This is a genomic window from Massilia sp. 01N410 (assembly GCF_056399665.1).
Genome location: NZ_JBFTRV010000025.1, coordinates 1 through 56,858, shown reverse-complemented (window position 1 = coordinate 56,858; position 56,858 = coordinate 1). Strand labels below are relative to the sequence as shown.

At 65.7% G+C, this 56,858-nt stretch carries 52 protein-coding genes and 1 pseudogene (1 of these 53 running past the window's edge); 18 read left to right on the top strand and 35 right to left on the bottom strand.

The window, feature by feature from the left end; all coding sequences use genetic code 11:
- Positions 1-8 carry the 5' portion of a sensor histidine kinase gene (locus AC1DOP_RS24515; RefSeq protein ID WP_477253875.1) on the bottom strand. 1,135 nt of this gene lie to the left of the window's left edge, so 8 of the gene's 1,143 nt are visible here — the first part of the coding sequence; the start codon lies at positions 6-8; the stop codon falls past the left edge of the window.
- Between the two features lie 21 nt (positions 9-29).
- On the bottom strand, positions 30-1,835 hold the full coding sequence (locus tag AC1DOP_RS24510; protein WP_477253873.1) for a CIA30 family protein: 1,806 nt from the start codon (positions 1,833-1,835) through the stop codon (positions 30-32).
- Between the two features lie 203 nt (positions 1,836-2,038).
- Between AC1DOP_RS24510 and AC1DOP_RS24505 the strand changes: the two genes are divergently transcribed.
- From AC1DOP_RS24505 to AC1DOP_RS24495, 3 genes are all read left to right on the top strand, one after another.
- Positions 2,039-2,485, top strand: coding sequence for a DUF2147 domain-containing protein (locus tag AC1DOP_RS24505; protein ID WP_442124006.1), 447 nt, complete (start codon positions 2,039-2,041; stop codon positions 2,483-2,485).
- A 33-nt stretch (positions 2,486-2,518) separates the two neighbouring features.
- Positions 2,519-4,702 (top strand): putative bifunctional diguanylate cyclase/phosphodiesterase, encoded by a 2,184-nt coding sequence (locus AC1DOP_RS24500; protein ID WP_477253870.1) that lies wholly within the window; start codon positions 2,519-2,521, stop codon positions 4,700-4,702.
- Between the two features lie 91 nt (positions 4,703-4,793).
- A complete protein-coding gene (locus AC1DOP_RS24495; protein ID WP_477253868.1) occupies positions 4,794-5,246 on the top strand; it encodes a hypothetical protein in 453 nt (150 codons plus the stop codon).
- Here AC1DOP_RS24495 and AC1DOP_RS24490 read toward each other — a convergent pair.
- From AC1DOP_RS24490 to tyrS, 11 genes are all read right to left on the bottom strand, one after another.
- Positions 5,243-5,695 (bottom strand): YaiI/YqxD family protein, encoded by a 453-nt coding sequence (locus tag AC1DOP_RS24490; RefSeq protein WP_442124009.1) that lies wholly within the window; start codon positions 5,693-5,695, stop codon positions 5,243-5,245. The two genes, AC1DOP_RS24495 and AC1DOP_RS24490, sit on opposite strands and share 4 nt — an antisense overlap.
- 10 nt (positions 5,696-5,705) lie before the next feature.
- The gene (gene ruvB, locus AC1DOP_RS24485; RefSeq protein ID WP_442124010.1) at positions 5,706-6,773 is read right to left on the bottom strand and encodes a Holliday junction branch migration DNA helicase RuvB; all 1,068 of its coding nucleotides are present in this window, start codon (positions 6,771-6,773) and stop codon (positions 5,706-5,708) included.
- Between the two features lie 109 nt (positions 6,774-6,882).
- Positions 6,883-7,461: a Holliday junction branch migration protein RuvA gene (gene ruvA / locus AC1DOP_RS24480; RefSeq protein WP_442124011.1), complete on the bottom strand. Its 579-nt coding sequence runs from the start codon at positions 7,459-7,461 to the stop codon at positions 6,883-6,885.
- A gap of 19 nt (positions 7,462-7,480) precedes the next feature.
- Positions 7,481-8,023: a crossover junction endodeoxyribonuclease RuvC gene (gene ruvC / locus AC1DOP_RS24475; protein ID WP_442124012.1), complete on the bottom strand. Its 543-nt coding sequence runs from the start codon at positions 8,021-8,023 to the stop codon at positions 7,481-7,483.
- Between the two features lie 140 nt (positions 8,024-8,163).
- On the bottom strand, positions 8,164-9,750 hold the full coding sequence (gene purH / locus AC1DOP_RS24470) for a bifunctional phosphoribosylaminoimidazolecarboxamide formyltransferase/IMP cyclohydrolase (RefSeq protein ID WP_477253864.1): 1,587 nt from the start codon (positions 9,748-9,750) through the stop codon (positions 8,164-8,166).
- Positions 9,751-9,847: 97 nt separating this feature from the next.
- On the bottom strand, positions 9,848-10,081 hold the full coding sequence (locus AC1DOP_RS24465) for a helix-turn-helix domain-containing protein (protein ID WP_036235444.1): 234 nt from the start codon (positions 10,079-10,081) through the stop codon (positions 9,848-9,850).
- 87 nt (positions 10,082-10,168) lie between these two features.
- A complete protein-coding gene (gene dusB / locus AC1DOP_RS24460) occupies positions 10,169-11,194 on the bottom strand; it encodes a tRNA dihydrouridine synthase DusB (protein ID WP_477253862.1) in 1,026 nt (341 codons plus the stop codon).
- A 106-nt stretch (positions 11,195-11,300) separates the two neighbouring features.
- A complete protein-coding gene (locus AC1DOP_RS24455; protein WP_442124015.1) occupies positions 11,301-11,942 on the bottom strand; it encodes a histidine phosphatase family protein in 642 nt (213 codons plus the stop codon).
- The gene (locus AC1DOP_RS24450; protein WP_442124016.1) at positions 11,943-12,611 is read right to left on the bottom strand and encodes a YbhB/YbcL family Raf kinase inhibitor-like protein; all 669 of its coding nucleotides are present in this window, start codon (positions 12,609-12,611) and stop codon (positions 11,943-11,945) included.
- A gap of 172 nt (positions 12,612-12,783) precedes the next feature.
- On the bottom strand, positions 12,784-13,242 hold the full coding sequence (gene dtd / locus AC1DOP_RS24445; protein WP_477253859.1) for a D-aminoacyl-tRNA deacylase: 459 nt from the start codon (positions 13,240-13,242) through the stop codon (positions 12,784-12,786).
- Positions 13,239-14,513 carry a tyrosine--tRNA ligase gene (gene tyrS / locus AC1DOP_RS24440; protein ID WP_442124018.1) on the bottom strand — a complete coding sequence of 425 codons (1,275 nt, stop codon included), beginning with the start codon at positions 14,511-14,513 and terminating at the stop codon, positions 13,239-13,241. Before tyrS ends, dtd begins: the two co-directional genes overlap by 4 nt.
- A 169-nt stretch (positions 14,514-14,682) precedes the next feature.
- On the opposite strand from tyrS, the gene AC1DOP_RS24435 reads away from it, so the two are divergent.
- The 3 genes from AC1DOP_RS24435 (at position 14,683) to AC1DOP_RS24425 (ending at position 17,667) form a co-directional block, all read left to right on the top strand.
- Positions 14,683-16,044, top strand: coding sequence for a M23 family metallopeptidase (locus AC1DOP_RS24435; protein ID WP_442124019.1), 1,362 nt, complete (start codon positions 14,683-14,685; stop codon positions 16,042-16,044).
- Positions 16,045-16,136: 92 nt separating this feature from the next.
- Positions 16,137-17,240, top strand: a complete 1,104-nt coding sequence (locus AC1DOP_RS24430; RefSeq protein WP_442124020.1) for an anhydro-N-acetylmuramic acid kinase — start codon at positions 16,137-16,139, stop codon at positions 17,238-17,240.
- Between the two features lie 10 nt (positions 17,241-17,250).
- Entirely contained in the window at positions 17,251-17,667 is a 417-nt protein-coding gene (locus tag AC1DOP_RS24425) for a GNAT family N-acetyltransferase (protein WP_442124021.1), read from the top strand.
- A 58-nt stretch (positions 17,668-17,725) separates the two neighbouring features.
- On the opposite strand, the gene erpA is transcribed toward AC1DOP_RS24425, so the two are convergent.
- The 5 genes from erpA to rplM all read right to left on the bottom strand — a co-directional run bounded on the left by erpA (position 17,726) and on the right by rplM (position 20,784).
- Complete coding sequence (gene erpA, locus AC1DOP_RS24420; RefSeq protein WP_442124022.1) at positions 17,726-18,103, bottom strand: iron-sulfur cluster insertion protein ErpA; 378 nt, start codon at positions 18,101-18,103, stop codon at positions 17,726-17,728.
- A 54-nt stretch (positions 18,104-18,157) separates the two neighbouring features.
- Entirely contained in the window at positions 18,158-18,574 is a 417-nt protein-coding gene (locus AC1DOP_RS24415; protein ID WP_442124023.1) for a bactofilin family protein, read from the bottom strand.
- Between the two features lie 126 nt (positions 18,575-18,700).
- Entirely contained in the window at positions 18,701-19,738 is a 1,038-nt protein-coding gene (gene argC / locus AC1DOP_RS24410) for an N-acetyl-gamma-glutamyl-phosphate reductase (protein ID WP_442124024.1), read from the bottom strand.
- A 215-nt stretch (positions 19,739-19,953) separates the two neighbouring features.
- On the bottom strand, positions 19,954-20,346 hold the full coding sequence (gene rpsI / locus AC1DOP_RS24405) for a 30S ribosomal protein S9 (protein WP_323143189.1): 393 nt from the start codon (positions 20,344-20,346) through the stop codon (positions 19,954-19,956).
- Positions 20,347-20,355: 9 nt separating this feature from the next.
- Positions 20,356-20,784, bottom strand: a complete 429-nt coding sequence (rplM, locus tag AC1DOP_RS24400) for a 50S ribosomal protein L13 (RefSeq protein WP_435570927.1) — start codon at positions 20,782-20,784, stop codon at positions 20,356-20,358.
- 272 nt (positions 20,785-21,056) lie between these two features.
- Here rplM and AC1DOP_RS24395 point away from each other — a divergent pair, with 272 nt between their 5' ends.
- The 4 genes from AC1DOP_RS24395 to AC1DOP_RS24380 are packed head-to-tail and all read left to right on the top strand — an operon-like array spanning position 21,057 to position 24,910.
- Positions 21,057-22,517: an alpha/beta fold hydrolase gene (locus AC1DOP_RS24395; protein WP_477253854.1), complete on the top strand. Its 1,461-nt coding sequence runs from the start codon at positions 21,057-21,059 to the stop codon at positions 22,515-22,517.
- Between the two features lie 13 nt (positions 22,518-22,530).
- Positions 22,531-23,265 (top strand): ABC transporter ATP-binding protein, encoded by a 735-nt coding sequence (locus tag AC1DOP_RS24390; RefSeq protein WP_477253852.1) that lies wholly within the window; start codon positions 22,531-22,533, stop codon positions 23,263-23,265.
- Positions 23,262-24,446, top strand: coding sequence for an ABC transporter permease (locus AC1DOP_RS24385; protein WP_442124027.1), 1,185 nt, complete (start codon positions 23,262-23,264; stop codon positions 24,444-24,446). The genes AC1DOP_RS24390 and AC1DOP_RS24385 overlap by 4 nt, the downstream gene beginning before the upstream one ends.
- 41 nt (positions 24,447-24,487) lie before the next feature.
- Positions 24,488-24,910: an OsmC family protein gene (locus AC1DOP_RS24380; protein ID WP_442124028.1), complete on the top strand. Its 423-nt coding sequence runs from the start codon at positions 24,488-24,490 to the stop codon at positions 24,908-24,910.
- A gap of 35 nt (positions 24,911-24,945) precedes the next feature.
- Here AC1DOP_RS24380 and coq7 read toward each other — a convergent pair whose 3' ends face one another.
- Positions 24,946-25,593: a 2-polyprenyl-3-methyl-6-methoxy-1,4-benzoquinone monooxygenase gene (gene coq7 / locus AC1DOP_RS24375; RefSeq protein WP_442124029.1), complete on the bottom strand. Its 648-nt coding sequence runs from the start codon at positions 25,591-25,593 to the stop codon at positions 24,946-24,948.
- Between the two features lie 254 nt (positions 25,594-25,847).
- Between coq7 and AC1DOP_RS24370 the strand changes: the two genes are divergently transcribed.
- The 3 genes from AC1DOP_RS24370 to AC1DOP_RS24360 are packed head-to-tail and all read left to right on the top strand — an operon-like array spanning position 25,848 to position 30,580.
- A complete protein-coding gene (locus AC1DOP_RS24370; RefSeq protein WP_442124030.1) occupies positions 25,848-26,741 on the top strand; it encodes an ABC transporter ATP-binding protein in 894 nt (297 codons plus the stop codon).
- A gap of 4 nt (positions 26,742-26,745) precedes the next feature.
- Positions 26,746-30,327 carry an ABC transporter permease/M1 family aminopeptidase gene (locus AC1DOP_RS24365; RefSeq protein ID WP_477253849.1) on the top strand — a complete coding sequence of 1,194 codons (3,582 nt, stop codon included), beginning with the start codon at positions 26,746-26,748 and terminating at the stop codon, positions 30,325-30,327.
- Between the two features lie 46 nt (positions 30,328-30,373).
- On the top strand, positions 30,374-30,580 hold the full coding sequence (locus tag AC1DOP_RS24360) for an addiction module protein (RefSeq protein ID WP_442124032.1): 207 nt from the start codon (positions 30,374-30,376) through the stop codon (positions 30,578-30,580).
- 61 nt (positions 30,581-30,641) lie between these two features.
- Here the strand turns inward: AC1DOP_RS24360 and AC1DOP_RS24355 are convergent, their stop codons facing one another.
- The 5 genes from AC1DOP_RS24355 to AC1DOP_RS24335 form a co-directional block, all read right to left on the bottom strand.
- The gene (locus AC1DOP_RS24355; RefSeq protein ID WP_477253847.1) at positions 30,642-31,577 is read right to left on the bottom strand and encodes a bile acid:sodium symporter family protein; all 936 of its coding nucleotides are present in this window, start codon (positions 31,575-31,577) and stop codon (positions 30,642-30,644) included.
- 232 nt (positions 31,578-31,809) lie between these two features.
- On the bottom strand, positions 31,810-34,491 hold the full coding sequence (locus AC1DOP_RS24350; protein WP_477253845.1) for a DNA topoisomerase III: 2,682 nt from the start codon (positions 34,489-34,491) through the stop codon (positions 31,810-31,812).
- Between the two features lie 264 nt (positions 34,492-34,755).
- Positions 34,756-35,223 (bottom strand): Smg family protein, encoded by a 468-nt coding sequence (locus AC1DOP_RS24345; RefSeq protein ID WP_477253843.1) that lies wholly within the window; start codon positions 35,221-35,223, stop codon positions 34,756-34,758.
- A 107-nt stretch (positions 35,224-35,330) separates the two neighbouring features.
- Positions 35,331-36,455: a DNA-processing protein DprA gene (gene dprA / locus AC1DOP_RS24340; RefSeq protein WP_477253841.1), complete on the bottom strand. Its 1,125-nt coding sequence runs from the start codon at positions 36,453-36,455 to the stop codon at positions 35,331-35,333.
- An 88-nt stretch (positions 36,456-36,543) separates the two neighbouring features.
- The gene (locus AC1DOP_RS24335) at positions 36,544-37,680 is read right to left on the bottom strand and encodes a LysM peptidoglycan-binding domain-containing protein (protein WP_477253839.1); all 1,137 of its coding nucleotides are present in this window, start codon (positions 37,678-37,680) and stop codon (positions 36,544-36,546) included.
- A 273-nt stretch (positions 37,681-37,953) separates the two neighbouring features.
- On the opposite strand from AC1DOP_RS24335, the gene def reads away from it, so the two are divergent.
- Positions 37,954-38,490: a peptide deformylase gene (def, locus tag AC1DOP_RS24330; RefSeq protein WP_477253837.1), complete on the top strand. Its 537-nt coding sequence runs from the start codon at positions 37,954-37,956 to the stop codon at positions 38,488-38,490.
- Between the two features lie 11 nt (positions 38,491-38,501).
- Entirely contained in the window at positions 38,502-39,449 is a 948-nt protein-coding gene (gene fmt / locus AC1DOP_RS24325) for a methionyl-tRNA formyltransferase (protein WP_442124039.1), read from the top strand.
- Positions 39,450-39,545: 96 nt separating this feature from the next.
- Here fmt and AC1DOP_RS24320 read toward each other — a convergent pair whose 3' ends face one another.
- Positions 39,546-39,776 (bottom strand): BrnA antitoxin family protein, encoded by a 231-nt coding sequence (locus AC1DOP_RS24320; protein ID WP_442124040.1) that lies wholly within the window; start codon positions 39,774-39,776, stop codon positions 39,546-39,548.
- Between the two features lie 296 nt (positions 39,777-40,072).
- Here AC1DOP_RS24320 and metH point away from each other — a divergent pair, with 296 nt between their 5' ends.
- Complete coding sequence (gene metH, locus AC1DOP_RS24315; protein WP_442124041.1) at positions 40,073-43,840, top strand: methionine synthase; 3,768 nt, start codon at positions 40,073-40,075, stop codon at positions 43,838-43,840.
- Positions 43,841-43,883: 43 nt separating this feature from the next.
- Here metH and AC1DOP_RS24310 read toward each other — a convergent pair whose 3' ends face one another.
- The 10 genes from AC1DOP_RS24310 to rsmB form a co-directional block, all read right to left on the bottom strand.
- On the bottom strand, positions 43,884-45,185 hold the full coding sequence (locus tag AC1DOP_RS24310) for an ABC transporter permease (RefSeq protein ID WP_442124042.1): 1,302 nt from the start codon (positions 45,183-45,185) through the stop codon (positions 43,884-43,886).
- Between the two features lies 1 nt (position 45,186).
- Positions 45,187-46,128 carry an ABC transporter ATP-binding protein gene (locus AC1DOP_RS24305; RefSeq protein WP_442124043.1) on the bottom strand — a complete coding sequence of 314 codons (942 nt, stop codon included), beginning with the start codon at positions 46,126-46,128 and terminating at the stop codon, positions 45,187-45,189.
- 13 nt (positions 46,129-46,141) lie between these two features.
- A complete protein-coding gene (locus AC1DOP_RS24300) occupies positions 46,142-47,461 on the bottom strand; it encodes an EAL and HDOD domain-containing protein (protein WP_442124044.1) in 1,320 nt (439 codons plus the stop codon).
- A 117-nt stretch (positions 47,462-47,578) separates the two neighbouring features.
- Complete coding sequence (locus tag AC1DOP_RS24295; protein ID WP_477253833.1) at positions 47,579-48,343, bottom strand: class II glutamine amidotransferase; 765 nt, start codon at positions 48,341-48,343, stop codon at positions 47,579-47,581.
- A gap of 68 nt (positions 48,344-48,411) precedes the next feature.
- The gene (locus tag AC1DOP_RS24290) at positions 48,412-48,669 is read right to left on the bottom strand and encodes a BTH_I0359 family protein (RefSeq protein ID WP_047827039.1); all 258 of its coding nucleotides are present in this window, start codon (positions 48,667-48,669) and stop codon (positions 48,412-48,414) included.
- A 147-nt stretch (positions 48,670-48,816) separates the two neighbouring features.
- Positions 48,817-49,194 carry a P-loop NTPase family protein gene (locus tag AC1DOP_RS24285; protein ID WP_442124046.1) on the bottom strand — a complete coding sequence of 126 codons (378 nt, stop codon included), beginning with the start codon at positions 49,192-49,194 and terminating at the stop codon, positions 48,817-48,819.
- A 14-nt stretch (positions 49,195-49,208) separates the two neighbouring features.
- Positions 49,209-49,943: a response regulator gene (locus AC1DOP_RS24280; RefSeq protein WP_442124047.1), complete on the bottom strand. Its 735-nt coding sequence runs from the start codon at positions 49,941-49,943 to the stop codon at positions 49,209-49,211.
- Between the two features lie 50 nt (positions 49,944-49,993).
- On the bottom strand, positions 49,994-52,300 hold the full coding sequence (locus AC1DOP_RS24275) for a sensor histidine kinase (RefSeq protein WP_477253830.1): 2,307 nt from the start codon (positions 52,298-52,300) through the stop codon (positions 49,994-49,996).
- 3 nt (positions 52,301-52,303) lie between these two features.
- The gene (locus AC1DOP_RS24270; RefSeq protein WP_442124049.1) at positions 52,304-52,867 is read right to left on the bottom strand and encodes a DUF4390 domain-containing protein; all 564 of its coding nucleotides are present in this window, start codon (positions 52,865-52,867) and stop codon (positions 52,304-52,306) included.
- Positions 52,868-52,904: 37 nt separating this feature from the next.
- Positions 52,905-54,530: a 16S rRNA (cytosine(967)-C(5))-methyltransferase RsmB gene (rsmB, locus tag AC1DOP_RS24265; RefSeq protein WP_477253828.1), complete on the bottom strand. Its 1,626-nt coding sequence runs from the start codon at positions 54,528-54,530 to the stop codon at positions 52,905-52,907.
- 171 nt (positions 54,531-54,701) lie between these two features.
- Here rsmB and argS point away from each other — a divergent pair, with 171 nt between their 5' ends.
- Both argS and AC1DOP_RS24255 read left to right on the top strand, forming a co-directional pair.
- Entirely contained in the window at positions 54,702-56,414 is a 1,713-nt protein-coding gene (gene argS / locus AC1DOP_RS24260; protein ID WP_442124051.1) for an arginine--tRNA ligase, read from the top strand.
- Between the two features lie 4 nt (positions 56,415-56,418).
- A pseudogene (locus AC1DOP_RS24255) lies at positions 56,419-56,858 on the top strand (SPOR domain-containing protein); the annotation flags it as partial.

Below are 56,858 nucleotides of genomic sequence, written 5' to 3'. Positions count from 1 at the left end.
GTCTGCATCGCTTGGTGTTGTAGTGGTTATCAGCGGTCGACCAGGCGAACGTCGGCGATCTCGAAGCGGTAATCGCCAGGTTGTGGTCCAGCATTAAATCCTATCATGGTCACCGCGGCCGGATCGAGTCCGTCGAAGGCGCTGAAGGGAATCGCCACTTCCTTCCACTCGGCGCCGGCCTCGAAGGGCACGCTGCGCGGGATCGTCATGCCGGTCGAGGCCATCGCCAGCATGTACTTGCGGCCGTCGCCGCGCACCCGGAAGCGGATCACCCTGGCGTTGCTCAGGTCGGCGCCCTGCATCGGCTGCGCGCCCGGCATGAAGGCCGCGCCGGCCCAGGGAAACATGAAACCGGGCTTGACCTGGGCGTCGACGGCGATCGCGGCGCCGCCCTCCTGTGCGGCCCTGGCATCGAGGTTCACGCTGGAGACGCCGCCGGCGAACTTGTCGGAGGACGGCAGCCAGCCGGTGCCGAAGGGGCTGGCCAGCCTGCCGTCCTTCAGCAGGCTGATCCTGCCGTCGGCGGGCAGCGCCAGCGCGCGCTTGCCGGCGGCTTCCTGGGCCACGTGCTCGCGCTGCCGGTCGCGCTGCGCGGCCATGCTTTCGCCGTCCTTCCACACCTCGACGATGCGGCGGGTGGCGCCGATGTCCTGCAGCGGGTTGCCCTCGACCAGCACCAGGTCCGCCTTGTAGCCGGTCGCGATCTCGCCGCGCTTGCCCAGGCGGAAGGCCTTCGCCGGTGCGCTGGTGGCCGACACCAGGGCTTCGCGCGGGCTCAGCCCGGCCTCGACCAGCGCGGCCAGTTCGTGGTGCAGGCTGGCGCCGTACTGGGTGCCGGGGTTGCCGGCGTCGGTGCCGGCCAGCACCGGCACGCCGGCCTTGCGCAGCGCGGCGGTCACCATCTTCGGCGCGTTCAGGGCGGCCGGCCTGGCTACCTGCCCGTAGCCGGTTTCCAGGAAAGCGCGTTCCTCGCGGTCGAGCAGGCCGGCGACGGCGGGATCGTCGAGGATGTCGCGCGGCTTCACGCCCGCCATGCTCTCCAGCACCGAGAAAGTCGGCACGATGAAGGCGCCCTTCGACATCGCCAGCTGCGCCAGGCCGTCGGCCTCTTCCGGCGTAATCTTCGCCCCCAGGAACAGGTGGGCCAGGCCGTCCGCGCCCGCTTCCAGCGCGGCGCGCGCATTGGCCAGGGTGCTGATGTGGACCACGGCCAGCTTGCCGCGCTTGTGGGCGGCGTCGATCACCGCTTTCACGGTGGCGGGGTCGAGGCTGTTGAAGTGATGGTCGCCGAAGCCGTCTTCCATCACGATCTTGATGAAGTACGAGCCCTCGGCGATGCGCTCGTCGACGAAGGCCTGGACGTCGGCGCCCTTCTCCAGGGTCGGGATCCTGATCGGGAATTCGGTGCCGTGGCCGCCCGGCGCGGTCACCAGGGTGCCGGCCGAGAACAGGTCGGCGCGGTCGTGGTTGCGGCCTTCCGCCATCGCCTTGCTGAAGTCCTGCATGATCGTTACCGGGGCCATCATGTCGACCTCGGTGGTGACGCCGAACACCAGCGGCAGCTCGAAGTGCCGGTAGGTGTGGACGTGGGCGTCGATCAGGCCCGGCAGCAGGGTGCGGCCTGTGCCGTCCACCACGCGCGCGCCAGCCGGCACCTTGCCGCGATAGTCGCCGTCGGCGATCACGCCGTCGCGCACCAGCACGGAACGGTGTTCGTGGGCGGTCTTGCCGTCGAACACCCGCACGTCCTGCACCAGGGTGGTGCCGGCAAGGGCGGAGGAAGCGCAGGCCAGGCCGGCGGCCAGCAGCAGCGAAGTCAGGATGGTCGGTTTCATGTGTTTCCCTTGATTGTTGTATCGGTTTTCGTCGATGGCGATTGCCACTGACGCCAGTATCGGGAAACGGCGGCGGCCGCGACAGAAGCGAGCGCCATCACTTTCAGGTGACAAATGTCACCCGCAAGAATTTCCGTCCGGCTGTTTACCGAACGACCGTACAGTTTGCTACACTCGATTACCCATAAATCAACGGAGACACCATGCGCACCCTCATCAAGGCCACATTGATCGCGTCCATCCTCGCCGCCCCGCTCGCGTGGGCACAGGACGGATCGCCGGTCGGCCTGTGGAAGACCATCGACGACAGCTCGGGCAAGCCGACCGCGCTGATCCGCATCACCGAGAACCAGGGTGTGCTGACGGGCAAGATCGAAAAGCTGTTCCGTGCGCCGGACGAAGACCAGAATCCGAAATGCGTGGCCTGCACCGACGCGCGCAAGGACCAGCCCATCGTCGGCATGACCATCGTCTCCGGCCTGAAGAAGGACGGCGACGAATACAAGGGCGGCGAGATCCTGGACCCGAAGAACGGCAAGGTCTACAGGAGCAAGCTGACGGTGCACGAAGGCGGCAAGAAGGTCGAGGTACGCGGCTATGTCGGCATGCCGATGTTCGGCCGCTCGCAGGTCTGGCTTCGCCAGGAGTGAACCACCGGGTCATGGTGCGTTACACTGCGCATCATGACTCCGCCCGTTGACCAGCCTTCGGACCCGGCATCCAGCCAGGTCGCACGCTACCTGGCCGCTCCCGATGCGCCGCCGGTGCCCCTGCCTTACCTGACTTACCTGTTCGAACACGTCGCCGACGTCATCTTCTTCCTGGAGGTGCTGGACGGCGACCGTTACCGCTTTTCCGCTGTCAACGAACGCTTCACCGAAACCACCGGCCTGCCGGTCTCCGCGGTGGTCGGCAAGGAAGTCGACGCGATCATCCCTCCCGCATCGCTGGACCTGGTGAAGTCGAGATACCGGGAAGCCATTGTCACCGGCAAGGTCGTACGCTGGCAGGAAGTGTCGTCCTACCCGACCGGCACCAAGACCGGCGAGGTCACCGTGACGCCGGTGCTCGATGCGGACGGCGCCTGCCGCCTGCTGATGGGCGTCGTGCACGACATCACCGAACATGTCCATAACCGGCACCAGCTCGAACTCGCTTCGCTGATGTTCGAGAACAGCCACGATGCGATCGCCGTGCTCGACCCCGAGGGCCGCATCGAGGCGGTCAATCCGGCCTTCACCGTCGTGCGCGGCTTTTCGCTGGACGAAATTGCCGGCAAGGCGCCGCGCGTGTACGCCGCCGGCCTGCAAGAGCCCGGCTTCGATGAAGCCTTGTGGGCGCAGCTGCGCGCCACCGGAAATTGGCAGGGCGAATTGTGGAGCCGGCACAAGGATGGCCACGTACTGGCCGAATACCGCACCATCACCGCCGCCCGCGGTCCGGACGGACAGGTCCGCAACTACATCGAGATCGGCACCGACATCACCGAGAGCAAGCGCGCGGAAGAACTTGCCTGGCGCCAGGGGAACTACGATGTCCTGACGGGCCTGCCGAATCGCCAGATGTTCATGGAGCGTGTGGCCCAGGCGATCCACGATGCCGACCAGGAGGCCGGCAGCTTCACCCTGCTGGTGATCGACCTCGACCGCTTCAAGGACGTCAACGAAACCCTGGGCCACTCCGCGGGCGACGAGATCCTGAAGGATGCCGCGAAGCGGCTGCTCGACTGCACGCGCGACGGCGACACCGTGGCGCGCCTCGGCGGCGACGAGTTCATGGTGCTGCTGGCCTCGGCGCGCACCGTCGACCGGACGGCGCAAGCCATCATCCAGGCGATGGCCCGCCCGTTCGCCATCGCCGACGAAACCCTGCACCTGTCGGCCAGCATCGGCATCACGCATTACCCGCGCGACGCCGCCGACATGGAAAGCCTGATCAAGCACGCCGACCAGGCCATGTACGTGGCCAAGCAGCAGGGACGCAACCGCTATGCGTATTTCTCGCATGTGATGCAGGAGCGCGCCCAGGCGCGCCGGCAGCTGATCAAGGACTTGCGCAACGCGCTGGGCGAACGCCAGCTCGAAGTCCACTACCAGCCCATCGTCGACCTGGCGACCGGCTCTCTGCAGAAGGCGGAGTCGCTGGTGCGCTGGACCCATCCGCAACGCGGCATGATCGGCCCGGCCGAATTCATTCCCCTGTGCGAAGAAACCGGGATGATCGTCGAGCTCGGCGAACAGATCTTCGAGACGGTGGTGCGCGACGTCGCCGACTGGAAACGGGAGCATGGCACCATCCTCCAGGTCGGCGTCAACATGTCCCCGGTCCAGCTGCTGTCCGGCCGCGAATCCTGCGAGCGCTGCTTCCAGCTGGCCAGGAATGCCGCGCTGCCGGAACATACCCTGACCGTCGAAGTGACCGAGGGCATGCTGCTCGACAACAACCCCATCGTCGTCCAGCAATTGCGCCAGATCGCCGAGCATGGCATCGACCTGGCGCTGGACGATTTCGGTACCGGATATTCCTCCCTGTCCTACCTGAAAAAATTCGAGTTCCAGTACCTGAAGATCGACCGCTCCTTCGTCATGCACCTGGAAGCCGGCACCACCGACTTCGCCCTGTGCGAAACGATCGTCACGATGGCCCACAAGCTCGGCATGCAGGTCATCGCCGAAGGCATCGAGACACCCGAACAGCTCGAACTGCTCCAGCAGGCCGGCTGCGATTTCGGCCAGGGTTATCTGTTTTCGAAGGCCGTTCCACGGCGAATCATCGGTCAATGGCTGGCCAGCCAGGCCATGCCATGGATGCGGAGCGGATTTGCGGCACAAGCCTTCAAACGTGCGCATCAGCAATTATCTCAATGATAAGATTGCCTGACTCATCGTTGTGCCTGATCCAAGGAAATCCAGTGAATCGACTACATCCAGTGCGGCCATGCGTCAAGGAAACCGCCTCATGATCTTTCTGCGTCTGCTTGCCCTGCTCGCGGGAGGCCTGGTCCTCATCCTGCCTCCGGCGCTGCTGTCCAATGCCGGCCAGACCGGCATGCCGGCCTGGATCGTCGCCGGCGGCCTGGCCGGGCTCGCGCTGGTAGCGCTCAGCTTCCTCTACATCGCCGTGCTGGGCAAGCGCATGCGCCGTTCCCCGCATGTCCGCATGCTCGGCGGCCTGCTTCTGCTGATCCCGGCGACCGCCGGCATCGTCGCGCTGGCGACGCGCACCAATGCCGAGCTGCTGTGGGCCAGCGGCATGCTGGTGTCGTTCGCGGTACTGCTGTTCATCAGCTTCGTCTACCCGGCAGCGCCGGATCGCCGCCAGCGCCCGATGCGCCAGCGCGAACGCAGCGAGCCCGCGCTTGTGCTGGTCCAGCGCCATCCGTCGGCGGAGCGGCGCGGTTCGCGGTTCTAAATTTTTGGACGGCGCGCCAGATGCCTGTCGAGGGCATTCGCAAACTGCTGGCGGTCGGTCTGGCTGAAGGCGGCGGGGCCGCCGGTATCGATGCCGCCGCTCCTCAACTCTTCCATGAAGGCGCGCATCGTCAGCTGCTGGGCGATATTGTCCTTGGTGTAGAAATCGCCGCGCGGATTCAGCGCATCCCCACCCTTCTCCAGTACCCGCGCCGCCAGCGGAATGTCGCCGGTGATCACCAGGTCGCCCGGCGCCAGGCGCTCGACGATCTCGGTATCGGCGACGTCGGGCCCGCTCGGCACCTGGAGGGCGCGGATGAAGCGCGAACCCGGCACCCGGATCAGCTGGTTGGCGACCAGAGTCACCTGCAGCTGCAGGCGCTCGGCCACGCGGAACAGGATGTCCTTGATCACGCCCGGGCAGGCATCGGCATCGACCCAGATTTCCATGGCCGGCGCCTTATGCCGGCGGCAGGTTGTCCCACAGGTCGCCGGTCGGGCTGATGCGGGGTGCGGCGACGCCGAAGTGCTTATAGGCCAGCGGCGTGGCGATGCGCCCGCGCGGGGTGCGCTGCAGATAGCCCTGCTGGATCAGGTAGGGTTCAAGCACGTCCTCGATGGTGTCGGCGGCCTCGCCGATCGCCGCCGCCAGGTTGCCGATGCCGACCGGACCGCCGGCGAACTTGAACAGCACCGCCTCGAGCAGCTTTCGGTCCATCACGTCGAAGCCGACGGTGTCGACGTCCAGCATCTTCAATGCGCGGTCGGCCATGTCCTTGGTGATCTCTCCGGTGCCCTTCACTTCCGCATAGTCGCGCACGCGGCGCAGCAGGCGGTTGGCGATACGCGGGGTGCCGCGGGCGCGCTTGGCGACTTCGCGCGCGCCGTCCTCGTTGATCGGCGCCTCCAGCAGCGCCGCGCTGCGGGTCACGATCCTGGTGAGTTCGTCGACGTTGTAGAACTCGAGGCGGGCGACGATGCCGAAGCGGTCGCGCAGCGGATTGGTCAGCATGCCGGCGCGGGTGGTCGCTCCCACCAGGGTGAACGGCTGCAGGTCGAGCTTCACGGAACGCGCGGCCGGGCCCTCGCCGATCATGATGTCGATCTGGTAGTCCTCGAGCGCGGGATACAAAATCTCCTCGACCACCGGCGACAGGCGGTGGATCTCGTCGATGAACAGCACGTCGTTCGCTTCGAGGTTGGTCAGCAGCGCAGCCAGGTCGCCCGGACGTTCCAGCACCGGGCCGGAAGTCTGGCGCAGGTTCACGCCCATCTCGCGCGCGATGATGTGGGCCAGCGTGGTTTTACCCAGGCCAGGCGGACCGAACAGCAGGGTGTGGTCGAGCGCCTCGCGGCGCTTGCGGGCGGCCGAGATGAAGATCTCGAGCTGGTCGCGGATTTTCGACTGGCCGACGTATTCGTCGAGGTGCTTGGGCCGCAAGGCGCGCTCGATCGCCTCCTCGTTCGGCGAGGCCGGCGCGGCGTCGATGATGCGCTGCTCGGTGAAGTTGTCGGTTTGGATGCTCATATGTGTTAGCGAATGAACGTCGTCCCCGCGAAGGCGGGGATCCAAGTTTGCGTGCGTTTCGATAGCTCAAGCAGAACTTGGGTTCCCGCCTGCGCGGGAACGACGGGTTTCAGGCCTTCGACAGCGACTTGAGGGCCAGCTTGATGCCCTCGGAAACACTGGTCCCCGCCGGCATGTTCTTGATCGCAGCCAGCGCTTCCTTGTCAGAATACCCCAAGGCCAGCAGCGCATTGAGCACGTCAGCCTGGGCGTCGTCCTGCACGGCGCCGCCGACCGCGCCGATGTCGGCACCCAGCTTGCCCTTCAGTTCCAGCAGCAGGCGCTCGGCGGTCTTCTTGCCGATGCCCGGGATCTTGACCAGGCGTCCGGCTTCCTGCAGGGTCACGGCCTGGGACAGGTCGGCCACCGACATGCCGGACAGGATGGCCAGCGCGGTGCGGGCGCCGACGCCGGTGATCTTGATCAGCTGGCGGAACACGGCGCGCTCGTTGGCGGAGCCGAAGCCGAACAGCAGGTGGGCGTCTTCCCTCACCACGTAGTGGGTGAACAGCACCACCTTCTCGCCCGTGTGCGGCAGGTTGTAGAAGGTGCCCATCGGCACGTCGACCTCGTAGCCGACGCCCTGGCAATCCACGAGCACTTGCGGGGGATTCTTTTCCAGCAGCACGCCGGAGAGACGACCGATCATGGTTGACCTTTCAATGTAATCAGGAGGAGACCAGGCGGCCGCGCCGCATGTGCAGGGCCTGCTTTTCCGGGGACAGCGAACCGATCAGCGCCAGCGCATCCATGCCGTGGGCGTGGCAGATCGCGATGCCGAGGGCGTCGGCGGCGTCGGTGCCGGGCAGGCCGGGAAGTTTCAGCAGGCGCGCCACCATTTCCTGGACCTGGGCCTTGACGGCCTTGCCACTACCGACCACGGCCTGCTTGACCTCGGCCGGCGTATATTCCGCCACCTCGAGATCGGCCCCGACCAGCGCCGTGATGGCGGCGCCGCGCGCGGCGCCGAGCAGCAGGGTCGACTGCGGATTGACGTTGACGAAGACTTTTTCGATGGCCGCGCAGGCCGGCTTGTAGGTGGCGATGACTTCGCTGATGCCGGCCAGGATAATCTTGAGGCGCGGCGGCAAGGCGCCCTCCGTGCCGGTCTTGATGGTGCCGGATGCGATGTAGCGCAGCCGCTGCCCGTGTTTTTCAATGACCCCGAACCCCGTCGTGCGCAGGCCCGGGTCGATGCCGAGAATAATCATTATCGAATGTTATACCGGCTGGCTTGTTTCGTGGGAAAAATACTGTGCAAAAACACAGGTGCATGGCAAACATGCCACGCAAGGTGCGTGGGCTCGTGATTGAGGCCCCCGGCATCAATCACCCCACGCATATCGCCAGATCAGTGACGGAAGTGGCGGGTGCCAGTATAGAGCATGACCACGCCACGCTCGTCAGCCGCATCGATCACTTCCTGGTCGCGCATCGAGCCGCCCGGGTGAATGACGCAGGTCGCGCCGGCATCGACCACCACGTCCAGGCCGTCGCGGAACGGGAAGAAGGCATCCGACGCCACCGCCGAACCGACCAGCGAGAGGCCGGCGTTCTGGGCCTTGATCGAGGCGATGCGGGCGGAATCGATGCGGCTCATCTGGCCGGCGCCGACGCCCAGGGTCATGCCGTTGGCGCAGAACACGATCGCGTTCGACTTGACGAACTTGGCCACGCGCCAGGCGAACATCAGGTCCGCCAGCTGCTGCGGGGTCGGCTGTTTCTTGGTGACCACGCGCAGGTCGGCCGGCAGTACGTTCTTCGCATCCGGCGATTGCACCAGCAGGCCGCCGCCGACGCGCTTGACGTCGAACAGGTTCTGGCCCTCACCCAGCGCAATCTCGAGCAGGCGCACGTTCTGCTTGGCCGCCATGATCTGGCGCGCTTCCGCCGTGAAGGCCGGGGCGATCACCACTTCGACGAACAGTTTCGCGATCGCTTCGGCCGCCTGGCCGTCGACCGGCACGTTGAAGGCGATGATGCCGCCGAAGGCCGAGGTCGGATCGGTCTTCAGTGCGCGCTGGTAGGCGTCCAGGGCGTCGGCGCCGATCGCCACGCCGCAGGGATTGGCGTGCTTGATGATCACGCAGCCGGCCGGCTGCTCGAGGCCTTTCATCGACTTGACGCATTCCCAGGCGGCATCGGCATCGGCGATATTGTTGTACGACAGTTCCTTGCCCTGCAGTTGGCGGTAGTTGGCCAGGCTGCCGGCGGCCGGGACCAGGTCGCGGTAGAAAGCGGCGCTCTGGTGCGGGTTCTCGCCGTAGCGCATGTCCTGCACCTTCTCGAAGTGCAGGTTCAGGGTCTGCGGGTAGGCGGCGCGGGTGGCGTGCTGCTTGTCATCACCCAGGCTGGTCAGGTAGTTGGTGATCGCGCTGTCGTACTGCGCGGTGTGGGCGAAGACTTTCTTTGCCAGACGGAACTTGGTGTCGTAGGACACGCTGCCGGCGGTCTCGCCGGTACCTTTCATTTCCGCCAGCACCGGACCGTAGTCGGCCGGATCGACGAGCACGACGACGTCGCGGTGGTTCTTGGCCGCCGAGCGCAGCATGGTCGGGCCGCCGATGTCGATGTTCTCGATCGCATCTTCCAGCGAGCACTGCTCCTTGGCGACCGTGGCCTGGAAGGGGTAGAGGTTGACCACCACCATGTCGATCTGCGGGATGCCATGCTCTTCCAGTTTGGCGATATGCTCGGGAAAGTCGCGCCGCGCCAGGATGCCGCCATGCACTTTCGGGTGCAGGGTCTTGACGCGGCCATCGAGCATTTCCGGGAAACCCGTGTAGTCGGCGACTTCGGTGACGGGGACGCCATTGTCCTGCAGCAGCTTGGCGGTACCGCCGGTCGACAGGATGTTCACGCCGAGTGCGGACAGCGCGCGCGCGAAATCGAGCACGCCGGTTTTATCGGAAACGGAAATGAGGGCTTGTTTGATCATGGGAGAGGCCTGTTGATAAAAATCGGTGCGAGCATGGAGTGTCTACTACGCCGGACAGGGTCGGCGCACGCTCGCACGCCGGCCCTCCCGCCGGCGTTTACAGCAGCCCGTGCTCCTGCAATTTCTTGCGCAGGGTATTGCGATTAATGCCCAGCATCTGCGCGGCATGCGACTGGTTGCCCTCGGCACGGGTCATCACCACTTGCAGGATCGGCTTTTCGACGGTCAGCAGCATCATGTCGTAGATATTCGTCGGTTTCTGCTCGCCCAGGTCGTTGAAATAATCTTCGAGGCTTTTCTGAACGACTTCCTGGATACTTTCTTTGCTCATGTGCTACTTCACCTTGGTTGATGTGCCGCTTTTGGCAGCCCTGTCTCCGATTGTTTCTTATTTTTTTGCTATTACTTGATTATTCGTTCATGCCGCAATCGCGACATCATCGGAATGCGCGGGCCGGTATTGTAACCGCTCGCCATACCGCTGTTGCGATTTGAAAAATTCATCCACGGCCGCCAGCTGCTCGGCGGTCGATTCCAGCAGGTTCATGCGCTGGCGGAATTCTTCGCCGCCGGGCAGGTCCTGCACATACCAGCCGATGTGCTTGCGCGCGGTGCGCACGCCCAGGTATTCGCCGTAGAAGGCGTAATGGGCCGGCAGGTGTTCGTTCATCAGCTCGCGCACTTCCTCGACCAGCGGCGCCGGCAGGTATTCGCCGGTGCGCAGGTAGTGATCGATCTCGCGGCAGATCCATGGACGGCCCTGGGCCGCGCGCCCGATCATGACGGCGTCGGCGCCCGTGTGGTCGAGCACGAATTTCGCCTTTTCCGGGGTCGTGATGTCGCCATTCGCCACCACCGGAATCGAGATCGCCGCCTTTACCGCGGCGATGGTGTCGTATTCGGCATCGCCCTTGTAGCCGTCGGCGCGGGTGCGGCCGTGCAGGGTCAGCATGGCGATGCCGGCCTGCTCGGCCATGCGCGCGATCGTCAGGGCATTCTTGTTCTGGCGGTCCCAGCCGGTGCGGAATTTCAGCGTGACGGGCACGTCGACGGCACCAACCACGGCTTCGAGGATCCGCTGGACCAGGTCTTCGTGCTGCAGCAGGGCCGAGCCGCACCAGTTGTTGCAGACCTTCTTGACCGGGCAGCCCATATTGATGTCGATGATCTGGGCGCCGCGGTCGACGTTGAACTTCGCGCATTCCGCCAGTTCTTCCGGCACCGCGCCGGCGATCTGCACCGCCTTCGGCTCCATCTCGCCCGCATGGTCGGTGCGCCGCGAAGACTTTTCGCTGGCCCACAGGCGAGGATTCGAGGCTGCCATCTCCGACACCGCATAGCCGGCGCCGAGCTTCTTGCACAGCTGACGGAACGGGCGGTCGGTCACCCCGGCCATCGGAGCGACGAAGACATTGTTACGCAGCGCGTAGGGACCAATTTGCACGGGAGAAAAACCAGAAAATAATCGGGAACTCGCTATTTTACCCGAAGCGCTGCTCAATTTATCAGCACACTTTTATCGTGTGTTGCAAATCTGACATAAACCTCTGTCAGCTTAGTTCGTCGAGCAGGGCCGGACGCAGGTGCGCCACCTCGCCCCAGCTCTCGAGCAGGAGTTTTCCGTCGTCGATGCGGAAGCGGTTGATGCTGGCGTTGTAGACCTTGAAGTCGCGCGGCGTCTCCAGCGGCAGCGCCCTGGCCATCCGGTAGGCGCATTCGAGCACGCCGCCATGGGCCACCATGGCGATGGTCCGGCCCGGATGCGCGGCGGCGGTGGCCAGGATGGCGCTGGTCGCGCGGGTGTAGAACTGGCGGAAGGTTTCACCACGATTTTTGCCAGTTGGCAAAATTGCGTCGACATCGCGCGCCTGCCAGGCGGCAAATTCGGCCGGGAAGCGCTGTTCGATCTCGCTGTACAGCAAGCCTTCGAAGCCGCCGTAGCAGCGCTCGCGCAGGGCCGGGTCGACGTGCAGGGGCATGCCGCGCAGGGTGGCCACGGCCTGGGCCGTCTGGCGGGCGCGGTGCAGGTCGCTGGAGACGACCACGTCGATGGACTCGGACTCCAGCGCTTCGGCCAGCAGCCGGGCCTGGCGTTCGCCTTCCTCGTTCAGCGGGATATCGAGATAGCCCTGCAGGCGGCGTTCGGCGTTCCAGGCGGTTTCGCCATGGCGGATCAGGAGAATCTTGTTCAATTATTTATCGATGATAGTGGCGGCGATTTGCGGGTTCAGCGAATACACGCCGAAGATCCGCGCTTCGTCCAGGATGTGGCCCGTGATCGCCAGGCGCGCTTCCCTGCCGGTGAAGCGCCCGGTCAGCGGCAGGCGCGGGATGTCGAGGGCATACAGCGTGAACACATAGGTGTGGATGCGCTCGTCGTTCCAGGGTGGACAGGGGCCGTCGTAGCCGTAGTATTCGCCAGCCATGTCGGGATCGTTGGCGAACCAGCTCGTATAGTCGTTGATGCCGTGGCGCAACTGGTGCTCGGTGCCGTTCTTGATCGTGAACGGGACCAGCGGACCGCTCTTGCCGCCCGGCGTGACCATGTCCGAGAACAAGCCTTCGGCAAAGGAAGTCAGGCTGACCGGGATGTCGACCAGCGACCAGTGGTAGAAGTCGGTACGCGGCAAGGCGTCCGGCACCGTCCTCCCCTCCTGGTTGACGTCGGCGCCGCTGGCCGGCACGTCGAGGTCGTGACACAGCAGCACCAGGGACTCGGCGCCGGCCGGGACGTCGTCCCAGGCGAGGTGGGGACTGCGGTTGCTCGACAGCTTGATGTGGCCGCCGGGATCGATCTCGGCGAACGCGCAGCGGGGCGGAATGAGGCCGCCCTCGATAAAGGAATCGCTCCAGATTTTCATCTCTCAGCCCTCCATTTCCCTCTGAGCCTCTGCCAAACCCGGCATGGCGGCGTTGCATTCGTCTCGCCGTACTGGCGTACTGTCTTCGCGGTCCGCCGCTGCGGCGATGCGCCTTGCCCTGCCGGCTTTGCCAGACGCTCTTTTACATTGACCTGCGCCACCCGCCGCAGTTTCAGCTCGAGACCTTGGGTGGATCAATACGAAGCCAGAAAGTCACTGGACCGTCATTGGTCAGCGACACTTGCATGTCAGCGCCGAAGCGGCCGGCCTCGACCTTACCGTGACGCTCGCGCGCCTGGCGCACGAAACGCTCGAACAGGCGGCGCCCGTCGTCCGGCGCGGCCGCCGGCGAGAACGAGGGCCGGGTGCCGGAGCGGGTGTCGGCCGCCAGCGTGAACTGCGGCACCAGCAGCAGGCCGCCCTCGACGTCGGCAACGCTGCGGTTCATCTTGCCGGCCTCGTCGGAAAAGACGCGGTAGCCGAGCAGCTTCGCGAGCAAGGCATCGGCCTCGCGCTCGGTATCGCCCTTCTCGGCGCAGACCAGCACCATCAGCCCGCGGCCGATGGCGCCGACGGTCTCGCCGTCGACCACGACGCTGGCCTGGGTCACGCGCTGCAACAATCCGATCATGCGGCGGCCAGGGTCACGCGCGCGAACTTGCGCTTGCCGACCTGCAACACGAAGGTGCCGGCCTCGACCTGCAGCGACTTGTCGGACACGACCGTGCCGTCGATGCGCACGCCGCCCTGGTCGATCATGCGCATGGCTTCCGAGCTGGAAGCGCACAGGCCGGTCTGGCGCAGCAGCTGGGGCAGGCCCAGCGGGGCGCCGCCGAGGCTCACTTCCGGCACGTCGTCCGGAATGCCGCCCTTCGAGCGGTTGACGAAGTCGGCCAGCGCATCCTCGGCCGCCTGCTGCGAGTGGAAGCGCGCCACGATTTCCTGGGCCAGCGCAACCTTGGCGTCGCGCGGGTTGGCGCCGCCCTCGACGGCCTTCTTCAGCGCCGCCAGCTCGTCCAGCGAGCGGAAGGACAGCAGCTCGTAGTACTTCCACATCATCACGTCCGAGATGCTCATCAGCTTGCCGAACATGGTGTTGGCCGGCTCGGTGATGCCGATGTAGTTGTTCTTGGACTTGGACATCTTCTCGACGCCGTCCAGGCCTTCGAGCAGCGGCATGGTCAGGATGCACTGCGGTTCCTGGCCGTAGTCCTTCTGTAACTCGCGGCCCACGAGCAGGTTGAATTTCTGATCCGTTCCACCCAGCTCAAGGTCTGCTTTCAAAGCGACCGAATCATAGCCCTGCATGAGCGGATACAGGAACTCGTGGACCGAAATCGGAGTCCCATTCTTGAAGCGCTTGGTGAAGTCATCGCGCTCCATCATTCGTGCCACCGTGTAACGCGAGGCCAGCTGGATCATGCCTCGCGCGCCCAGCGGATCGCACCACTCGGAGTTGTAGCGGATTTCCGTGCGTGCGGCATCGAGCACCAGCGAGGCCTGCTTGAAATAGGTCTGCGCATTGGTTTCGATCTGTTCGCGGGTCAGCGGCGGACGGGTCACGTTGCGGCCCGAGGGATCGCCGATCATCGACGTGAAGTCGCCGATCAGGAAGATGACCTGGTGGCCCAGGTCCTGCAGCTGGCGCAGCTTGTTCAGCACCACGGTGTGGCCCAGGTGCAGGTCGGGCGCAGTCGGGTCCAGGCCCAGCTTGATGCGCAGCGGCTGGCCGCTCTGCTCGGAGCGCGCCAGCTTCTGGGCGAATTCGCTCTCGATCAGCAGTTCGTCGACACCGCGCTTGGTGATCGCAAGGGCTTCCTGGACGGCATCGCTCAAGGGAAGAGCCGTCGCGCCGGCCGAAGTTGCATTTTTTGCATTAGCAGAAAGCTCAGCAGAAGTCATAAAAATCTTGTAGGAATAAGGCTAAAACGGTTGTAGGACCCGGTATTTTGATATAATTCGCGATCCCGTCAATCTTGCCGCATGAAAAGTTCCACAGACAACAAGTAAGAAAACAAAAAGAAAAAGCGTTGGTCTTGGGACGATGAAGCGGTAAATTTTAACTGATTGCATGAACCCAATACAGAAAATCACCGGCAAGCGCTGGTTCGGTCTCGCAGAGACCAGCCGCAAAACCCGCATCATCGCGGGTGGCGCCGCTGCCCTGGCCCTGTGTGCCTTCGGCGCGACCGCAGTCGCCCCGATCGCGCCGGACGCCTCCGACATTCCTGTCAAGTCCATCGCACAAGACCTGCAACTGCCGAACCTGGCTGACCAGATCGCCGCGCTGCAGCAGGACCAGCAGGAATTCATCCATGAAGAACGCATCCGCCCGGGCGACTCGCTCGGCTCCGTCTTCACCCGCCTCGGCATCGACGACCAGCAGGCAGCGGCTTTCGTCCGCAACGACAAGCTGGCCCGCAGCATCCTCTCCCTCAAGACCGGCAAGCGCATCCAGGCCGAGACCGACGAGAACGGCCTGATGCTGTCGCTGCGCGCCACCATCGCCGTCGACAAGGATCAATTTAATACCGTTACCGTGACGCGCAAGGGCGACAAGTTCGTCGTCACCAAGGCGCCGGCCGAACTCGAGCGCCGCGTCGAAATGCGCTCGCGCGAAATCAGCACCTCGCTGTACGCCGCTACCGACGCCAACGTCGACGGCGGCCAGATCCCGGATTCGGTGGTCAACCAGATCATCGAGATGTTCTCGACCAACATCGACTTCCGCTCGGACCTGAAGCGCGGCGACCGTTTCAACGTCGTCTACGAAAACTTCTACCAGGATGGCGAACTGGTCCGTACCGGCCGCGTGCTGGCCGGCGAGTTCATCAACCGCGGCGTCGCCTACCAGTCGGTCTGGTACGAAGACCCGGTCAGCCACCAGGGCGGCTACTACAGCCTGGACGGCCAGTCGCTGAAGAAAGCCTTCCTGAAGTCGCCGGTCGCCTTCAGCCGCATCTCTTCCGGCTTCTCGATGCGCATGCACCCGGTGTTCAATGTGTGGAAAGCGCACAAGGGCGTCGACATGGCCGCCCCGACGGGCACCCCGATCCGCGCCGCCGGCGACGGCACCGTCGACTTCGTCGGCGTGTCGAACGGCTACGGCAACATGGTCGTGCTCAAGCACTGGTCGAACTACAGCACCGCCTACGGCCACATGAGCCGCTTCGCCAGCGGCCTGCGCCGCGGCGAGAAGGTCCACCAGGGCGACGTGATCGGCTACGTCGGTTCGACCGGCTGGGCAACCGGCCCGCACCTGCACTACGAATTCCGCATCGGCGGCCAGGCTACCGACCCGATGAAGCTGAAGAACCTGCAGGCCCAGCCGTTGAACGCCGGCGAACTGTCGCGCTTCCGCATGGCCGCCACCGATATGTCGCACCGCTTCTCGTTGCTGAATCCGGCCGGCAACGCGATGGCTGCGCGCTGAGCTGCAACTGAATCGTAGATAGAATGAGGCGCCTTGCACTGCACAGTGCAAGGCGCTTTTTTTACTCAAGAGCCCATTCAAGCAAATAGAATATGAGCGCTTCCTCCCTCTACATCGGCCTGATGTCCGGCACCAGCCTGGACGGCGTCGACGGCGTCCTGGCCGATTTTTCCGGCCGCGGCATCCGCACCCTGGACGCCGCCTTCACGCCCTTCCCTGCCGAACTGCGCACCGAGCTGATGGCCCTGCAGGCGGCCAGCGAGAACGAACTGGAGCGCGAAGCCCTGGCCGCGAACGCGCTGGCGCGCTGCTACGCCGATTGCGTGCAGCAACTTCTGGCCCGGGCGCCGGGTCCGGTACGCGCCGTCGCCGTACATGGCCAGACCATCCGCCACCGCCCGGAACTGGGTTTCACGCGCCAGACCAATAATCCGGCCCTGCTGGCGGAGTTGACCGGCGTCGACGTGATCGCCGATTTCCGCACGCGCGACATCGCCGCCGGCGGCCAGGGCGCGCCGCTGGTGCCGGCTTTTCATGAAGCCCGTTTCGGCAAGCCGAAGATGCTGAGGGTGGTGGTGAATATCGGCGGCATCGGCAATATCAGCGTGCTGCACGGCGACGGCCGCGTGAGCGGCTTCGACACCGGCCCCGGCAACGTGCTGATGGATCTGTGGGTTGCGCGCCACACCGGCAAGCCCTATGACGAGGATGGCGCCTTCGCGGCGGCCGGCAAGGTGGACGGAAAACTGCTGGAGATCCTGCTGGACGAGCCATATTTCCGCCAGCCGCCGCCCAAGAGCACGGGGCGCGACCTCTTCCATGCGGAATGGCTGGATGCGAAGCTGCTCCAGCGCCCCGGCCTGGCCCCGGCCGACGTCCAGGCAACCCTGACGCGCCTGACGGCGGTGACGATCGCGCAGGCGATCCAGGATGCGACCGCCGGCCGGCCGGCCCAGGCCGTCTACGTGTGCGGCGGCGGCGCCTATAACGGCGTGCTGCTGAAAGACATCGCAGAGGCCCTCGGCGGCGGGATTCCGGTGGCGTCCACCGAAGAACTCGGCGTGGCGCCGAACCGGGTCGAGGCGCTGGCCTTTGCCTGGCTGGGTTACCGCTTCACGAGGCGCCAGCCGGGCAACCTGCCGGCGGTGACCGGCGCGGCGGGCCTGCGCGTACTCGGCGCCTTGTATCCAGCCTGAGGAGCGTTCGATGACGCCCTATATTACCCGGCTGTCCACGCCTTCGATCGATACCTACCGCATGCTGCGCGTCGGCGCCGGCCTGAGCCCGAAGCTGGTGGAGGCGGCCGCGAAAGGCTTGCCGAACACGCTGTTCGCCGTGCAGATCCTGCATGAAGGCGCGCCGGTCGGCATGGGACGCGTGATCGGCGACGGCGGCTGCTTCTTCCAGGTTGTCGACATTGCCGTCCTGCCGGCACACCAGGGCCAGGGACTCGGCAAGACCATCATGCGCGAGATCATGGCCTATATCGAGCGCGAGGTGCCGGACAGCGGCTACGTCAGCCTGATCGCGGACGGCAAGGCGCATGCCCTGTACGCGCAGTTCGGTTTCGTGCCGACGGCGCCGGCATCGATCGGCATGGCTTACCGGCGCGCGCCGGCCTGACAATGAAATGGCCGCCGCGGCAATGCCGGGGCGGCCATTTGATGAATGCGAAGAACGATTACGCCGAGAACGACGAACCGCAGCCGCAGGTCGAGGTGGCGTTCGGGTTCTTGATGACGAACTGGGCGCCTTCGAGGTCGTCCTTGTAATCGATCTCGGCGCCGACCAGGTACTGGTAGCTCATCGAGTCGATCAGCAAGGTGACGCCGTTCTTTTCCATGGCGGTATCGTCGTCGTTCATGATCTCGTCGAAGGTGAAGCCGTACTGGAAGCCCGAGCAACCGCCGCCCTGCACGAACACGCGCAGTTTCAGGTCGGGATTGCCCTCTTCCTCGATCAGCTGGGCGACCTTCTGCGCGGCGCTATCGGTGAAGTTGATGGGCGACGGCATGGTGTCCTGCTCTTGCGAGCGATGCAATTCGGCGATTGCGGTCATGGATAAACTCCTGATTGAATTCGGATTTCGTCCATTATAGACGGTTGGCGCCAGTCATGCTGATGCCCCTTCCGCGGCGACGCCCAAATGAAACACCGGCTCGGCGGCCGGGATCGGCGCGGCTTCGTGGGTCAGCTTGCCCGTCACCAGGGCGCCGCCGTGCATTTCCAGCAGGCGGTAATGGACATCCCCATGTATGCGGCCTTTCGGCTGTAATTCAAGCAGTTCCGTCGACCTCACCGTCCCGGCGATATGGCCGTTGACAACCAGGTTGGCGCAGCGCACCTCGCCCTCGATGCGCGCGTGCTCGGAAACGATCAGGACGCTGTCGGCGGCGGCATCGCCGGCAATCACGTTGCCGTGCACCTCGCCGTCGATGCGCAGGCCGCCGGTGAATACCAGGTCACCTTCGATGCGTGCGGAAATGCCGATCAGGCTATCGATTTCGCTTTTTGCATTACGACCGAACATGGGACTCCCCTCGCGTTGTGATGCGTTGCCAAGCAAGCTAGTGCAAAGATCAATTTACCGTGCTCAACATCACCTGCCTTGATCTGCATCTTGTCGGCAACCCTTGCGAGGGGAGACGCGCTTTCCTTACGGCAGCAGCGCGATCTGCTGCAGACCCATGTTTTCCGGCACGCCGAACATCAGGTTCATGCACTGCACGGCCTGGCCGGCGGCGCCCTTGACCAGGTTGTCCTGCACCACCAGGATCACCACGGTGTCGCCGCCGTCCGGACGGTGCAGCGCGATGCGCAGCATGTTCGAGCCGCGGGTCGAGCGGGTTTCCGGGTGCGAGCCGAAGGGCATCACATCGACGAATTCGGCGTCGCGGTAGGCGTCCTCGAACAGGGCCTGCAGGGCGGCGTTGTCGATCTCCTTCGTCAGGCGCGCGTACAGGGTCGAGTGCATGCCGCGGATCATCGGCACCAGGTGGGGCGTGAAGATCAGGCCGACTTTCTGGTCGGTATAGCGCTGCAGCTGGGCCGAGGTTTCCGGGGTGTGGCGGTGGCCGGCCACGCCGTAGGCCTTGAAGTTGTCGCTGGCTTCCGAGAACAGGGTGCCGATCTCGGCCTTGCGGCCGGCGCCGGACACGCCCGACTTGCTGTCGGCGATCAGGTTGCCGGCGTCGATCAGGCCGGCCTTCAGCAGCGGGTAGAAGCCCAGCTGCATGGTGGTCGGGTAGCAGCCCGGGTTGGCGATCAGGCGGGCCTTCTTGATGTCTTCGCGGTTCAGCTCCGGCAGGCCATACACCGCTTCCTCGATCAGCTCGGGCGCCGTGTGCTCCATCTTGTACCACTTCTCGAAGGCGGCGCGGTCCTTCAGGCGGAAGTCGGCGGCCAGGTCGATGACTTTCACGCCGGCGGCCAGCAGCGCCGGGGCCTGGGCCATGGCGACACCGTGCGGGGTGGCGAAGAACACCACGTCGCACTGGGTCAGGTCGGCCTTGTCCGGGCTCGAGAAGGCCAGGTCGACGTGGCCGCGCAGCGACGGGAACATGTCTGCCACCGGCAGGCCGTCTTCCTTGCGCGAGGTGATGGCGGTCAGCTGCACCTCGGGATGGGCCGACAACAGGCGCAGCAACTCCACGCCCGTGTAACCGGTACCGCCAACGATGCCAACTTTGATCATGTTCTTTCCTTCGTAAAGATAAATAAGGCCCAGCGAGGACGAGGCTGCAATTTTAGCAGCGTCACCGAAAATTCGGGGTCAGAGCACTTTTTCGCATGCTGAAAAAGTGCTCTGACCCCGAATTACTGACCCGAGTTATTGGAAAACAAAAAAGCCGCCGGCTTTGCAGCGGGCGGCTTTCTGTCTGGCAGCAGCGCAGAGCGCTGCAGATCCAATTAACGCTTCGAGAATTGCTTTGCGCGACGTGCTTTGCGCAGACCAACTTTCTTACGCTCGACTTCACGGGCGTCACGGGTGACGAAACCGGCACGTGCCAGGTCAGGCTTCAGGCCTGCATCGTAGTCGATCAGTGCACGGGTGATGCCGTGGCGCACTGCACCTGCCTGGCCGGACTCGCCGCCGCCATGCACGTTGACCTTGATGTCGAAACGCTCGACGTTGCCGGTCAGTTCCAGCGGCTGACGGATGACCATCAGGCCAGTTTCGCGCGAGAAGTACTCGGCGGCCGGTTTGCCGTTCACGATGATCTGGCCGGTGCCAGCCTTGATGAACACGCGGGCGACTGCACTCTTGCGACGGCCGGTGCCGTAATTGTAGTTACCGATCATGTCAGTTCCTTAGAAATCGAGTGCTTGCGGTTGCTGGGCTGCGTGCGGGTGGGTAGCTTCCGCATAGACCTTCAGCTTCTTGATCATGGCGTAGCCCAGCGGGCCCTTCGGCAGCATGCCTTTGACAGCCTTTTCCAGGGCGCGGCCCGGGAAGCGCTGTTGCATTTTCAGGAAGTTGGTTTCGTAGATACCGCCCGGGTAGCCCGAGTGACGGTAGTAGGTCTTCTGGGTGGCCTTGGTGCCGGTCACGCGCAGTTTGCCTGCGTTGACGACGACGATAAAGTCACCGGTGTCGACGTGCGGAGTAAATTCCGGCTTGTGTTTGCCGCGCAGTCGGCGTGCCACTTCGCTGGCAACACGTCCGAGGACTTTGTCCGTCGCGTCAATCACGTACCAATCGCGCTGGACTTCATGGCCCTTAGCGGAAAAAGTTTTCATGTTGACTTCCTATATCTAGGTGTAAATGCTCAAATGGTGGTTCCGCTCGTCGATGCTGCCAACTGCGGACTCTGCCTTATTGTCTTTTCCTGAGCAAATGGAAAGCCCACGATCATAGCTGATCGGGGGCTCCCCAGTCAAGCCAGCCTTGACGCATACCCCACACTCCGCATGGTGATCCAGCACAAAGAAGGTTAATGCGTATATGCAACTATTTGTTGACCCACAAAAGAATAGCAATTTACTATGGGTGACATCGTAGAGGAGACTCCGTGAACACCCGTCCGATCCTGCCTGCCCTGTTCGCCCTGCTGTACTCGGCGTCGGCGCTCGCCGCGCTACCCGCCGCATCCGCCAGCGCGTCCGCCGTCACCGCCGCCAAGCCGGCTGCCCACAGCTGCCACCTGCCCGGCGCCGAGGAAACGCTGCGCTGCCTGTCCATTCCCGTCCCGCTCGACTATGCCGCGCCCGCGGCCGCCGGCCTGAAGCTGCACGTGACCGTGGCCCCGGCCTTCCGCGAGCCGGCGCGCCCCGATCCGCTGTTCGTGCTGGCCGGCGGTCCCGGCCAGGCCGGCAGCGACGTGCTGCCCCTGCTGTCGGCCGCATTCAAGCGCGTGCGCGCCACCCGCGACATCGTCTTCATCGACCAGCGCGGCACCGGCCTGTCCGGCAAGCTCGATTGCGAGACCCCGCCCAACGAAGAGATGCTGAGCGACGCCGAGATCGAAGCCGGGCTGCGCCGCTGCATCGGCACCAAGCCGGCGCCCTTCGCCGCCTACACCACGGCCGCCGCCGCGCGCGACATCGAGCAGGTCCGCCGCGCCCTCGGCTACGGCAAGATCAACGTCTGGGGCGGCTCTTACGGCACCCGCCTCGGCCAGGCCTATGCGCGCGCCTTCCCGGACAGCGTGCGTTCGCTGGTGCTGGACGGCGTCGCCGCGCCGGACCAGGTGATTCCGGCCGGCGGCCGCGACGGCCAGGCCGCGCTCGACAAGCTGTTCGCGCAATGCCGGGCCGACGCCGCCTGCAACAAGGCCTACCCCAAGCTGCGCGCCGAGTTCGACACCCTGGCCGCGCGCGCCGAGGCCGGCCTCAAGCTGTCGGTCGCCGATCCGCGCACGGCCCAGCAGGTGACGTTCACGATGACCGGTCCGCGCTTCCTCGGCACCGTGCACAACATCCTGTACTCGCCGGCCGACGCGCGTCGCCTGCCCTTCCTGCTGCACAGCGCCTGGCAGGGCCGCTGGGAGCCCTTCATCGCGCGCCACAACATCGCCGGCGACTTCGCCAGCGATGCCTCGACCGCGACCCTGCTCTACCTGTCGGTGGTCTGCGCCGAGGACGTTCCGCGCATGACGCCGGCGCTGCTGAAGGACGACGCGGCGCTGCTCACGCGCCCGCTGGCCGACCGCATTCCCGGCCTGTGCCGGCTGATGTCGGTGCCGGCGGTGCCGTATGCCGAGCCGTCGACGATCCAGGCGCCGGCGCTGCTGCTGTCCGGCGCCCTCGATCCGGTGACGCCGCCGCGCCGCGCCGAAAGCGCCGCGCGCCACATGCGCAATGCCCAGCAGCTGGTGGTGGCGAATGCCGGCCACGGCGTCTCGCAGCTCGGCTGCGCGCCGCGCCTGCTGCGCGAATTCCTCGACCGCCCGGCCAGCCCGCTCGACGCCAAGTGCCTGTCCGAGATCCCGGCCCCGACCTTCCAGCTCGGCAGCGCCGGGCCGCAACCCTGATCCCCAGTCCGCCATGATAGAAGTCCAGGAAGTACGCAAACAGTTCGGCTCCGTGCACGCCCTCGGCGGCGTCAGCTTCACCGCACGCGACGGCCAGATCACCGCCCTGCTCGGCCCCAACGGCGCCGGCAAGACCACCCTCCTGCGCACCCTGGTCGGGCTGCTCAGGCGCGACCACGGCAGCATCGCGATCGACGGCGTCGACCCGGAAAAGGATCCGCTGGCGGTACGCCGCAACATCGGTTTCCTGACCGACCAGTTCGGACTCTACGAGCGCCTCAGCACGCGCGAATACCTGCGGTACTTCGGTGAACTGAACGGCATGGCCGGCCCCTCGCTGCAGGAGCGCATCGACGAAGTGTGCGGGCTGCTGCAGATGGACGACATCCTGGAGCGCCGCGCCAAGGGCTTCTCGCAGGGCCAGCGCATCAAGGTGGCGCTGGCGCGCACGCTGCTGCACCGCCCGCGCCACCTGCTGCTGGACGAACCGAGCCGCGGCCTGGACGTGATGAGCACGCGCGCCCTGCGCACCGCCTTGTCAAGCCTGCGCGCCGAGGGCTGCTGCGTGATCATGGCCACCCACGTGATGCAGGAAGTGACCCACCTGTGCGACGACGTGATCGTCATCGCCAAGGGCCATACGGTGGCCCAGGGCTCGCCCGAGGACCTGTGCCGGCGTACCGGCATCGCCAACCTGGAAGACGCCTTCGTCAGCCTGGTCGGCACCGAAGAAGGGATCGCCGCATGAAACCGAAATTCCTGATCGTCTTCCTGAAAGAGCTGCGCGAAGCCCTGCGCGACCGCCGCACGCTCGCCCTGCTGGCGCTGTTCACCCTGATGTATCCGATCATGATCGGCTACGTGGTCAACCAGACCATCAAGCGCGCCACCAAGCCGGAGCGCGACGGCGTCGAGATCGCGGTCATCGGCGGCGCCCAGGCGCCCACGCTGATGGCTCAGCTCAAGCAGCGCAACATCACCGCCAGGGAACTCGGCCCGCTCGACGAGCCGGCGATCACCGAAGCGCTGCAGGCGCGCAAATACGCCGTGGTGCTGCGCCTGTCCGACAAGTTCACCGAGAACTATGCGGCGATGCGCCCGGCGCGCGTCGAGCTGTGGTACGACTCGGCCGACGAAAACGGGCCGCGCCGCCGCGAAGTCGAGAGCGTGCTGGAAGCCTACAACGCCAACGTCGCCGGCGCGCGCCTGCTCGCCCACGGGGTGTCGCCGGCGACGCTGGCGCCAGTCCAGGTCCAGCGCTTCGATACCGCCACCAATGCTTCGCGTTCGGCGGGCCTGATCGGCGGCATCCTGGGCATCCTGTTCGTGCCGGCTTTCATCTGCGGCATGTCGACCGCCGTCGACAGCACCGCCGGCGAGCGCGAGCGCCGCTCGATGGAAGTGCTGATGGCGCAGCCGGCCAAGGCCTGGGAACTGGTGGTCGGCAAATGGCTGACTTCCGGCAGCCTGGCCATCATCGGCGTCACGCTCGAACTGGTGCTGGCGCACGCCATCCTGTCCTGGCTGCCGCTGGAAGAGATCGGCATGTCGTGGAGCATGGGCTGGGGCGAGCTGATACTGATCTGCATCGTCAGCGTGCCGCTGTGCCTGTTCGCCGCCGGGCTGCAGGTGGCGCTGGCCATGAACGCCAAATCCTTCAAGGAAGCGCAGAGCGTGCTGAGTTTCGTGATGATCGTGCCGATGCTGCCGGCCTTCATCGTGCCGATGATGGAGCTGAAGACCGCTGACTGGATGTATATGGTGCCGGTGCTGTCGAACCAGACCCTGCTGCGCGAAATGAGCAAGGGCGGCGACATCGGCGCCCTGCCCGTCCTGATGACCTTTGCCTGTTCGGCGCTGGCGGCGCTTGTGGCCGTCGGCTTCGCCAGCTGGCGCATGAAGAGCGAACGCTACGTGCTCTCCGTGTAAGCCTTAGAATAGACGCCCTGAATCACGCAAGGGAGAATGCAATGGAAGTCAAAGTCAGCTGGAACGGCCCGTCGGGGATGAGCTTCCGGGCCGAAACCGGCTCGGGCCACATGGTCAGCATGGACGGCGCGCCGGAAGGCGGCGGCCACAACCTGGCGCCGCGCCCGATGGAGATGGTGCTGCTCGGTACCGGCGGCTGCACCGCCTATGACGTGGTGCTGATCCTGAAGCGCGGCCGCGAGGACGTGCGCGGCTGCGACGTCACGCTGAAGGCCGAACGCGCGGACGCCGATCCGAAGGTGTTCACGAAGATCCACTTCCATTTCATCGTCAGCGGCCGCAACCTGAAGCCGGCGGCGGTGGAGCGGGCCGTCAACCTGTCGCACGACAAGTACTGCTCGGCTTCGATCATGCTTGCCAAGACGGCCGAGATCACGCACTCGTTCGAGATCGTCGAGGCGTAAGCACGTGGGCACGGGGTGCCCACGCGGACATCCAATCAAATGTAATACGCGGTGGTGGTCATGACCTTGGCCATCGCCCGCATCGCCATGCGCACCGGCAGCGGCATCTCGGCCGCGCCCATCGCCTGGGCCTTGGCGCCGTGCTCGATCTCGTCGACGCGCATCTGGTCGACGATGGCGCGCGACTTGCCGTCCTGCGGCGGCAGTTTGTCCAGGTGGCTGTTCAGGTGGGCCTCGACCTGGCGTTCGGTCTCGACCACGAAGCCCAGGCTGTGGGCGTCGCCCATGCGCGCCGCCACCGTCCCCAGCGCATAGGCGCCGGCATACCACAAGGGATTCAGGAGGCTCGGTTGGGAACCCAGTTCGGCCAGGCGTTCGGCCGTCCAGGCCAGGTGGTCTTCTTCCTCGCGGCCGGCCTGCTGGAACTGGGTGCGCATCGCCGGGCTGCCGGCATGGCGCGACTGCGAGTCGTACAGGGCCTGGGCGCAGACTTCGCCGACGTGGTTCACGCGCATCAGGCCGGCGCTGTGGCGCGCCTCCTGGGCATTCAGTTCGCAGTCCTGGGCCAGGGTGCCGGGATTCGGACGCGAGGCCTTGGCCACGCCGCCGACCACGCGCAGCGCGCGGTCGAAGCCCGAGATCAGGTTGTCGAGAGGATTGATGGAGCGGGACAGGTTATCCATGGCTTGCATGTTCAATACGCTTGAAAGCGCCATTATATCCCTCGGCCGCTTTTCCCCCATCCGGCAGGGAATGGAAGTTGTCAAACTGGACAGAAATTTTTCACTGCCGTATGCTGAGACGCAGTTTCCGCTGCACCCTGGTCGCGCATTTTTGCATTCCGGGACGGTGAAACTGCCGTGTGTCGCATGGACGCTGCCCCTGGCGCTCATTTTTAATACAATGCAATAGTCATCAAAATACGCAGATTCTCACTATGGAATTAGAAATCCGCAACCTGTCCAAGACCTACGCCAACGGCGTGGTGGCGCTGGACGGGGTCACGCTGAGCATCCCGCCCGGGATGTTCGGCCTGCTCGGGCCGAACGGCGCCGGCAAATCGACCCTGATGCGGATCCTGGCCACCCTGCAGGAATGCGATTCCGGCTCGGTGTTCCTGGACGATATCGACCTGCTCGACGAAAAGGACGAGGTGCGCCGCCTGCTCGGCTACCTGCCGCAGGATTTCGGCGTCTATCCGAAAGTGACCGCTTACGAACTGCTCGACCATTTCGCCCAGCTGAAAGGCCTGGCGAACCGCGCCCGCCGGCGCGAAGTGGTCGACGGCCTGCTGCAGCAGACCAATCTGTTCGAGGTGCGCGACCAGCGCCTCGGCACCTTCTCGGGCGGCATGAAGCAGCGCTTCGGCATCGCCCAGGCCCTGCTGGGCGACCCGCAGCTGATCATCGTCGACGAGCCGACCGCCGGCCTCGACCCGCAGGAGCGGGTGCGCTTCCATAACCTGCTGTCCGACATCGGCCAGGACAAGACCGTGATCCTGTCCACCCACATCGTGTCCGACGTCGCCGACCTGTGCGCCAACATGGCGATCATCAACAAGGGCCACGTGCTGCTGTGCGGCGAGCCCGCCAGGCTGATCGAGGGCATCGAAGGCAGGATCTGGGCGCGTTTCGTCAGCAAGCCCGAGCTGCTCGCCTTCCAGAAGCGCCATACGGTGATCTCGACCCGCCTGCTGAGCGGACGCCCGATGATCCACGTGTATGCCGAGCGCTATCCGGGCGACGATTTCGAACCCGTCCACCCCACCCTCGAAGACGTCTACTTCGCCACCATTGCCGGCCGCCACAATGCGGCGGCGGGAAACTGCTGAGTTCATGCGCGCGCTCTACGCCATTGCGCTGTTCGAGGCCCGGCAGCGCCTGAAGCTCCTCTCGACCTGGGTCTATTTCGCCTCCTTCCTGGCGCTGGCGATGCTGTGGGTGGCCGCGTCCGGCGGCGCCTTCAAGGACTTCACGGTCTCCTTCGGCGGCCGGGTGCTGGTCAACGGTCCGCGCCAGGTGGCGCTGTCCGTGGCCCTGCTGGGCTGCTTCGGCATCGTGGTGGCGGCCGCCATGCTGGGCCGCTCGGTGCAGCAGGACTTCGAATACGAGACCCACCACTTCTTCTTCAGCGCGCCGATCCCGAAGTCCGCCTACGTGTTCGGGCGTTTCCTCGGCGCCCTGGCCACGATGGCCGTGGTGTATTCCTCGATCGTGCTGGGCAACCTGCTGGGGACCCTGCTGCCGGGCGTCGACCCGTCGCGGGTCGGGCCATTCTCGGCGCTGGCCTACCTGGCGCCCTACTTCCTGACCCTGCTGCCCAACCTGTTCATCTTCGGCGCCATCTTCTTCGTGCTGGCGGCGCTGACGCGGCGCATGCTGCCGGTGTACGTGGCCGGCGTGGTGATGATGATCGGCTACCTGGTGGCGCCCTCGCTGGCGCGCGACCTCGACTACAAGACCCTGGCGGCCCTGATCGACCCCTTCGGAACCACCGCCCTGATCCGCCTGACCGAATACTGGACCATCGCCGAGCGCAACACGCGCATGGTCCCGTTCGAAGGCGTCTACCTGGCGAACCGCCTGATCTGGTCGGCCTTCTCGCTGGTCGTGCTGCTGCTCGGCTACTGGCGCTTCAGCTTCGTCTCCAGCCCGCCGGCCCGGCGCGCGGCCGCGCGCGGCGAAGGCGAGACCGCGGCGGCCACGCCCCAGCCGGCCGCCAGCACGCGCGAGGCGCCCGACTTCGCCGCCCGCAACCTGGGCCTGCTGCTGCTGAAATCGACCTGGCTCAACCTGCGCGAGTCGGTCAAGAACGTCTACTTTGCCGTGATCGCGCTGGCCGGCGTGCTGGTGCTGGTGGTCAGCTCGCTCGACCTGGGCACCATCTACGGCACCACCACCTATCCGGTCACCTACATGGTGCTGGACCTGATCCGCGACGTGTTCGCGGTGTTCCTGCTGATCGTCACCACTTTCTATGCCGGTGAGATGGTCTGGCGCGAACGCGAATCGCGCATGGCCCAGATGCTGGACGCGATGCCGGTGCCGAGCTGGCTGCCGCTGGCGGCCAAGACCCTGGCCCTGGTCGGCCTGCAGGCCGTGCTGCTGCTGGTGGCGATGGTGTGCGGGATGCTGATCCAGCTGTTCCGCGGCTACGTGGCGCTGGAGCCGGGCCTCTACCTGTTCACCCTGTTCGTCGTGCTGCTGCCCAAGTACGCGCTGGTGGCGGTGCTGGCGGTCGCGGTCCAGGCCATCCTCAACCACAAATACCTCGGCTACTTCGTGCTGGTGCTGTACTACGTGGCCAGCATCACCCTGTCCACCCTGGGCCTGGACCACCCGATGCTGCTGTACGGGGCGCTGCCGGACGTGACCTATTCGGCGATGAACGGCTTCGGCCACCACCTGGCGCTGCAGCGCGCGCTGCTGGTGTACTGGGGCGGCGCCGCGCTGGTGCTGCTGGCGGCCGCGCTGGTGCTGTGGCCGCGCGGCGTGACCGACCGCTTCCACGACCGCCTGCAGCTGGCGCGCCAGCGCCTGAGCCCGGGCGTGCTGGGCGCCTTCGGCCTGGGCGCCCTGCTGTTCCTGGGGTCCGGCGCGCTGCTCTGGTACAACCTGGAACACGTGGGCGCCTACCAATCCGCCTGGACCAAAGACCGCCTGCGCGCCGAGTACGAACTGCGCTACCACCGCTACGCGAAACTCGCGCAGCCGCGCATCACCGACGTCGACCTGCAGGTCGACATCATGCCGGCCACCCGCACCCTGAAGGTGAAGGGCGCCTACCAGCTGGAGAACCGCAGCGGCGCACCGATCTCGGAACTGGTCCTGACCCAGCAGCCCGGCCCGGTGCTGCGTCCGCGCTTCTCGCAGCCGGTACGCCTGCTGTCGGCCGACGCCAAGCGCGGCTTCTACCGCTACACCCTGGCCACGCCGCTGGCGGCCGGCGCGCGCATCGCCCTCGAATTCGAACTGGAGGATGCGCCGGGCGGCGTGCTGGGCCTGGGCCGCGACACGGCGGTGGTAGGCAACGGCACCTTCTTCAGCAACGCGCTCCTGCCCCACGTCGGCTACCAGCACAACGTCGAACTGCAGGACGACCGCGACCGCAAGCGCCACGGCCTGGCGCCGAAGGAGCGCATGGCGGCGCGCGAGGACCAAAGCGCGCGCGCCAGCAACTACCTCGGCGGCGACGCCGACTGGATCCGCTTCGACGCCGTGGTCTCCACCTCGCTCGACCAGATCGCGGTGGCGCCGGGCACCCTGGACAGCGAGTGGATGGCCAAGGGCCGCCACTACTTCCACTACCGGATGGACAAGCCGATCCTGAACTTCTATACCTTCCAGTCGGCGCGCTACGAAGTGCGGCACGACCGCTGGCAGGATGTGACGATCGACGTCTACTACCAGCCCGGCCACGACTTCAACGTCGACCGCATGATCAGCGGCGCCAAGGCCGCCCTCGAATACGGCACGAAGCACTTCGGCCCCTACCAGTTCCGCGAGCTGCGCATCGCAGAGTTCCCGCGCTATGCCTCGTATGCCCAGGCGGCGCCGGGCGCCATCGCATTCTCGGAGAGCGCCGGCTTCATCGCCAAGGTCGATCCGGAGTCGCGCAAGGACATCGACTACCCGTATTACGTGACCGCCCACGAAGTCGGCCACCAGTGGTGGGCGCACCAGCTGATCGGCGCCGACACCCGCGGCGCCACCGTGCTGTCGGAGAGCCTGGCCGAATACACGGCGCTGATGACGATGCGGCGCAGCTTCGGCTCCAGCAAGATGCGGCGCTTCCTGCGCTACGACCTCGAGGAATACCTGATGGGCCGGGCGACGGAACGCAAGCGCGAACTGCCGCTGGCGCAGAACGAGGACCAGCCCTACATCCACTACCGCAAGGGCAGCCTGGCGATGTACCTGCTGCAGGACCTGGTGGGCGAGGAAACCGTGAACGGCGTGCTGCGCCAGCTGCTGGCCGAATACGCCTTCCGCGGGGCACCCTACCCGACCGTCACCACCCTGATCGAGAGGCTGCGCGCGGTGACGCCGGCGGACAAGGCCTACCTGATCGACGACCTGTTCGAGTCCATCGTGCTGTACGGGAACCGCGCCGACAGCGCCAGCGCGCGCCGCCGCAAGGATGGCAAATACGAGGTGACGATCCGCGCCACCGCCGGCAAGGTGAGCGCCGGCGAACTGGGCGAGGAACGCGAGGTGCCGCTCAAGGACTGGATCGAATTCGGCGTCGACGACGAAAACGGCAACCCGCTGGCACGCGAGCGCCGCCTGGTCGAGCGCCGCCAGCAGACCGTCGTGCTGGTGGTCGACGGCCGCCCGGCAAGGGCCGGCATCGACCCCGATAACAAGCTGATCGACAGGAAACCAACGGATAATATGGTCCCTGTCGACACGCAATAAACTTCACGTTATTATCTGGTCACAATTTCCTGTTAGGAGTATGAGGATGTCTATCGTCGCCGAACTGGCCGCACAGATCCAGCAGCTTTCCCCAGCGGAAAAGCGCGAGCTGCTGCAGTTGCTGCTGACCGACAGCGACGAGGCGGAACAGGACGCCGACGAAGCCTGGCGCGCCGAGATCGTGCGCCGCGTGAAGGCGATCCGTAACGGCGAGGCGGCGATCCGCGCGCTGAAGGAAGACTGGCGGGAGTAATCCGCCGCTGCCGCGGCTTGTGGCAGACCTTGAAACAACCGCGAAGCGATTCGCGGTTTTTTTATGCCCGGGTATCGGTCCTGCGCGCGAACCAGGCCGCCAGCACGGAACCGGAGAGGTTGTGCCAGACGCTGAACAGCGCACTCGGCACCGCCGCCAGGGGACTGAAGTGCGCGGCCGCCAGGGCGGCGCCGAGTCCGGAATTCTGCATGCCCGTCTCCAGCATGACCGCCTTGCGCTTCGCGAGGTCCATGCCGAACATCCTGGCGAACAGGTAGCCGAGCGCGAAACCCAGCAGATTGTGCAGGACCACGGCGACCAGGATCAGCAGGCTGCCGGTCGCGAGCTTGGGTTGATTCAGGGCAACGACGATGGCGACGATCACCACGATGGCCGCCGTGGACACCAGCGGCAGGACCTTGACGCTGGCCGCCGCCTGCCGGCGGAACAGGGTCTTGGCGACGATCCCCAGCAGGATGGGGACGATGACCACCTGCACGATATCCAGGAACAGGGACTGCGTGTTAATGCTCATCCATTTGCCGGCCAGCAGGGACACCAGGGCCGGCGTGGCGAGCGGCGCGACCAGGGTCGACACCGAGGCGATCGACACCCCGAGCGCAACATCGCCCTTCGCCAGGAAGGTCATCACGTTGGAGGCCGTGCCACTGGGACAGCAGCCGACCAGGATCACGCCGACGGCGATGTCCGGCGGCAGGCGCAGCGCCACCGCCAGCACGTAAGCGATGCCGGGCATGATGAGGTAGTGGCCGACGACGCCGATCGCGACGTCCTTCGGCCGGCGGAAGACTTCCCGGAAATCCGCCGCCGACAGGGTCAGCCCCATGCCGAACATGACGATGCCGAGCAGGGGCGTGATCCAGATCTTGTGGCCCGTGAACAACTGGGGCGCGAAAAAGCCGAAGCAGGCGAACAGGAGGACCCAGGCCGAAAATGTTCTGCCTACAAAACTGCTGACTTTTTCCAGTGCCTTCACGCGTGTTCGCTTTCCGATGACGAATCCTGGAAGAGCGTAACACGCCTCCATCGGTAATGCTTATAGGCACTGTCGATTTATCGGCTCAGCTTCTGAATTGGCGCAGAAGCTTTCCCAGCCATCGCCGGGCGTGACGGCCGGGCCGGACATTGCGGAAAAGATTCCATACATGGCGCGAACAGCAAAAAAACGCGGGCCAAAGCCCGCGTTCCTTTATGGGAAACAGCTGGTCTTATTCGCCAACCGCCTTCTTTGCCGCCGTGGCACGCTTGGCCGCCGGCTTCTTGGCTGCCACTGCCTTGGCGGCAGGCTTTTTGGCGGCAACCGTCTTGGCCGCCGTCTTCCTGGCGGCGGTCTTGGCTGCCGTCTTGGCCACTACCGCCGTGCCGCCCTCGTCTCCGCCCTCGTCGGCACCCGCAGCCTTGCCCTTGGCGCCCGGCTTGGCCTTGCGCTCCTCGAATTCGAAGCTGATCTTGCCGTCCTTGCCGCGCACCAGGAAAGCTTTGAATGGGCGGCGGGTGCGCTGCGAGATGAAGCCCGGCAGCAGGTCGGTCTTGCCTTCGTTCAGCAGCTTGGCCATCTGCTCCGGCAGGATCTCCTGCTGCAGGATGATGCGGCTGCTGCGGAAGTCGCAAGTCTTGGGCTTGGCCACCTGGTGTTCGCACACATAGGCCAGGCCCATCTCGTAGACGCCGCCATTGCATTTCGGGCAGGGGCCGAGCGGGGTCTGGCCGGTGAAGTCGACGCCTTCGCCCTCCTCGCCCTCTTGCTGGTCCTGGCCGAAGTCGAACTCCAGCTTGTAGTTGTGGATGTCCTCGTCGCGCACGATGCGCAGGATGGCGGCGAAGGGACGGCCCATCTTCGAGCGGAAGCCCTGCAGCGGGCCGATGGTGCGGTTCTTCAGCAGTTCCTCGACTTCCTCGATCTCGAACTGGCGGCCGCCCGGCACCTTGCTCATCGAGAAATCACACTTGGTGCAGGCGAAGCGGCGATAGTTTTCCTTGACCACGCCGGCGCAATTCGGGCACGGCGTCTTGAGGGTCGCGTACTCGCCCGGGATGGTGTCGTTGTCGTATTCCTTGGCGCGCTTGACGATGATCTGGGTCATCTGTGCGATCTCGCGCATGAACTCTTCACGCGAGATCTGGCCCTTCTCCATCTGCGACAGCTTGTATTCCCATTCGCCGGTCAGTTCCGGCGCGGTCAGCTCGTTCACGCCCAGGCCGCGCAGCAGGGTCATCAGCTGGAAGGCCTTGGCGGTCGGGATCAGGTCGCGGCCCTCGCGCAGCAGGTATTTCTCTGTCAGCAAGCCTTCGATGATGGCCGCGCGGGTCGCCGGCGTGCCCAGGCCCTTGCCGGCCATGGCGTCGCGCAGCTCGTCGGAATCGACCAGCTTGCCCGCGCCTTCCATCGCCGACAGCAGGGTCGCTTCGTTGTAGCGTGCGGGCGGCTTGGTCACCAGGCCGTTCGGCGTGACCTTGTCGGCCAGCACCTTCTCGCCCTTGGCGACCGGCACCAGGCTGGCGCCGTCCTTGTCGTCGCCGGCGGCTTCCTTGCCGTACACGGCCAGCCAGCCGGGGTTGGTCATGACCTTGCCCTCGGTCTTGAACTGGTGGCCCGAGACTTCGGTATAGCGGGTCGTGACCAGGAACTCGGCGGCCGGGAAGAACACGGCCATGAAGCGGCGCGTGACCAGGTCGTAGAGCTTCTGTTCCGGCTCGGACAGGTTCTTCGGCACCACGCCGGTCGGGATGATCGCGAAGTGGTCCGAGATCTTGCTGTTGTCGAAGATGCGCTTGTTCGGCTTGACCCAGCCTTTATCCAGGATCTGCTTGGCGAACTGGTGGTAGTTCGGGTTTTCCTTCAGCACGCCCAGGGTGTCCTTGACCGTGCCGATGTAGTCTTCCGGCAGCGCGCGCGAATCGGTACGCGGATAGGTCAGCACCTTGTGCTTCTCGTACAGCGCCTGGGCCAGGCCCAGGGTGTTCTTGGCCGAGAAGCCGAAGCGGCCGTTGGCTTCGCGCTGCAGCGAGGTCAGGTCGAACAGGGCCGGCGCCATCGAGGTGGTCGGCTTCGATTCCTCGGTGACGATGCCCTGCTTGCCATGGCAGGCGACGACGATGGATTCGGCGGCGGCCTTGCTCCACAGGCGCTCGGCGCGCTTTTCCGGATCGTTCTCGTCCTTCTTGAAATTCGTGTCCAGCCAGCGCCCTTCGTAGACGCCGGCGGCGCAGACGAACTCGGCGCGCACTTCCCAGTAATCGCGCGGCACGAACTTGCGGATCTTCTCTTCGCGCTCGACCACGATCGACAGGGTCGGGGTCTGCACACGGCCCACGGTGGTCAGGAAGAACCCGCCCTCCTTCGAGTTGAAGGCGGTCATGGCGCGGGTGCCGTTGATGCCGATCAGCCAGTCCGCTTCCGAGCGGCAGCGCGCGGCGTCGGCCAGCGGCAGCATCTCTTCATCGCTGCGCAGGTGGGCGAAGCCGTCGCGGATCGCGTTCGGCGTCATCGACTGCAGCCACAGGCGCTTGACCGACTGCTTGGCCTTGGCGTTCTGGGCGATCAGGCGGAAGATCAGTTCACCTTCGCGGCCCGCGTCGCATGCGTTGATCAGGGTCGTGACATCCTTGCGCTTGATCAGCTTGTTCAGCACCTTGAGGCGCGATTCGGTCTTGGCGATCGGGTTCAGCGCGAAGTACGGCGGGATCATCGGCAGGTGGGTGAAGCTCCACTTGCCGCGCTTGACGTCGTACTCCTCCGGCACCGCGATCTCGAGCAGGTGGCCCACCGCGGACGACAGGACGTATTCGTCGGATTCGAAATACTCATCGTGCTTGGTGAAGCCGCCGAGCGCCTTGGCGATGTCGTTCGCCACGGAGGGCTTCTCGGCAATGATGAGGGCTTTGGTCATATGGTTTCTCTATATTCGGTGGTCGCGGCACGCGCATCATACATGACGGCGGCCGCACGGATCAGGATCGCATCCCCTGGAGTCCCGTCCGTTGATAGCTTATTGGTAACAATTAACAAGTGGCCGCAAATGATAAGCGGGTTGACGCGCACTCCGCAAGTAGACTCTGCCTCCCGTCTGCTGAGCGAAAATACGCCTCATCTTGCCTTATTGCAAGAAAAAACGGGGCCGCAGCCCCGTTTTCGTCATGACGATTGTGAAATATCAGTGTAGCAAGCGCGGTTCGGCGTCTTCGTCTTCGTCGGCCCCGAACAGGTCATCGAACATGAGCGCGTCCGGCTCCTTGCCCTGGCTCCACAGCAGCATCAGGACGATGATCTTCAGCTTGCCCAGCGTGACCGGCGATTCGTCCAGCGCCAGCGCGCGTTCGATGACGATCTCGCGCTGCAAGGCGGTAAGCAGGCCGGCCAGCTCGAGGAACTGGATGAAGCCGACGGCAGCGCTGCCGAGGGCATCGACTTCTTGCGAAATATAGAAACGGGTACCGCTGGATTCAAGGGCCGGATTGGTGGTGCCAGCCATTTCGGTGAGACCGTTCAGCCAGTCCAGCGCTTCGGAAATCTCGACATCGTCGAAACCGACGGCGGACAGCTTGCGCGCCAAAGCGGCCGGCTCGGGGCAGGCATCGGGACGGTAATACGTCTCGTAGAGGTAGACTAGAATGTCGAACATGGTGACGCTACTGTAGCAGCTAAGTTCGCCCCGGCACAAGTGCGTCACAAGGTCCACTGCCGTCCAGAAACATCACCGTTGTTTATCGGCCTTATCCGCTTCTCTACTTACTTCACCACTCTTTGCACCCTGCCACCTGGCTGGCGTTCGACCATTCCGGCGAGCTCGAGCGCAAGCAATTGGCTGCTCAATAATGCGGGGCCGATGCCCAGCGATGCCAGCAAAATATCGGGCTCGACCGGGTCATGGCCGAGCGCGGCCAGCAGGGCGTCGCTGCCGGCCGGCGCGGCGTCCCGCGCATCGCAGCGGGCGGCGCAACGGGCCGCCTCCGGCGACGCCCTGCGCGCCAGCGGCGACATCGCCATCGCCTCCAGCACGTCGGCCGCGGTGTCGACCAGCTTGGCGCCTTCGCGGATCAGCATATGACAGCCCTTGGCCAGCGCGGCATGGATCGAACCCGGGATCGCGAACACCTCCCTGCCCTGCTCGGCCGCCTGGCGCGCCGTGATCAGCGAACCGGACTGCGCCGCCGCCTCGACCACCAGCACCCCGGCCGCCAGCCCGCTGATGATCCGGTTGCGCTTCGGGAAATTGCCTGGCAATGGAGGCGTGCCGACCGGATATTCGCTGACGATGCAGCCTTCCACGCCGATGCGCTCGCACAGGGCGCGGTTGCGCGCCGGATAGACCAGGTCCGGTCCGGTGCCGATCACGGCGACGGTCGAGGCGGGCCCCGTCAGCGCGCCCTCGTGGGCGGCGGCGTCGATCCCCAGCGCCAGGCCGGAGACGATGCACAGGCCGGCACCGGACAGGCTCGCGGCAAAGGCCTGCGCGTTCGCCTTGCCCTGGGCGCTGGCGTTGCGGCTGCCGACCACCGCCAGCATGGGCGATGCCAGCAATTCCACACGTCCTTTTATATAGAGCAGCAAGGGCGGATCGGGAATCTCGGCCAGCAGTTCCGGATAGCCTGGCTCGCCCAGCGCCAGCACCCGGTGGCCGGGCCGCTCGCGCCAGCGCAGCGTGGCCTCGACCAGGCGCTCGAGCTCGGCCGGGGCGGGCGCCAGCAGCGCCCTTGCCTGGGCCGGGCTCACATGCGCCGCCAAGGCCGCCTGGCCGGCGCCGAACACGGCGTCGATGCTGCCGAAGGCCTCGATCAGCTTGATGCCGGTACGCGGGCCGATGCCGCTCGCCCGCTCCAGGCGCAGCCAGGCCGCCAGCCTTGCGTCGCTCATGGGCGGCGCCAGAAACGCGACGGCCGCTGGATCGTCTGCAGCGGCCGTCTTGTGCGAGGGGTGGAAGTCCGTGTCCTGCACGGCGGGATTACTCCGGTGATTTCGCCACGTCGCCTATTTCCACCGGCAACGTCACTTGCATGACCAGTCCATACGAGACATGGCCGAACACCCGGAAAATGAACAGTTCGCCATACTGCTCGTCCGGCATCCTCAAGCTCGACTTGCCGAAGCCGAGGAAGCCTTTGCTGCCGCCCGGGTCCTGGATCGTCTTCCCGAGATGATAGAGCTGCAGCACGGAGCCGACATCGAGTCCGTCAAGCGCGCCCCGGTTGACAGTCACGACCTGGTTCTGCGACGCGTAATTCGATTCGCTGGCCATCGACATGATGCGCGCCGTGACCGGCCGCTCCGGCGCGTGCGGCACGTAGTTGCGCATCGGGACGGCCGGGGTCGGCAGCAGGCGGTCGCCGACGCCCATTTCCTGCACCGAACTGGTGACCGTGAAGCTGTGCACGTCCACGCCCGGCCCGGCTTCCTTCACCAGCCTGGCCGAGCCGACATAGGCGGCTTCGTGGGCGACGACCTTGCCGGTATCGGGGTCGATCAGTTCCTTGCCGGGACGGAAGACCTGGAAATTGGCGGCGCCGTTCAGGGGGCCGCGCACATAGACGCGGTCGCCTTCGGCCAGGTAGACCCGGGTTTCCGGGGTCGCGGCGATGCGCGGCGCGGCATCCAGCTCGCGCGGCTCGACCACCAGCGGCTGGGTCAGGAAGGGCTCGATCGCGCTCGAGGGAATCGAGGAGATGGCGTCGCGCTCCATTTCCTCGGTGCGGATCTGCGGCGACAGTTTCGTCACCGGCGGCAGGCCGGCTTCGGCGCCGGCGCCGCCCGCGCCCGGCTTGCTGAGCGTCAGGCGGCCGTGGGCGCGGTCGAAATAGATGATCTGGCCGGGGTAGATCCAGTGCGGGTTGCGGATCTCGTCGCGGTTCATGCCCCAGACCTGGGGCCAGCACCAGGGATGCTCGAGAAACTTGCCAGAAATATCCCAAAGCGTATCGCGCTTGACGACCACGTGCTGGTCGGGCGCGTTCGGGCGGAAGCTGCAGTGGGGGCCGGCGGCGGGAGCGGCCAGGGCCGGGATGGCCAGAACGGCAGATGCAAGAGCGGCGGCGGCGCTGCGGACCGTGAGCGATCGGACGACGCCTGTGCTAAAATTTTTCATCAAAGAGTCCGTAAAGTGCGGCTAAAACACAGATAAGTTCCTGGCAATCGACTCGCTGACCGCACGCCGGATCAAAGCTTGTTGTACCGAAGGGTTGCCGAACTGAATCAAATTCTGCCCACAAATCCCTGAACTAGCAAGACAACCGCGTCCTGCCACAGGCGCGGCGTGTTGCTTTTGTGTCTGTGCGGAAACAATTGTACAGGCTTGAACGGGCGTGACGGACACCCCATCTACGCATTACGACAGAATAAACAGAGTAAATAGAGAGCCATGGCCTTACTGAACATCCTTCGCTATCCCGACCCGCGCCTGCACAAAGTGGCCAACCCGGTCACCGAATTCGACGAGCGCCTGCACAAGCTGGTCGAGGACATGGCCGAGACCATGTATGACGCCCCCGGCGTGGGCCTGGCTGCGACCCAGGTCGACGTGCACGAGCGCGTGATCGTGATCGACGTCACCGAAACCCACGACCAGCTGCTGGTATTCGTCAACCCGGAAATCACCTGGTCGAGCCCGGAAAAGCAGGTCTACGACGAAGGCTGCCTGTCGGTGCCCGGCGTCTACGACGGCGTCGAGCGTCCGGCGCGCGTGAAGGTCAAGGCCGTCGACCAGCACAACAAGCCTTTCGAGATGGAATGCGACGGCCTGCTGGCGGTATGCATCCAGCACGAGATGGACCACCTGATGGGCAAGGTCTTCGTCGAATACCTGTCGCCGCTCAAGCGCAACCGCATCAAGACCAAGCTGCTCAAGGAAGAGCGCGCCCACCAGAACAGCGGTCCGAAGGCCGCCGGCCGCCGTTGATCGCGGCTCGCATGAAGGTCGTCTTCGCCGGCACGCCGGAGTTTGCCGCTTGTGCCCTGCGCGCCCTGATCGACGCCGGTTTCGAGATTCCCCTGGTGCTGACCCAGCCGGACCGTCCGGCCGGGCGCGGCATGCAGCTGCAAGCCTCCGCCGTCAAGCAGGTCGCGCTGGCCCATGGCATCGAGGTGCTGCAGCCGCTGTCGCTGCGCATGGATGCCAGGGATGCCCAGCGCGCCGAGGAGGCGAAAGCCGCCCACGAACGCCTGCTGGCCACCAGCTATGACGTGATGGTGGTCGCGGCCTATGGCCTGATCCTGCCGCGCTCCACCCTCGACATCAAGCCCTGCATCAATATCCACGGCTCCCTGCTGCCGCGCTGGCGCGGGGCGGCACCGATTCACCGCGCGATCGAATCCGGCGATGCCGAGACCGGCGTCACCATCATGGAAATGGAAGAAGGCCTGGATACCGGCCCGATGCTGTCGATGGAGCGCCTGCCCATCCTCGACACCGACACTACCGGCAGCCTGCACGACAAGCTGGCCGCGATGGGCGGCCGCATGATCGTCGAGGCCTTGCACAAGATGGCGGAAGGCGGCCTGGCCGCCGTGCCGCAGCCGGAACAAGGCGTGACCTACGCCGCCAAGATCAGCAAGGAAGAAGCGAAGCTGGACCTGCAGCGCCCCGCTGCCGAACTGGCGCGCAAGGTGCGGGCTTTCAATCCCTTCCCGGGTGCGCATGCGCAGGCGGGTGGCGTGACCATCAAGATCTGGAATGCGCAGGCGGTCGACGGCAAAGGCCGGCCCGGCCAGGTGCTGGCGGCGGATGCCCAGGGAATCGTGGTGGCTTGCGGGGAAGGCGCGCTGCGCCTGACGGAACTGCAGAAACCGGGCGGCAAGCGCCTGGCGGCGGGAGAGTTCCTGAAGGGATTTTCGTTCGACGGCGTGTCGTTCGAATAATTGCTACATAGGGTGGGCACTCCATGCCCACCTTTACACATTCACATCTTTCGTGGGCTTCGTGATCGATGCCCTGCATCAATCACACCCTGCATCTTAGTGCTGCTCTACCTGAGCACGCACGCGATTGGCTTCCATGTACTCGCGCAGGACCTGGTTGATGCGGGTCTGGTAGCCCGGGCCTGCCGATTTGAACCATTCCAGCATGTCGACGTCCAGGCGGATCGTCACAATCTGCTTCACGCCGCTGGCGGCGTTCTTGTTGGCGGTGCTTTCTTCAGTGCGGGTTGCCGGCTGGTCCCATTCAGGCACGTATTCTTTGTTCATTGCAATTCTTCCCATTGAGGCGGCGGACGACGGGTCCGCACATTCCGTTCGATTTGGACTAGGGGCCGCGCCAGCGGCGGCTCCATGGGAATTAATTGTCGTCCCTGTATGTATCCGGGAAATTGCTAATAAGCCTCATTTTGTATCGTACTGTAACAATGTGACTTCTGATACATAAGGTTACAAACGTCTTTACGCGGAGGCCTTCGGCAGCCTCCGCTTGACAGCCGAACAAACTCTGCTAGTAAAGGTATAATCGAAGACCCGCCTCTGTAAAACCCTCCCGGAAACCGACGATGAACACCGCTGCCCCGACCTATTCCCCCGCCGACGCCCAGCTGCGCGAGATCCTTGCGCGCCGCATCATGATCCTCGATGGGGCGATGGGCACGATCATCCAGCAGTACAAGCTCGACGAACAGGCCTACCGCGGCGAACGCTTCCGGGATTTCGCCGCGCCTGCCGGCAGCGGAGCACGCGAGCTGTTCGTGAAGGGGAATAACGAGCTGCTGAACCTGACCCAGCCGCAGATCATCCAGGAGATCCACGAGCGCTACCTCGCGGCCGGCGCCGACATCATCGAAACCAATACCTTCGGCGCCACCGGCATCGCCCAGGACGATTACCACATGGCGGAGCTGGTCTACGAGATGAACGTGGAGGCCGCCAAACTGGCGCGCGCCGCCTGCGCCAGGTATTCGACCCCGGACAAGCCGCGCTTCGCCGCCGGCGCCCTCGGCCCGACCCCGAAGACCGCATCGATCTCGCCGGACGTGAACGACCCGGCCGCGCGCAACGTCAGCTTCGATCAATTAGTGAGCTCTTATTACGAGCAGCTGCGCGGCCTGGTCGACGGCGGCGTCGACCTGCTGCTGGTGGAGACCATCTTCGACACCCTGAACTGCAAGGCGGCCCTGTTCGCGATCGACCAGTACTTCGACGAGCATCCGCAGACGCCGCGCCTGCCGCTGATGATTTCCGGGACCGTCACCGACGCCTCGGGCCGCATCCTGTCCGGCCAGACCGTGCCGGCCTTCTGGAACTCGGTGCGCCACGCGAAGCCGCTGACCATCGGCCTGAACTGCGCGCTGGGCGCGGCCCTGATGCGTCCCTATGCGCAGGAGCTGTCGACGATTGCCGACACCTATGTGTGCATCTACCCGAACGCCGGCCTGCCCAATCCGATGAGCGACACCGGCTTCGACGAGCTGCCGGCCGACACCTCGGCGCTGCTGAAAGAGTTCGCCGAAGCCGGCTTCATCAACGTGGCCGGCGGCTGCTGCGGCACCACGCCCGAACACATCAAGGCGATCGCCGACGTGATGGCCAAGGCCACGCCGCGCACCGTGCCGGAGGTACCGACCGCGCTGCGCCTGTCCGGCCTGGAGCCCTTCACCATCGACGACGCCTCGCTGTTCGTGAACGTCGGCGAGCGCACCAACGTGACCGGCTCCAAGGCCTTCGCGCGCATGATCCTGAACGAGCAGTTCGACGAGGCGCTGTCGGTGGCGCGCCAGCAGGTCGAGAACGGCGCCCAGGTCATCGACATCAACATGGACGAGGCGATGCTGGATTCGCAGGCGGCCATGACCCGCTTCCTGAACCTGATCGCCTCCGAACCGGACATCTCGCGCGTGCCGATCATGATCGACTCCTCGAAGTGGAGCGTGATCGAGGCCGGCCTGAAGTGCGTGCAAGGTAAAGCCATCGTCAACTCGATCTCGATGAAGGAAGGCGAGGAAGAATTCCTGCGCCAGGCCAAGCTGTGCCGCCGCTACGGCGCCGCCGTGATCGTGATGGCCTTCGACGAAAAGGGCCAGGCCGACACCTTCGAGCGCAAGACCGAGATCTGCAAGCGCGCCTACGACGTGCTGACGCAGAAGGTCGGCTTTCCGCCGGAAGACATCATCTTCGACCCGAACATCTTCGCGATCGCCACCGGCATCGAGGAGCACGACAACTACGCGGTCGACTTCATCAACGCGACCCGCTGGATCCGCGAGAACCTGCCGCATGCGAAGGTGTCGGGCGGCGTGTCGAACGTGTCCTTCTCCTTCCGCGGCAACGACCCGGCGCGCGAAGCCATCCACACCGTGTTCCTGTACCACGCGATCAAGGCCGGCATGACCATGGGAATCGTCAACGCCGGCATGATCGGCGTCTACGACGATCTCGATGCCGAGCTGCGCGAGCGCGTCGAGGACGTGGTGCTGAACCGCCGCAAGGACGCCACCGAGCGCATGATCGAATTCGCCGGCACCCTGAAGGCCGGCGGGAATAAACAGGAAGCGAACCTCGAGTGGCGCGAGGCGCCGGTCGGCAAGCGCCTGGCGCACGCGCTGGTGCACGGCATCACGCAGTGGATCGTCGAGGACACCGAGGAAGCGCGCGCTGGAATCGCGAATGAAGGCGGCCGTCCGATCCAGGTGATCGAAGGCCCGCTGATGGACGGCATGAACATCGTCGGCGACCTGTTCGGCCAGGGCAAGATGTTCCTGCCCCAGGTGGTGAAATCGGCACGCGTCATGAAGCAGGCCGTGGCCCACCTGATCCCCTTCATCGAAGAGGAAAAGGCGGAGGAGGAACGCCGCACCGGCATCGTCGCCAAACCGAAGGGCAAGATGGTGATCGCGACCGTGAAGGGCGACGTCCACGACATCGGCAAGAACATCGTCTCGGTGGTCCTGCAATGTAATAACTTCGAGATCGTCAACATGGGCGTGATGGTGCCCGCCGCCGAGATCCTGGCCAAGGCCAAGGAAGAGAACGCGGACATCATCGGCCTGTCCGGCCTGATCACGCCGTCGCTGGAAGAGATGGCCTATGTGGCGCGCGAGATGCAGCGCGACCCCTGGTTCCGCGAGCGCCAGGTGCCGCTGCTGATCGGCGGCGCCACCACCAGCCGCGCCCACACCGCGGTCAAGATCGCACCGCATTACGAAGGCCCGGTCGTGTACGTGCCGGACGCTTCGCGCTCGGTGTCGGTGGGCCAGGCCCTGGTGACCGCGGACACGCGCGACGCCTATGTGGCCGAACTGGCCGGCGACTATGAGCGCATCCGCGAGCAGCACGCCAACAAGAAGGCGCTGCCGATGGTGAGCCTGGAACAGGCGCGCGCCAACAAGGCCAAGCTCGACTACGCGCCGCAAAAGCCGAAGTTCATCGGCCGCCGCGTCTTCAAGAACGTCGAACTGTCCACCTTGGCGCGCTACATCGACTGGGGCCCCTTCTTCCAGACCTGGGACCTGGCCGGCCCCTACCCCGCCATCCTCAGCGACGAGGTGGTGGGCGAAGCGGCTTCCAAGGTGTTCGAGGAAGGCCAGGCGATGCTGAAGAAGATCGTCGATGGACGCTGGCTGACGGCGAACGGCGCCGTCGCCCTGCTGCCGGCGAACAGCGTCAACCACGACGACATCGAGATCTATACCGACGAATCGCGCAGCGAAGTCGCCTTCACCTGGTACGGCCTGCGCCAGCAGGGCGTGAAGCCGGTGGTGGACGGCGTGCAGCGTCCGAACCAGTGCCTGTCCGACTTCATCGCGCCGAAGGAGTCCGGCGTGGCCGACTACATCGGCATGTTCGCGGTGACCGCCGGCCTGGGCGCCGAGAAGATCGAGAAGCGCTTCGAAGCCGAGGGTGACGATTACTCGTCGATCATGGTCAAGGCCCTGGCCGACCGCCTGGCCGAAGCCTTTGCCGAGTACATGCACGAGCGCGTGCGCACCGACCTGTGGGGCTACGAGCCGCTGGAGAAGCTCAGCAACGAGCAGCTGATCAAGGAAGCCTATGTCGGCATCCGTCCGGCGCCGGGCTATCCGGCCTGCCCTGAGCACACGGTGAAGGCCGAGCTGTTCAAGACCCTGCAGGCCGAGGAGATCGGCATGCAGCTGACGGAATCCTTCGCCATGTATCCGGGCGCGGCGGTGTCGGGCTTCTACTTCTCGCATCCGGAGTCGAAGTACTTCGTGGTCGGGAAGATCGGGCAGGACCAGCTGGACGACATGGCGGCGCGCCGCGGGCTGCCGAAGGAAGACGTCGAGCGCTATCTGGCGCCGAACCTGTAACGCCTGAGCCGTCATTCCCGCGAAAGCGGGAACGACGTGGTGGCTACGCCCGCTTGAACTTCCACACGGCGAGCAAGCCGAATACCAGCGCAAACGCCAGCTCCACCCCCATCGCCGGCGCCACCGCCATCGCATCCATGCCGCGCCAGGTGACGGCATCGAGTCCGTCGACCGCCCAGCGGGTCGGCACCGCCATGGTCAGCTTCTGCAGCCATTCCGGGAACAGGAAGGACGGCATCCAGGCCCCGCCCAGCATCACCATGATCAGCACCGCGAACATCGCGATGCGGCGCGCCGCTTCGGGGGTCTTGCCGAAGGCCGCGATCAGCAGGCCCAGGCTGGCGGTCAGCACGCCGAAGCACAGTGCCAGGCCGAGGAAGCCCGGCAGGCTGGCGATGTGCACGCCGAACACCGCCACCGCCACCGCGAACACGATGCACAGCAGGGTAAAGGCGATGATGGCGCCGGAGGCGGCGCGCGACAGCAGCAACTGGGTCAGGCCCACCGGCGCCGCCAGCAGGCGGTTCCAGACGCCGGTGCGCTGCGCCAGCAGGATGCCGATGCCCATGTCGATGCCCATGAAGAGAATGAACTGCACGCCCATGCCGGCGAAGGCGTGGGCGTAGGCGTTGTAGCCCTGCTCCGCCGCGCCGCTGCTGAGCTGCTGGTCGCGGGTGGTGAAGGGCATGCTCAGGCCCCTGCCCGCGGCGCCGGACGCGCCGGCATCCTTTTGCGGCAGGGCCTGGAATTTCTGCACGCTGGCCAGCATGTCGCGCAAGGCGCGGCTGTCCGGGTCGGTCTGCGCTTTCGCGTCGAGCTGGCGCAGGCTGCGCTCGGTCATCTCCTGGCCCATCTTCCCGCCGAACATCTCGGCGCTCACAACCGACATCACCTGCTGGGTCAGCATGCCCTTGACCATGCCCAGCACGGCCGGCTGCGAGGGATCGTACAGCAGCGGGATCGCGGGCTTGCCGCCGTTGCCGAACAGGGCCGCGCCGGCCGCTTCGCCGAAGCCCGCCGGCAGCACGATCGCCACTTTCTGGTCGCCCTTGCGCACCGCCTTTTCCGCGGCTTCGCGGGTCATCGGCGTGATGCGCAGGTTGGGGTCGGCCTTGAGGCCGGCGGCGATCCGGTTGCCGATCTCGCTGCCGTCCTGCTGCACCAGCGCGACCTCGATCGCGCTGGTCTTGGCGCTGCCGCCGAACAGGGAGCCGAAGAAGGCCGCGATCACGACCGGCAGCACCAGGGTCATGACCAGCGCGCGGCGGTCCGACAGGAACAGGAGGATGTCCTTGCGGATCAGGGCGACGAAGGGGATCAATGAGGGAGTCAGGGCGGCGTTCATGTCAGTCGCGCAGGCTGCGTCCGGTCAGGGTCAGGAAGATGTCTTCGAGGCTGGTGCGCGCGGTGGCGAAGTGCAGCGGACGGCAGCCGGCCTGCTGCAGCCAGCCCATCACCGGCAGGGCATCGGCCGCCTGCGCCAGGCCGATGTCGATCGCGCCGCCGTTCGCGCTGAGCGAGGTGACGCCGCGCTGGCCGCGCAAGCCTTCCAGCAGCGAGGCATGGGCCGGCTCCGCCAGTTCGACCCGCAGCGCGGCCTGGGCCGCCAGCCGGCTGTGCAGCGAGGCCGGGCTTTCGTCGGCCAGCACCTTGCCGTGGTCGATGATGACGATGTGGTCGGCCAGGCGTTCCACCTCTTCCATGTAGTGGCTGGTGTAGATCAGGGCCTTGCCCTGGGCCTGCAGGGCTTCCAGGGTGTCGAAGATGGCGTTGCGGCTCTGCGGGTCGACGCCGACGGTGGGCTCGTCCAGGATCAGGAGCTGGGGATCGTGCATCAGGGCCGCGGCGATGTTCAATCGCCGCTTCATCCCGCCGGAATAGGTGGCCGGCTTGTCGCGCGCGCGGTCGAGCAGGTTCACCTGGCCCAGGACCTTGTCGATGCGATCAAGCAGCAGGCCGCCGCGCAGGCCGTACAGGGCGCCGAACAGGCGCAGGTTCTCGGTCGCGGACAGGTCGTCGTACAGGGCCAGGTCCTGCGGCACCACGCCGATCCTGCGCTTGACCGCGGCGGCGCCCGGTCCGACCCGCTCGCCGCCCAGGAAGATCTCGCCCGAGTCGGGCACGAGCAGGCCGCACAGCATGCCGACCGTGGTCGACTTGCCGGCGCCGTTCGGGCCCAGCAGGCCGACGGTCTGGCCGGCCAGCACGCGGAAGGAGACGCCGTCGACCGCCCGGCGTGTGCCGTAGGTCTTGACCAGGTTGTGCACACTCAGGAGGACGGACGACATGCTTTACACCTCCTTAGATCGCGTACCTTACGACGGAATCGGACCACTGGAACGCGGCCATCTCGAGTTCGACCATGTCGTCGCCCGATATCGCCAGCCCGCGCAGCGACGGCAGCACGCCGTCTTCCTGGCCCTCGTGGCTGTCGGGCGACTCGATGCATTCGGCCAGCCTGAGCAGCTCGCCGAAGAAGCCGCCGCGGCGCAGCAGCGCTTGCGAGACCTCGTCGCTGACCGGGATCTGTTCGACGATGTCGGCCATCGGAATGCCGAACAGGACGTCCATCAGCGACATGATGCCGACCGTGAAGGCGATCTCGGATAGGTAGCGCTGGCCGGGGCGCAGGCGCTGGGCCAGCAGCTCCATCAGGCGGCCGCGGGTGGTCGCCAGCATCAGCAGCGGGGTCTGGTTGTGGCCGCGCGTGCCCGGTTCGGCGTACAGCATGATCTGCAGCCAGCGCTGCAGCTGGCGCCGGCCCAGCACGATCAGGGCCTGGGACACCGAATCGATGCGCTGGCGCGCGCCCACCGCCGGCGTGTTCACCAGGCGCAGCAGGTTCATCGCCACCGTGACGTCGCGCTTCACGGCGCGTTCGATGTCGGCGTTGTCGACGTCCGAGGTCACCAGCTTCATCAGCTCCAGCACCGCCGCCTGCGAGGGCGACAGCTTGCGTCCGCCCAGCACCGAGGGACGGGCGAAATAATAGCCCTGGAAGTAGTCGATGCCGAGGTCGAGGCAGGCCTGGTATTCGTCGCGGGTCTCGACCTTGTTCGCCACCACGGTCTTGTCCATGCCGTGCAGGCGCGCCACCAGGGTGCTCAGGGCCGGCTGCGGCGTCGTGCGCAGGTCGAGCTTGACGAAGCGCGCCAGCGGCAGCAGCTTCTGCAGGCGCGCCGCATCGTCCATACCCTCGCCTGCACTGCCGCTATCGATGCCGTCGAGGGCGAACCGGAAGCCGTGGCCGGCCAGCTCGGCCAGGCGCGCCAGGGTCGCCTCGTCCGGCGCCACCGAAGCGGCCAGTTCGAGCACCGTGCGCTCGCGCGGCAGGAAGGCGAAGATGTCGCTGCCCAGCACATCGGCGTCGACGTTCAGGAAACAGTGGGCGTCGCCGATGGCGCGCGCCAGGCCGAGCTGGGCGGCGTGGGCAATGACGGCGGCGGTGGCGCTCAGGCCGGCGCCCTGCCCGACGTCCGCCTGGCCGAGCGGCGTGCTGCGGAACAGCAGCTCGTAGCCGAACAGGGACTGGTTACGGTCCAGCACGGGCTGGCGGCCCAGGTAGAAGTCACGCACCCGCAAGGGATGGTCGGCATGATCCTGTCTCAGGGTATCGGTCATCTCGGACTCTTCGGCAGCTTGTACACCAGGCACTTTACCCCATTCCGTCCGCCTAGTGGCTTTTAGGCATTAATTTCAAGCCAAAAACGTGACATCCTGCTCACATTCAGAAAATTCCTACACGGGCCATCCATCGATGAAGACCTTCAGCTCGCCGGGCGCGAATTCGGTCCAGGTCTCGTTGGTCGTGAGCGGCGTGGTGACGATGATGGCGACGCGGTCGTTCGGGGTCGTCACCTGCGAAAAGTCGACCGACAGGTCTTCGTCGGCCAGGCAGGCCTTGTCGAAGGGGTATTGGCGCACCACGTAGCACAGCTTGGTCGAGCAATGGGCGAACATGGCGGTGCCGTCGGACAGCATCATGTTGAAGGTGCCGTGGCGGGCGATCACGCGGACCAGCTCGCCGATCGCCGCGCGCAGGGCCGGCAGCGCGGGCGGACAGTCGCCGAAGCGGGCGCGCAACTCCTGCAGCAGGAAGCAGAAGGCCAGCTCGCTGTCGGTATTGCCGACCGGGCGGAAGGCGCCGTCGAGGGTCGGATGGAAGTCCTTCAGGTCGCCGTTGTGGGCGAACACCCAGTAGCGGCCCCACAGCTCGCGCACGAAGGGGTGGCAGTTCTCCAGCGCGACCTGGCCTTGCGTGGCCTTGCGGATATGCGCGATGACGTTCAGCGACTTGATCGGATAGCGCTTGATCAGTTCGGCGATCGGGGATGCGATGGCGGCCTGGTGGTCGACGAAATGGCGAACGCCGGCGCCTTCGAAGAAGGCGATGCCCCAGCCGTCGTGATGGGTATCGGTGCGGCCGCCGCGGTGGGCGAAGCCGGTGAAGCTGAAGACAATGTCAGTGGGGACATTGCAATTCATGGCAAGTAATTGACACATGGGCCAAGCTTACCATGGGACGCTGCCGGGCCGGTCTTGGTAAAGACGACAGGCCCGGGCCGTGCTGTTCAATGCAGGACGACCGGCTGGCTCATCAGGGTATCGTAGGAACCCAGGAACTCGTCGATCTCTTCCATCGTCGGCTCGCTCGCGATCAGGTTGTTGACGTCGCGCCGGAAAGCCTGAGCCAGTTTGCCGCCGATGAACGCTTCGCGACGGCCGGACTTGTCGACGATCTCGTAGCCGCCGAAGCGCAGGGCTTCGAGGTTGTGATCGACGCCAAATTCGACGACGCTGTACTGCTCGCTGTTATAGATCATGTTCATGATGACTCCTTCACTCGATCAGATTGGCGAAGCTTGGTGCCCGGCGGCGGGCAGCCAATGATGAATGCAATCTACTTCAATGCCGAGGTGGGGCTGTCCTGATCGATTTCAAGCTTCCGAAATGCTGAGAACGCTGTAGGCGCGGTCCTATGAAGGCGATGAGATCAGGTCGGGTGTCAGCCTTAGCAGCTGATCGTATGGCTCGGCTTGCAGCCACGATCGCAACTGATCAAGATGCTCGCTGCGGGCGACGCCGATGAAAAGGCGTTCCGGGCGCTGGCGCAGCATGCGATTCAATGTTACACGCAAAACCAGATTGCCGGTGCAGCACAGGCAACCGGGGGCAATGCGCGCGAACAGGACATCCGCGGGAAGGCTGTCGAGAGGGGAATTGCCGGGCGCGAGGCCCTCGAGAATCACAGCGGATCTTGCACCATTTTGGTGCAATTTTGACAACTGAAGCTGGTCGAAAATCGCTTGTTCGCGTACCGCTGCCGAGGAACCCGTGACCAGTGTTGCGGTCACGGGACTTGCCGCGCTCATTGAGCGGCGTTCTTCTTGCCCAGCTTGCCAGGCTCGACGCCGAGCTGCTTGAGCTTGCGGTACAGGTGGGTGCGTTCCAGGCCGGTCTTCTCGGCCACGCGGGTCATGGAACCGCCTTCGCGGCCCAGGTGGTGTTCGAAATACATGCGCTCGAAGGCGTCGCGGGCTTCGCGCAGCGGCAGGTCGAAGGACAGCGTATAGCCGTGGGCATGGGCTTCGCCATTGCCGACCGGGCGGGCGATGCCGATCGCACCGTTCGCAGGCGGCTGGGCCGCGTACATCGGGGCGCTGGGCATGCTCGGCTCGGGCACCGGGGCGCTGGCGACGGCCGGGCGCGGGGCGATGGCCGGGGCGCGCGCCACTTCCTGGGCGCGGGTCAGGCCCTGCTGCACCGCCTTCAGCAATTTCTGCAGGGCGATCGGTTTTTCGAGGAAGTTCAGGGCGCCGATGCGGGTCGCCTCGACCGCGGTGTCGATCGTCGCATGGCCCGACATCATAATCACGGGCATGGTAAGCAGGCCGTCACGCTGCCACTCCTTGAGCAGGGTGACGCCGTCCGTATCCGGCATCCAGATGTCGAGCAGGACCAGGTCGGGCGCGCCCTGCTGACGCGCGTTCCTGGCCTGCTGGGCGTTTTCCGCCAGCTGCACCACGTGGCCCTCGTCGCCAAGGATTTCCGAGAGCAGTTCCCGGATTCCCATTTCATCATCAACTACGAGTATGTTCGCCATTCTCTCTTGCCTTCCTGTCTGACCCTCACAGCCCAGATTCTATGCGCGAATCACGCTTCGGCCAAGTTCGCCTCGGGTGCTAACTTTAACAGCAAAATCGATACCGAAGCGCCAGATCCGTCCGCGCGGTTGGCGACATCGATCCGCCCCCCGTGTTCATCGACGATCTTCTTGACCATCGGCAGGCCGAGACCGGTACCCCTGGCCTTCGACGTGACATAGGGTTCGAAGGCGCGCGACAGGATCTTCGGCGCGAAGCCGGGGCCGTTGTCGACGATCGCCAGGCGCACCGCGGTGCCGGCGGCGCCGTCCGCGCCTTCATAGTGGATGGCCTCGGTCAGCACGTCGATGCGCGGCGGTCCGCCGTCGGGCGGCGGCGAATCGACCAGCGCGTCCTGGGCATTCGCAAGCAGGTTGTGGATCACCTGGCGCAGCTGGGTGGCGTCGCCCATCACGCGCGGCAGGTTGGGCGCCAGCACGGCGTGGATGACGTCGGAGCCGTCGCCGGCCAGGTAGAGGTTCAGGATCTGCGAGATCAGGTCGTTCAAGTCGAGGGGACCGAGCACCGCCGGCGGCGCCTTGGCGTAGTCGCGGAAGTCGTCGACCATGCGCTTCATGGCATCGACCTGGGTGACGATGGTGTCGGTGCCCTTTTTCAGCAGCTCGGCGCCCTGGGGGTCGAGGCGGTCGGCCAGCTTCATCTGCATGCGCTCGGCCGACAGCTGGATCGGCGTCAGCGGGTTCTTGATCTCGTGCGCCAGGCGCCGCGCGACCTCGCCCCAGGCCACCGAGCGCTGGGCCGAGATCACGTCCGAGATATCGTCGAACACCACGATGAAGCCGCTGCCCGCCCCCACCGGCAGGCGCGAGCCGCGTGCCAGCAAGGTCAGGTCGTGGTCATCGCTGGTGCCGGGGCGGCGCGGGACTTCGATCTGCTGCTGCCAGTGCGAGCGCTGGTCGCCGTGCCGGCGTCCCTGCTTGGCCGCCGACTGCGCGCTCTGCGCCGAGAAGGCCCTGGTGACGGCGCTGGCAAAGGCTTCCAGTCCCTCGATCTCGTCCAGAGGGCGGCCGGCCAGCGCGCTGGCGTCGACCTGCAGGATGCGGTGCACGGCATCGTTCGAATTGACCACCACGCCGTCGGCATCCATCACGACCACGCCGGCCGACATATTCGCCAGCACCGATTCCAGGTGGGCCTTGGCGCTCTGCAGCGCGGCGCGGTTGCGCTCGACGGCGGACCTGGCCTCGAACAGCTGGCCGGTCATGGCATTGAAGGACTGGGTCAGCGTGCCGAGTTCGTCGTTGGTCTCGACGATCGGCCGCGGCGACAGGTCGCCCTCGGCCACCGCGCGCGTGCCCTCGGCCAGCACCAGCAGCGGCTGCGCCAGGTTGCCGGCGATGAGGAAGGCGCTGCCGATGGCGGAGAAGATCGCCAGCAGCAGGGTCAGCGTGAGGGTACCGATGTACATCTTGCGCAGGCCGGTGCGCGAGAAGGCGCGGCTCTGGTAGGTGCTGTAGGCGTCCTGCAGCACCTGGGCGTTGGTGGCCAGATTGATCGGCACCGACTGGATCAGCTGCAGGTAGCGCGGCTCGGTGCCGGGCGGTTCCGGCACCGACACCACCGCGCGCAGGCGCAGGCCGGTCGCCATGTCCAGGCCGCTGGGCGCGCCGGCACCCTGGAAGTCGCGGAATTCGTGCTCGGCGCTGCCTTCGGATTGCGCATACCCGCCCGGCAGCGCGGCCTGCTTGAGCATCTGCTGGCTCGGCAGGTCGGGCGTGAGGTCGACCTGCGGATCCTCGGCGGCCGAGACCAGCACCTTCCCATCGGCCGACAGCAGCAGCGCGCTCTGCATCCCGGTCTCGCCGCTGACCAGACGGGTCAGGATCGCCCGCGCGGCGGCAGGGTCCTGGCCGGCCAGGGTGGCGGCGGTGGTGCTGGCGCTCGCGACCAGCTGGGACTTCGATTCGTCCAGCGCGGCCTGCCCCAGCTTCAGGCCCGAGTCCAGAGCGGCCTCGATCTTGACGTCGAACCAGGACTCGATCGAGTGCGACACGAAGCGCACCGAGACCATGAAGATCACCAGCCCGGGCAGGATGCCGATGCCGGCGAACAGCAGCATCAGGCGGGTCATCAGGCGCGAGCCGAACTTGCCGGCCTTGTAGCGTGCATACAGGCGCGTCAGGGCGACGATCACCAGGATCAGCAGGGCGCCGGCGACCGCGGTGTTCAGTCCCAGCACCCAGGAGTAGTTCCGGTCCAGGAAGCCCGAGTTGTCCGAGGCGGAGGCGAGCAGGAACAGCAGGATCGAGCCGATCGCGCTGCCGATCACGAGCACGTAGCGCAGGACCTGGGTCACGGCTTACTCCGCACGGTAGGTGAAGGTCTTCTTGTGCGAAGCCAGGCGCAGGTCGGAATTGTTGAAGGCATCCACCTGGAGCGGCTTCTGCAGGTATTCACGGTCCATGAACATGCGCAGGGTCACGTTGTAGGTCTCGCCGGACTTGAGGTCGCCGCGCGCGGCGAACAGCCAGGGCACCGGACGGCGGATCAGGAACAGGGCCTCGTCGAGGGTGGCGAAGCTTTGCTGCAGGCTGCCGATCACCTGCACGGTGTACTGGCGGTTCAGCAGGTCGTAGTGCAGGCGCACCGTGCGCCGTTTCGACACCGCCTTGTCGTCGTACCACCACCAGCGCGGCCGGGTCAGCTCGATCTCGGTGGTGAAGTACAGGGCCACGCCGTGCATCACGGCCTGTTCCAGGCCCGGGGTCAGGTCGAAGGAATAATTGGAGGACAGGCGGTAACCTTCATCGGAAGCCGCGATGCTGGCGCGGGTGATCTCGATCCCGTCGGCCGCCTGCGCACCGGCGCAGGCGAAGACCAGCATCAGCTGGCAGACGAACAGACGGAAAAATCGGGCAATCACTAGGGCCAGGCCTCAAAAAGCGTGTTATCGGGAGGTCCTACGCCCCTGCCTTCTGGAACAGGGCATAGAACAGACCATCATGATCCTGCCCGGCACCGCTTGTCGGAAGAAGCTGGCCCGGCGCATCGAGACGGACCGCACCGTGGCGCGCCGCGAAGGCGGCGGCCTGCGCTTCCGATTCTTGCGGCCAGAGCGAACATGTCACGAACAGCAATTTACCATCGGGCCGCAGCATCTGCCAAAGATTGTCGAGTATTTTGGTGGAAAGTGTTGCAAGTTGGTGGGTATCGCTCTTCCGACGCAACCAACGGATGTCCGGATGGCGCCGCACGATGCCCGAGGCCGTGCACGGTACGTCGGCCAGGATGCGGTCGTACTGCCGGCCGTCCCACCAGGTGACGGCCTCGGCCGCACCGGTTTTGACGGTGGCGTGCAGGCCCAGGCGCTGCAGGTTCTGGTCGACGCGCGCCAGGCGGCGGCCGTCGACGTCGAGCGCGGTCAGGTCGACATCGGCGGTCTCGAGGATGTGGCCGCTCTTGCCGCCCGGGGCCGCGCAGGCGTCCAGCACGCGCATGCCGTCGTGCAGGTCGAGCAGCGGCGCGGCCAGCTGGGCGCCGGCGTCCTGCACCGACACCACGCCCTGCTCGAAGCCGGGAATCTGCGCCACGTTCATGGCCTGGGCCAGGCGCAGGGCCAACGGGCCGACGCGCGTGGCCTCGATGCCGGCCGCGGCCAGGGTCTGCAGATAGGCCTCGACACTGGTCTTGCGCAGGTTGACGCGCAGGGTCAGCGGCGGCTGGCGGTTGCCGGCCTGGAGGATGTCCTGCCACTGCTGCGGGTAGGCGGCGCGCACCGCGTCGATCCACCACTGCGGGTAGTTCCAGCGCGCCAGCGGCTGCGGCAGCGCAGCCGCCAGCAGGGCTTCCTTCTCGCGCAGGAAGCGCCTCAGCACCGCGTTCACCATCGCCTTGGCATGCGCGAAATCGGGGTGGGCGGCGGCGGCGCCGACGGCCTGGTCGACCACGGTAAAGGCTTCGTAGGGCGGCTGGGTGCCTGCCAAAGGATCGAGCAAAGCCAGCGCCGCGCACAGCAGGCCGGCCAGCATCGGCGGCTCCGGCGATTTACTGGTCATCATGGCCAGCAGGGTCTCGCTGCGGCCCAGCTGGCGCATCGTGCGGTAGGCGATGTCCTGGATCGCGCCGCGCGCCTGCGGGGTCGCATCATAGGCATGGAAGACGTCGGACAGGGCCTGGGGCAGCGTGGTGCCGTTCCACACCCGGGCGACGCTGCTGGCCGCGCCGAGCAGGGCGAACGCGAGCGAATCGCCCTTCAGCCCGGGACGGTAATCGAGCTGGACCGGGGTCTTGAACTCATAGCTCTGGCGCAGGCGCGGCGCCTCCTCGCGGACCGGCGCCGGTGCCGGTGCGGATACCGGAGCCGAAGCGGGCGCCGGCGGGCGCGCCGGCGCGGGTGCGGGCCCCTGGCCGCGTGCACCCTGCTCCGGCCGGCCGGCCGGACGTCCCTGCTGCGGCGCACCCCGGCCCGGGCCTCCCTTGGCCTGCGGACGCGCGGGGCCAGGCTTGTTCTGTCCGGGGCGCGCGGCGCCCGTGCCGGCGGTCCTGGCCTTGGGTTTGAGGGTGAGCGTCGGGCGCTTTTCAGTCATGGCGAATGATCAATGCATAAAGACGCACATTGTAGCGGTTAAGCGTTGCGCAGGCTTAAACGAAGCTTTGGAGCAAGGGCCGGGAACGTATTCCGCCTTGCGTCAAACCAGTATAATGACCGATGTTCGCCTGGATCCAGGCCCCAACCATTTCATTTTCGACCACAGTTCATGCTCGCCCAACAAAAACAAGAAATCGTTGCCCTGTTCCAGGCCGCCCTGGCCCCGATCGTCGCCGGCACCGATTTAATCCCGAACATCGCCCTCGAGCGCCCGCGCGACCCGACCCACGGCGACATCGCCTGCAATATCGCGATGCAGCTGGCCAAGCCGCTGAAGACCAATCCGCGCGAGCTGGCCACCCGCCTGGTCGCCGCCCTCGAAGCCGATCCGAATGCCAAGGGCCTGATCGCCTCCGCCGAGATCGCCGGTCCGGGCTTCATCAACCTGCGCCTGGCCGACGCCGCCAAGCAGTCGGTGGCGCGCACCATCCTGCAGCAGGGCGAAGCCTACGGCCGCGGCGACAGCGGCGCCGGCCACCACGTGATCATCGAATTCGTCTCGGCCAACCCGACCGGCCCGCTGCACGTCGGCCACGGCCGCCAGGCCGCGCTGGGCGACTCCATGTCGGCGCTGTTCGAAGCCCAGGGCCACAAGGTCACCCGCGAGTTCTATTACAACGACGCCGGCGTGCAGATCCTGACCCTGGCCAATTCGGTCCAGGCGCGCGCGCGCGGCTTCAAGCCGGGCGACCTGGAGTGGCCGGAGTCGGCCTACAACGGCGACTACATCCAGGACATCGCCGACGACTTCATGGCGAAGAAAACCGTCTCGGCCAGCGACGGCCAGCCCGCCACCGGCAGTGGCGATACCAACGATCTCGAATCGATCCGCCGCTTCGCCGTCACCTACCTGCGCAACGAGCAGGACCAGGACCTGCAGGCCTTCGGCGTCAGGTTCGACAATTACTACCTGGAGTCCTCGCTGTACCTCGATGGCAAGGTCGAGGCCGCGGTCCAGGCCCTGGTCGACGCCGGCGTCACCTACGAGCAGGACGGCGCGCTGTGGCTGAAGACCACCGACTACGGCGACGACAAGGACCGCGTGATGCGCAAGTCCGACGGCACCTATACCTATTTCGTGCCGGACGTCGCCTACCACATCCAGAAATTCAAGCGCGGCTTCGACCAGGCCATCAACGTCCAGGGCAGCGACCACCACGGCACCATCGCCCGCGTGCGCGCCGGCCTGCAGGCGGTAAATATTGGTATCCCGCGCGGTTATCCTGATTATGTGCTGCACAAAATGGTCACCGTCATGAAGAACGGCGAAGAGGTCAAGATCTCCAAGCGCGCCGGCTCCTACGTGACGGTGCGCGACCTGATCGAATGGTCGGGCAACGGCGACGTCACGCGCGGCCGCGACGCGGTGCGCTTCTTCCTCATCTCGCGCAAGGCCGATACCGAGTTCGTGTTCGACGTCGACGTCGCCCTGGCCACCAACGACGAGAACCCGGTCTACTACGTGCAGTACGCCCATGCGCGCATCTGCTCGGCGCTGGCCAACTGGGGCGGCGACGTCGCCAGCCTGGCGAACGCCGACCTGTCGCCGCTGACCCAGCCGCACGAAGCCAGCCTGCTGGCCAAGCTGGCGGCCTACCCGGAGATGCTGCAGCGCGCCCAGGCCGAACTGGGCCCGCACCAGGTCGCGTTCTACCTGCGCGAACTGGCCGGCGAGCTGCACAGCTACTACTTCGCCCACAAGTGGCTGATCGAGGACGACGAAGCGCTGAAGCTGGCGCGCCTTGCCCTGGCCACCGCAACCCGCCAGGTGCTGCGCAACGGCCTGGCCCTGATCGGCGTCTCGGCACCGGAGAAGATGTAAGTCCATGACCGCTTTTCGCACCCGCACCATCCGCGCCGTCGCGCGCCAGCGCGGCAGTACGCTCACCGGCCTGATCATCGGCCTGATCGTCGGCCTCGGCATCGCCGTCGCCGTTGCCCTGACGATCACCAAGGGCGCCTCGCCGTTCACCGAAAAGGCCGCCAAGACCGGCCGTCCGGCCGACCCGGCCCCGGGCCAGGCGATGGATCCGAACAAGCCGATGTACGCCAACCGCGAGGCCGTGCGCGAGGCGAACAAGGAAGTCACCGAGAAGGCCGCGGCGCGTACCGCCGCGCCGGCCAAGCCGGCCGAGTCGGCGGACCCGCTGGGCCAGGCGATCGCCAGCATGGAAGCGAAACCGGCGGCCCAGCCGGCGGCGCACGACAGCCATCCGCTGGCCGTGCCCGCCGCCGCGCCGGCCTCGCACGCCGTGCCGGCCGCCCC

Excerpts from the sequence above, each read along its gene's own strand:
- AC1DOP_RS24335 (WP_477253839.1), bottom strand. The coding sequence starts at position 37,680 with ATGAAAAATTTTAGCACAGGCGTCGTCCGATCGCTCACGGTCCGCAGC.
- AC1DOP_RS24430 (WP_442124020.1), top strand. The coding sequence starts at position 16,137 with ATGAGCGCTTCCTCCCTCTACATCGGCCTGATGTCCGGCACCAGCCTG.
- metH (WP_442124041.1), top strand. The coding sequence starts at position 40,073 with ATGAACACCGCTGCCCCGACCTATTCCCCCGCCGACGCCCAGCTGCGC.
- dprA (WP_477253841.1), bottom strand. The coding sequence starts at position 36,455 with ATGAGCGACGCAAGGCTGGCGGCCTGGCTGCGCCTGGAGCGGGCGAGC.
- rpsI (WP_323143189.1), bottom strand. The coding sequence starts at position 20,346 with ATGATCGGTAACTACAATTACGGCACCGGCCGTCGCAAGAGTGCAGTC.
- fmt (WP_442124039.1), top strand. The coding sequence starts at position 38,502 with ATGAAGGTCGTCTTCGCCGGCACGCCGGAGTTTGCCGCTTGTGCCCTG.
- AC1DOP_RS24425 (WP_442124021.1), top strand. The coding sequence starts at position 17,251 with ATGACGCCCTATATTACCCGGCTGTCCACGCCTTCGATCGATACCTAC.
- AC1DOP_RS24370 (WP_442124030.1), top strand. The coding sequence starts at position 25,848 with ATGGAATTAGAAATCCGCAACCTGTCCAAGACCTACGCCAACGGCGTG.
- AC1DOP_RS24495 (WP_477253868.1), top strand. The coding sequence starts at position 4,794 with ATGATCTTTCTGCGTCTGCTTGCCCTGCTCGCGGGAGGCCTGGTCCTC.
- AC1DOP_RS24500 (WP_477253870.1), top strand. The coding sequence starts at position 2,519 with ATGACTCCGCCCGTTGACCAGCCTTCGGACCCGGCATCCAGCCAGGTC.
- ruvB (WP_442124010.1), bottom strand. The coding sequence starts at position 6,773 with ATGAGCATCCAAACCGACAACTTCACCGAGCAGCGCATCATCGACGCC.
- rplM (WP_435570927.1), bottom strand. The coding sequence starts at position 20,784 with ATGAAAACTTTTTCCGCTAAGGGCCATGAAGTCCAGCGCGATTGGTAC.
- tyrS (WP_442124018.1), bottom strand. The coding sequence starts at position 14,513 with ATGACTTCTGCTGAGCTTTCTGCTAATGCAAAAAATGCAACTTCGGCC.
- AC1DOP_RS24360 (WP_442124032.1), top strand. The coding sequence starts at position 30,374 with ATGTCTATCGTCGCCGAACTGGCCGCACAGATCCAGCAGCTTTCCCCA.
- AC1DOP_RS24385 (WP_442124027.1), top strand. The coding sequence starts at position 23,262 with ATGAAACCGAAATTCCTGATCGTCTTCCTGAAAGAGCTGCGCGAAGCC.
- AC1DOP_RS24505 (WP_442124006.1), top strand. The coding sequence starts at position 2,039 with ATGCGCACCCTCATCAAGGCCACATTGATCGCGTCCATCCTCGCCGCC.
- AC1DOP_RS24380 (WP_442124028.1), top strand. The coding sequence starts at position 24,488 with ATGGAAGTCAAAGTCAGCTGGAACGGCCCGTCGGGGATGAGCTTCCGG.
- argC (WP_442124024.1), bottom strand. The coding sequence starts at position 19,738 with ATGATCAAAGTTGGCATCGTTGGCGGTACCGGTTACACGGGCGTGGAG.
- AC1DOP_RS24465 (WP_036235444.1), bottom strand. The coding sequence starts at position 10,081 with ATGAGCAAAGAAAGTATCCAGGAAGTCGTTCAGAAAAGCCTCGAAGAT.
- AC1DOP_RS24350 (WP_477253845.1), bottom strand. The coding sequence starts at position 34,491 with ATGACCAAAGCCCTCATCATTGCCGAGAAGCCCTCCGTGGCGAACGAC.
- purH (WP_477253864.1), bottom strand. The coding sequence starts at position 9,750 with ATGATCAAACAAGCCCTCATTTCCGTTTCCGATAAAACCGGCGTGCTC.
- def (WP_477253837.1), top strand. The coding sequence starts at position 37,954 with ATGGCCTTACTGAACATCCTTCGCTATCCCGACCCGCGCCTGCACAAA.
- AC1DOP_RS24290 (WP_047827039.1), bottom strand. The coding sequence starts at position 48,669 with ATGAACATGATCTATAACAGCGAGCAGTACAGCGTCGTCGAATTTGGC.
- argS (WP_442124051.1), top strand. The coding sequence starts at position 54,702 with ATGCTCGCCCAACAAAAACAAGAAATCGTTGCCCTGTTCCAGGCCGCC.
- AC1DOP_RS24300 (WP_442124044.1), bottom strand. The coding sequence starts at position 47,461 with ATGACCGATACCCTGAGACAGGATCATGCCGACCATCCCTTGCGGGTG.
- erpA (WP_442124022.1), bottom strand. The coding sequence starts at position 18,103 with ATGACCGCAATCGCCGAATTGCATCGCTCGCAAGAGCAGGACACCATG.
- AC1DOP_RS24280 (WP_442124047.1), bottom strand. The coding sequence starts at position 49,943 with ATGGCGAACATACTCGTAGTTGATGATGAAATGGGAATCCGGGAACTG.
- AC1DOP_RS24390 (WP_477253852.1), top strand. The coding sequence starts at position 22,531 with ATGATAGAAGTCCAGGAAGTACGCAAACAGTTCGGCTCCGTGCACGCC.
- AC1DOP_RS24450 (WP_442124016.1), bottom strand. The coding sequence starts at position 12,611 with ATGAAAATCTGGAGCGATTCCTTTATCGAGGGCGGCCTCATTCCGCCC.
- AC1DOP_RS24490 (WP_442124009.1), bottom strand. The coding sequence starts at position 5,695 with ATGGAAATCTGGGTCGATGCCGATGCCTGCCCGGGCGTGATCAAGGAC.
- coq7 (WP_442124029.1), bottom strand. The coding sequence starts at position 25,593 with ATGGATAACCTGTCCCGCTCCATCAATCCTCTCGACAACCTGATCTCG.
- AC1DOP_RS24305 (WP_442124043.1), bottom strand. The coding sequence starts at position 46,128 with ATGTCGTCCGTCCTCCTGAGTGTGCACAACCTGGTCAAGACCTACGGC.
- AC1DOP_RS24320 (WP_442124040.1), bottom strand. The coding sequence starts at position 39,776 with ATGAACAAAGAATACGTGCCTGAATGGGACCAGCCGGCAACCCGCACT.
- AC1DOP_RS24310 (WP_442124042.1), bottom strand. The coding sequence starts at position 45,185 with ATGAACGCCGCCCTGACTCCCTCATTGATCCCCTTCGTCGCCCTGATC.
- ruvC (WP_442124012.1), bottom strand. The coding sequence starts at position 8,023 with ATGATTATTCTCGGCATCGACCCGGGCCTGCGCACGACGGGGTTCGGG.
- AC1DOP_RS24435 (WP_442124019.1), top strand. The coding sequence starts at position 14,683 with ATGAACCCAATACAGAAAATCACCGGCAAGCGCTGGTTCGGTCTCGCA.
- rsmB (WP_477253828.1), bottom strand. The coding sequence starts at position 54,530 with ATGACTGAAAAGCGCCCGACGCTCACCCTCAAACCCAAGGCCAGGACC.
- ruvA (WP_442124011.1), bottom strand. The coding sequence starts at position 7,461 with ATGATCGGTCGTCTCTCCGGCGTGCTGCTGGAAAAGAATCCCCCGCAA.
- AC1DOP_RS24365 (WP_477253849.1), top strand. The coding sequence starts at position 26,746 with ATGCGCGCGCTCTACGCCATTGCGCTGTTCGAGGCCCGGCAGCGCCTG.
- dtd (WP_477253859.1), bottom strand. The coding sequence starts at position 13,242 with ATGATCGGATTGTTGCAGCGCGTGACCCAGGCCAGCGTCGTGGTCGAC.
- AC1DOP_RS24510 (WP_477253873.1), bottom strand. The coding sequence starts at position 1,835 with ATGAAACCGACCATCCTGACTTCGCTGCTGCTGGCCGCCGGCCTGGCC.
- AC1DOP_RS24295 (WP_477253833.1), bottom strand. The coding sequence starts at position 48,343 with ATGTGTCAATTACTTGCCATGAATTGCAATGTCCCCACTGACATTGTC.
- AC1DOP_RS24345 (WP_477253843.1), bottom strand. The coding sequence starts at position 35,223 with ATGTTCGACATTCTAGTCTACCTCTACGAGACGTATTACCGTCCCGAT.
- AC1DOP_RS24415 (WP_442124023.1), bottom strand. The coding sequence starts at position 18,574 with ATGTTCGGTCGTAATGCAAAAAGCGAAATCGATAGCCTGATCGGCATT.